Raw genomic sequence first — 57,671 nt, forward strand, 5'->3', positions numbered from 1 at the left:
ACCCTGGAGCACTGGGTCGAGCCGATCACCATCGTCATCCTGGTCCTGCTGTTCTGTGTGCAGCGCACCGGCACGGCTGTCGTGGGGCGTTTCTTCGGGCCGGTCACCATCGTCTGGTTCGCCGTCCTGGCGTTGCTGGGTGCATCGAGCATCGCGCAGACGCCCGACGTGCTGCGCGCGCTGAACCCGGCCTACGCCGTGTCGTTCGCGATCGACAAGCCGGGGCAGGCCTTCCTGCTGCTCGGTGCGGTCTTCCTTGCGCTGACCGGTGGCGAGGCGCTGTATGCCGACATGGGGCATTTCGGCCGGCGCCCGGTGCGGCTGGCCTGGTATTTCATCGTGTCGCCGGCGCTGCTGATCAACTACTTCGGTCAGGGCGCGCTGGTGCTGCGCGCATCCGAGGCCGTCAGCAATCCCTTCTTCATGCTGGCCCCCGAGGACTGGCGGCTGCCGCTGGTCGCGCTGGCGACGATGGCCACCGTGATCGCGTCGCAGGCGACCATCTCGGGCGCCTTCTCGATCACCGCCCAGGCGACGCGCCTGGGCTATTTGCCGCGCCTGCGTCAGCTGCACACCTCGGACACCGAACGCGGGCAGGTCTATATACCGGCGGTGAACTGGATGATGCTGGTCGCCGTGGTCGTGCTGGTGCTCGAGTTCGACACCTCGAGCGAGCTGGCCGCCGCCTACGGCATCGCGGTGTCGGGCGACATGATCATCACGACGCTGCTGATGCTGTTCATCACGACCATGTCGCAGCGTCGCCTGAAGACGCTGCTGCTCGCCGTGCTCGGTGTCTTCCTGGTGGTCGAGATGCTGTTCTTCGCCTCCAATCTGACCAAGTTCATGGCCGGCGGCTGGCTGCCCATGCTGCTCGGCGGTGCGCTGTTCACGATGCTCACGACGTGGAAGCAGGGCACCGCGCTGATCACCCGGGAACGCCGGCGCATCAACATTCCGATGGCCGACTTCATCGGCGGACCGCCGCTGGACGTACCGCGGGTGCCGGGCACGGCGATCTACCTGACGTCCGATACCGAAACCGTGCCCAGTGCGCTGTTCCACAACCTGAAGCACTTCAAGGTGCTGCACGAACGCGTGTTCTTCCTGCACGTGATGATCGAGGACGTGCCGCGCGTGCCGGACATCGACCGCATCGAGGTGCACAAGCTCGGTGGTGAGCACTACACGGTGGAGGCGCGCTACGGCTTCCGCGAGGAACCGGACATACCGCAGGCACTTGCCGCGCTGGCCGATCTGGGCCTCGAACTGGAGCCGATGAGCACCACCTATTTCGTCGCCCGGGCGACCGTGGTCGAAGGGCAGGGTGACGATCTGCAGTCGTGGCGGCGTGCGCTGTTCGGCTGGATGATGCGGCAGTCTGAAGGGCCGGCAAACTACTTCCACCTGCCGCCCAATCAGGTGGTCGAGCTGGGCACGCAGATCAGTCTCTGAACGGCTGCAGCGGGTGCGGGCAATTTTCCCGGTCGCACCGGCCAGGGCTTCCGCCGGAACTGCGACGCACCGACAATGCCGAACCTCGCGGAGGCCGACGCGCCTCCAGCCTGCTTCACCCCTCGCACAGGAAAACAACGATGCGCTACACCCGCACCGCGATGTCGCTGCACTGGCTGATCGCGCTGATGCTGTTCGGCATGTTCGGCTTCGGCCTCTACATGGTCGAACTGCCGCTGTCGCCGCAGAAGCTGAAGTTCTACTCGTATCACAAGTGGGCCGGCGTCACCGTGTTCCTGCTGGTGCTCGCGCGCCTTGCGTGGCGCATCACGCACCGGCCGCCCGCACTGCCGGCCGGCATGCCGGCGTGGCAGGTGAAGGCGGCCAAGGCGGGCCATCATCTGCTCTATCTGCTGATGGTGATCGTGCCGCTGTCCGGCTGGCTGATGAGTTCGGCCAAGGGCTTCCAGACCGTCTGGTTCGGCGTGCTGCCGCTGCCCGATCTGCTGGCCAAGGACGAGGCGCTGGGCGAGGCGCTGCTGCTGACGCACCGGCTGCTGAACTGGTTCTTCATGCTGGTGGTGGCGGGCCACGTGGCGGCCGCGCTGAAGCACCACTTCATCGACCGCGACGGGCTGCTGTCGCGCATGCTGCCCGGACGCTGATCAGCGCGCGCCAGCTGGCAGCCAGACCTGCGCCGGCTCGAGCGCGTAGCTCCACGGCAGGCCCGCGTTCTTCCAGCCATTGACGGTGCGCTTGCCGCGCTCGGCGCCGCTGTCCGCGGTGTCGCCCTCGAAACCGTCGATCACCGTCCATACCCGGGTGAAACCGGCCGCGGCCAGCGCATTGACGGCGCGCGCGGTGCGGTCGCCGGAGCGGCAGATGAGCACGATGTCGGCGTTGCGGTCCAGACCCTTGGCCTGCAGGCGCTGCTCGACCGAGCGGATGAATTCAGGGTTCTTGTGCAGCGTGAAGCGGCGCGACTTGGCGTCGAAGTGGTCGAAATCGACCAGCATGAAGGGCACGTTGGCGTCCATGCCTGCCGGTACGCCGACGTAGCTCACCTCGGCCTGCGTGCGCACGTCGAGGAAGAGCGTGCCGCCGGGGTTGTCGCTCAGCATGCGGTGCGCCTCGGCCGAGGTCAGATAGCGGTCCAGCACCGTGCGCTTGTCCGGCGGCACGGCGGCGGGATCGATGGCGTAGGCGCTGCTGCAGGCGCACAGTGCAAGAACGACGAGGGTTGAGCGCATCGGTGACTCCTTCGCGGTGGATCGCCGCGCAGGACGGGGCGACGATCAGGCCACGCTGAGACGCGGCTTGCCACGCAGTCGACTGCGCAGCGGGCGGTCGAGTTCTGCCAGACGCGCAGTCAGCGTATCCATCAGCTTGTCGCGCGACACCGATTTGGCGACAAAGCAGCTGGCGCCGGCGTCCATCGCGGCGCGTTGCCAGGCCGGGTCCTCGATGCCCGACAGCATCACGATGACCAGCTTGTCGGCGCTGTAGTGTTCGCGCAGCGCCTTGCAGGTGGCGACGCCGTCCATGCCCTGCATCAGCCCGTCGAGCAGCAGCACGTGCGGGCATTGCTGGCCCACCATCAGCAGCGCCTGCTCGCCGCTCTCTGCCTCGCGGATGTGCGTGCAGCCGGCGCCTTCGAGCGAGCGACGCATCAGGAAGCGTTCCGCCTCGTCGTCGTCGACGATCAGGATGTCCAGCGCGTCCGGCAGTGCGCCCTGCGCGCCTTCGCTGTCCAGGCTGCATTCGAGCACGCGACGCGCCGACTCCAGCTGCATGCGGCTGGCGATCGGCACCAGCGTGGTGGCGAGCGCCCAGTCCTTTTCCAGCGCGGCCGCTTCGAGGCGACGCATCGTGTCGTGCAGGTCGAAGGCCTGCGCATGCACGGCCAGCGACTTCAGCGTGTGGGCAGCGCGGCGCAGCGTGTTCTCATCGCGCTCGCGCAGTGCTTCCTGCATGGCCAGCACGTTGCGCTGCGATTCCTTCTCGTAGAGCGCGGCGAAGCGCGCGCGGTCCTGCTGGTTGATCGCGTCGATCGAGATCGACTGCGTGCCGGACACCGCGTTGTCCGGCAGCCACTTGCGCACGATGGCGTACAGGTCGTCCTCGCGGAAGGGCTTGGCCAGGTAGTCGTCCATGCCGGCGGCGATGCAGTTCTCGCGATCGCCGTCGTTGGCACCGGCGGTCAGCGCGATCAGCGGGGTGGCCGGCAGGCCGACCAGGCGCTCGCGATCGCGGATGCGTTCGCAGGCCTCGAAGCCGTCCATGCCGGGCATCTGGCAGTCCATCAGCACGAGGTCGAAGCGGGCGTGTTCAAGCTCCTGCAGCGCCTGGCGACCGTCGCGCGCCAGCGTGCAGCGCAGGCCGAAGGCCTCCAGCATGTGGGACGCGACTTCGGCATTGACCGGGCTGTCCTCGACCAGCAGCACGCTGCCGGACAGTCGCGGCAAGGTGGGCAGCGACAGGCTGTTCTGCGCTTCCTCGATGCCGGTCGATACCACCTTGCACGGCAGCGACAGCGTAAAGGTGGAGCCTATGCCCTGGGCGCTGCGCAGCGTGACCGAACCGCCGAGCATTTCGGCCAGCTGACGCGAAATCGCCAGACCGAGACCGGTGCCGCCGAAGCGGCGCGAGGCGGTGTTGTCGGCCTGGGCGAAGGCGTCGAAGATGCGCGCCTGGTCGTCGTGCGCGATGCCGATGCCGGTATCGCGGACCGACATGACCATGCGCACCGAACCGCTGGTCGGGCGATCGTGCAGCATCAGGTCGTCGTCCATCGAGTGCGCACGCAGCGTGATGAACACTCCGCCGTGGTCGGTGAACTTGATGGCGTTGCCGATCAGGTTGACGGCGATCTGGCGCAGGCGACCCGGGTCGCCCTCGATGCGGCCAGGCACCGCGTCGTCGACGTCGAGTGCCAGCGTCAGGTTCTTTTCGCGCGCCTGGGCGCCAAGCAATTCGGTCACCTCGCGCAGCGTGCGCCGCGGGTCGAATTCGCTGCGCACGAGATCGAAGCGGCCGGCTTCGATCTTCGACAGGTCGAGGATGTCGTTCAGCAGATCGAGCAGGTTTTCGCCCGAGCGGTACAGCGTTTCGAGATAACGCCGCTGCTCGCCATTCAGTTCGCTGCGCAGCAGCAGCTGCGCCATGCCCAGCACGCCATTCATCGGCGTGCGGATTTCGTGGCTCATGTTCGCCAGGAACTGGCTCTTCGCCTGGTTGGCCTGTTCCGCGTTCTCCTTCGCTTCCTCGTTTTCCTGCGCCACCTTGGCGTGGTGCAGGCGCAGCCGGATGAACTCGGCAGTGTTGCGCTGGAAGCGACGGGCATTGACCACGGCGATCATCAGGAACAGCAGGATGAAGCCGCCCAGCACCTCGCGTTCGGGTTCGGGCGAGCGCAGATAGAAGTAGGCGGTCGGCAGCAGCGTCGGCAGCGCCATGCACAGATAGGCCTTCCACATGCCGGTCAGCGAGAACAGCCCGACGGCGGAAACGGCCACCAGACAGAGCGGCACCACCATTTCGTAGGGGTGCCCGGGCGGCGGCATCAGGAACACGCCCAGCGATCCCCAGGCCGAGCCGGCGGCGAGCACGCCGAGCATGAACAGCCACTTCCAGATCAGCGTTTCATTGATGCCGGGCGACACATGGCGCCAGGCCAGGATGAGGCCGTAGCGACCGACGTTCACGATCACCATCGCCACCAGCCAGACGCTGAGCGCGCGCGGATCGACGATGTTGTGCAGCACGCCCCAGATCAGGCTGGCCAGCACGATGGCCATCAGCAGCGTGAAGGGCGTCAGCCGATAGGCGAGCGCCACCAGTTCCGCCTCGACCTGGCGTTCCGTGCCTTCATTGCGCGGTGTGGTGCCGTGTGACAGAAGAGTGGTGGGCATGACCGGCTCAGCTCGTAGGGCAGTCGGCCGCGAGGCTCGATAGAAAGGAGTAGTTCCGGTTCACGACTGTGGGCACGGTTTCTTTAACCGGCCGGCCTTGACGGGGCGCCCGGCTCACTGACCGTAGCTCCCGAACTTGACCAGCACGCGCGCCATTTCGGCGTCGTCGATCAGCCGCGGCGTGCCGATCTGCAGCGCCCGCCAGTACTGCTCGCACAGGGTTTCGAACTCCACCGCCAGCGCCACCGCCTGCGCCAGATCGTGGCCGAACACCAGCATGCCGTGGTTGGCCATCAGGCAGGCACAGCGACCGTCCAGCGCTTCGATCACCGAGTCGGACAGCGCCTGTTCGCCGAAGGTGGCGTAGCGGGCGCAGCGCACGGTGGCGCCACCGAAGCGCGCAATCATGTAATGGAAGGGTGGAATGTCGGCACCGACGCAGGCCAGCGCGGTGGCGAAAGGAGCGTGCGTATGCACGACTGCACCGGCTTCGGGTCGCGCCCGATAGATGTCGCGATGGATGCGCCATTCCGAGGACGGCTTGAGCCGGCCTGCGAAACCGCCGTCCAGGTCGACCAGAACCATGTCGTCCGGCGTGCACGCATCCGGTTCGAGTCCGCTCGGTGTGATCAGGAATGCGGCGCCGCGGCGCGCGCTGACATTGCCAGCCGCACCGCGGTTCAGTCCGCACGCTTCCAACCGGCGAGCCGCAGAGTGCACGTCGGCGCCGCTGACCTCAGTCATCAGGGTGTGCCCCTGTATTGTGGAGTGCCGCCGATTATCCCCAACGCGCCGCGGATTACAAGCGTGTCTGCGTTAAACGTTGACGATCCGTCAGTGGTTTCGCCACATCGTCGGCCGGAAACCCTTTACAGATAAGGGTTCCAGTCTTCTCGAAACAACATTAACTTCTGTGGATGAAGTCATATGTTGGCCCGCGCCGGTGTCTGCCCCGCGGCGCAGTCGATCGGACCGCGCTCGGTCACGATGGCGCTGAGCAATGCCGCAGGGGTCACGTCGAAGGCCGGATTGGCGACGGCGCGGCTGGCGTCGAGCACCGTGACGCCGCCCTCGGCGCCGCGTACCACGCGCACCTCGTCGCCGCTGCGCTCCTCGATCGGAATCGCGTCGCCGTCGGCGCAGGCGAGGTCTATGGTCGACCACGGCGCGGCGACCCAGAAGGGCAGCGCGTGCGCGCGTGCCGCCAGCGCCTTCAGATAGCTGCCCACCTTGTTCGCGGTATCGCCATTCGCCGCGATGCGGTCGGCGCCGATCACCACCGCGTCGACGCGGCCTTCGCGCATCAGCTGGCCGGCGGCGTTGTCGGCGATCACCGTGTGCGGCACGCCAGCGCAGGCCAGTTCCCAGGCGGTCAGCAGGCCCTGATTGCGCGGCCGTGTTTCCGAAACCCAGACGTGGATGTCCAGTCCGGCCTGCTGCGCCAAGTAGATGCCGGACAGCGCGGTGCCCCAGCCGGTCGTGGCCAGCCAGCCGGCGTTGCAGTGAGTCATCAGGTTGATGCGGCCGCGTGCTGGCAGCGCGCGGATCAGCGCCAGCGTGTGTTCGCCGATGGCGCGGTTGGCCGCGCGATCCTCGTCGCAGATCGCCAGCGCCTCGCGCCAGGCGGCATCGGCACGCGCCGACGGTGCCAGGGGCTGCACTGCACCGGCGACCCGGTCCAGCGCCCAGGCCAGGTTCACCGCGGTCGGCCGGGTCGCGGCCAGCGTGCGTCGGGCGGCGTCGAGTGCGTCGTCGTCGGCTGCCTCATGCAGCGCCAGCGCCAGACCGAAGGCGCCGATGGCACCGATCAGCGGCGCGCCGCGCACCTGCATCGAGGCGATGGCGTGCGCGGCCTGCGCTGCGGTGTCGATGCGCAGTTCGTGTGCGGCGAAGGGCAGGCGGGTCTGGTCGAGGATGTGGAGCACGCCGTTGTCGATGCGCAGCGGACTGGGGGTGTCGGTCATGGAGCGGGGCGGGCATACCGTATTGCGTCGAGGCCTGAAGCATAATCCGCCCTCCAAGCCAGAGCGATGTCTGCCATGCAGGATTACAGCGGCCGCGTGCCGTCCAAGCTGCCCGACGTGGGCACCACGATATTCACCGTCATTTCGCGCGAAGCCGCCGAACTGGGCGCGCTGAACCTGTCGCAGGGCTTTCCCGACTTCACCGCCGGTCCGGAACTGTTCGACGCGGTGGCGCGGCACATGCACGCCGGCCACAACCAGTATTCGCCGATGGCCGGCCAGCCGGCGCTGCGCGCTGCGGTATCCGCCAAGATGGCCGCGGTGTATGGCGCGCAGTACGACCCGGAATCCGAAATCACCATCACCGCGGGTGCCACCCAGGCCGTCTATACCGCGATCACGGCGCTGGCCGGGCCGGGCGACGAGGTGATCGTTTTCGAGCCGGCCTTCGACAGCTATCTGCCGGGCATCCGGCTGGCGGGCGCGACGCCGGTGTTCATCCGGCTGCAGGCGCCGCACTTCCTGCCGGACTGGGACGCGGTGGCGCGCGCGATCACGCCGCGCACCCGGCTCATCATCACCAACACGCCGCACAACCCGACCGGCGCCGCCTGGTCGCTCGACGACCAGCGCCGGCTGGCCGCGCTGTGCGAGGGCCGCGACATCCTGGTCATTTCGGACGAGGTGTACGAGCACATCATGTTCGACGGCCGCGAACATGCCAGCGCCTGCCGCCTGCCGGAACTGGCGGCGCGCACGCTGCTGGTGTCCAGCTTCGGCAAGACCTTCCATGTGACCGGCTGGAAGGTGGGCTTCGTCTGCGCCCCACCGTCGCTGACCGCAGAATTCCGCCGTGTGCACCAGTTCAACGTGTTCGCGGTGAACACGCCCTGCCAGCTCGGGCTCGCCGACTACATGGCCGACGCTTCGCGCTACCTCGATCTCGGCGCCTTCTACCAGCAGAAGCGCGACGATTTCCGCGCCCGCATGGCCGGCTCGCGCTTCGAACTGCTGGACTGCGCCGGCACCTATTTCCAGCTCGCCCGCTACGACGCGATCAGCGACGAGCCGGACGCCGTGTTCGTGCGCCGGTTGATGCGCGAAGCCGGCGTGGCCACCATACCGGTGTCAGCCTTCCACCACGATGGCTTCGACGCGAAGCTCATCCGTTTCTGCTTCGCCAAGAGCGAAGCGCTCATTGCACAGGCCTGCGAGCGCCTGTGCGCCTATTGAAAGCTGCAATGGAAAACGTCGATTTCGAACTGCGGGGCGAGTACGTCGCCCTGTGCGACCTGCTGAAGATTGCCGGTGTCGTCACCAGTGGCGGCGAGGGCAAGGCCCGCGTCGACGCCGGAGGTGTGATGGTGGATGGACAGCCGGAATCGCGCCGTACCGCCAAGATACGCGCCGGTCAGGTGGTGGAGTGCGACGGCGTGCGGATTGCCGTTCGGTGAACTGCAGCTTCAAGCTGCAAGATTCAAGATGCAGGGCGCTGCGGTTTTGGTTTCACTTGCCGCTTGTGTCTTGCATCTTGAAGCTCACCCCGCGACCCGGCATGCAGCCGCCAGGCCGCTGCGCACGGCCGCTTCCAGCGTGGCTGGATAGTCGGCGACGAGGTAGTCGCCGGCGATGGCGATGCGGGTGTCGCGCGGCTGTTCGATCACGGCACGCCCCGGCGTGCAGCGGAAGGTGGCGCGGCGTTCGCTGATCGTGCGTACCCACAGCGGATCGGGCAGCGCGGGGAACTGGCTGCGCAGCGCGGCCAGTACGGTGCGTTCCGTCTCTTCCCGCGTGCCGCCCGCGGCGGATACGACTCCGGCCAGCAGGCCGGGCGGACCGCCGACCTGGCCGCGGTCGAACACCCAGTGCGGTTCGCCGGCGACGAAGCCGGTCATCGCCCCGGGCAGACGCGTGCGGGCGTCGAATGCGGCATAGACCGTGGTGATGGCTTCGTACTCCAGCGCCGCGATCTGTCGCGCGATGTCCTGCATGCCCGGCAGATCGCCGAGCAGCGCCGGCAGCTGGTGCGGGCTGCAGGCGAACACGACGCGGTCGAAGCACGGTGCGCCGTCGGGGACCTCGATGGCGAAGCCGTCGGCCTGCGCGCGCACCGTGCGCACGCGCGTTCCGGTGTTCACCGACGCGCCGTGCGCGCGCAGCCAGAACAGCGCCGGTTCCGGCAGCAGACTGCCGAGGTCTGCGCGCGGCAGCAGCAGGTCGGCCGCACCCGGTGGCCCCATCAGGCTGTCGGTCAGCACGCGCGCGAACACGCGGGCGCTGGACTGTTCGATCGAGCTGTTCAGCGCGGCGATGCACAGCGGCGCCCACAGGTGCGTGATTGCGCCGTCGGTCTGCGCCGTGCGGGCGAGCAGGGCGGCCACGGTTTCGTCGGCCGCCGGTGTACGGCGTATCGCGCGCATCAGCCGCAGCGCGGCCAGACGGTCGCGCCAGCTCATGCCGCGGGCACGCAGGAATGCAATGGCGAGGCCGAGGCGTCCGCTGCTGTGTGCGCGCAACGAAAAGCCGTCGTCGAATTCGAGCGCCAGTGGCAGGCGCTGCAGCAGCGCGTCGGGATCGGCACCGACCGCACGCATGAGCGCCAGTGTTTCGCTGTAGGCGCCGATCAGGATGTGCTGGCCGTTGTCGAGCGGCAGACCATCCATGCGCACGGTGCGTGCGCGGCCGCCGACCTGGGGGGCGGCTTCGAACAGCGTAGCGCGCAGGCCGCGGCGCACGCAGTCGACCGCGCAGGCCAGGCCGGCCCATCCGCCACCGACGATGGCGACCGTGGTGCTCAACTTCTAAGCCAGGTTTTCCACGCCAGCCACAGCTTGCGCAGCGGCGTCAGCGCGATGCGCCGGTCGAGCACGCGGCACCCGTCGCGCTCGATCTCGTCGAGCAGCGTGCGGTAGATCGCGGCCATCACCAGGCCCGGTCGCTGCGCTGCGCGGTCCTGCTTAGGCAGCGCAGCCATCGCCTGTTCGTAGTACTGGCGGGCGCGGGCGATCTGGAACTCCATCAGCTGGCGGAACTCGTCGCTGTAGCGCGCGTTCAGGATGTCGGCGGCGCGCACGTTGAAGCGCTGCAGCTCCTCGACCGGAAGATAGATGCGGCCGCGCCGCGCGTCCTCACCGACGTCACGGATGATGTTGGTGAGCTGGAAGGCGATGCCCAGGTCGTGCGCGTACTTCTGCGTGTCACGGTGGGTGGAGCCGAAGATCTGCGAGGCGAGCAGGCCGACCACCGAGGCGACGCGGTAGCAGTAGAGCTGCAGGCCCTTGAAGTCCAGGTAGCGCGACTGGTCGAGATCCATTTCCATGCCGTCGATGACTTCGAGCAGCTGTTCGCGCGGCAGGCCGTAGTCGCGGATGGCCGGCAGCAGCGCGAGGCAGACCGGATGCTCCGGCGTGCCGTCGAAGCAGGCGTCGATCTGCGTGCGCCACCAGGCGAGCTGGGTGCGCGCGATGCCGACGTCCTCGGTTTCGTCGACCACGTCGTCGACCTCGCGGCAGAAGGCGTACAGCGCCGTGATCGCACGGCGGCGCGGCGGCGGCAGGAATAGGAAGCTGTAATAGAAGGACGAGCCACTCTTGGCGGCGCGGTCCTGACAGTATTCGTCGGGAGTCATCGGTAGGTGAGGGCCTTGAGGCCGATCAGCGGCCAGTCGGTTCGGCCCAGTTTCGGGCGGCGGCGGAACACATCGTAATCGACCTGTTCGATGCGCTGCAAAATGCGCAGCCCACCCTGCACGATCAGGCGCAGTTCCCAGCCGATGCGACCGGGCAGGCGGCGTGCCAGCGGCATGCCGGAGCGCATCAGTGCGCGGGCGTCATCGACCAGGTGTTTCATCATGGCGCGGAAGGCGTCGTCGCAGCGGGCCTCGCGCAGATGCGCCTCGGTGACGCCGAAGCGCGCCATCGTGTCGAGCGGAATGTAGATGCGGCCGGGCGGCAGGCCGTCGGCGTTCTTGCCGATATCGATGGCGACGTCCTGCCAGTGATTGATCAGTTGCAGCGCGCTGCAGATGGCGTCGGACTGCGCCAGGCTTTCCGCGTCATCGACCTTGTACAGGCAGAGCAGCAGCCGGCCGATCGGGTCGGCCGAGCGGCGGCAGTAGTCGCGCAGTTCTGTGTCGTTTGCGTAGCGGGTTTTCACGACGTCCTGCGCGAAGGCGTCGAGCAGGTCGTGGAACAGCGGCAGCGGCAGTGACCAGGCGCGGACGGTGCGGGCCAGCCGGGCGTGTATCGGGTCGTCCGGCATGCCGCCGCGTTCGATGACGCGCAACTGCTCGCGGCACAGTTCGAGCGCCGCCAGGCGCGCTTCCGGGGCGGCCTCGCCCTCGTCGGCGATGTCGTCCGCATTGCGGGCGAACCAGTAGATGGCCGCGACCGGCTCGCGCAGCGCGGGCGGCATCAGGCGGGAGGCGACCGGGAAGTTTTCGTAGTGTTCGACCGACATGGGGCGCCGAGTATACCGGGGGCGGGTGTACAATCCGCGCCGCGTGCCCAGGTGGCGAAATTGGTAGACGCACTGGATTTAGGTTCCAGCGCCGCAAGGCGTGGAGGTTCGAGTCCTCTCCTGGGCACCAGCCTGCGCTTGTTCAGCCGGGTTTTCTCGCCACCATTCCCACGAGTGCCGACTGTCCGCGATGCGCGGAGCCTTCGTCGAGCACGTCCTCGTATTCGTCCAGCCGCTCGATGTCGAAGTCGCCGAAGGTTTCGCGCAGCATTGCGGCGGTATAGAGATTGTCGACGGCTGACGGCCCGCCGGTGCGGTAATCGAGCTGTTTCGGCGTATAGCCCTGCAGCAGGATGCGTCCGCCCGGGCGCAGCGTGCGCTTCAGGTTTTCGAACAGCAGGGCGCGCTCGTCGGGTGCGGCGAACTGGATGAAGATGGCCACCACCAGGTCGAAGGCTTCGTCCGGATAGGTCCAGTTCAGCGCGTCGGCCAGCGCGAAATCGACTCGCACGCCGCGCGCGGCAGCCAGTGCTTCGGCCTTGTCGAGTGCAACCGGCGACAGTTCGGTCGCCGTCACGTCCAGCCCCTGTTCGGCCAGCCAGACCGCGTTGCGGCCTTCGCCGTCGGCGACGCTGAGCGCGCGCTGTCCTGCACGGAGCAGACCGGCCTGTGCAGCGAGGAAGCGGTTCGGCGCGGTGCCGAACAGATAGGACTCGCCGACGGCGCGGTACTTGTCGGACCAGAAGTCCTGCGCGTCGGCGTGGCTCATCAGTCCTGAATGTGGCCCATGCGCTGGGCCTTGGTCGCCAGGTAGCGGTGATTCATCGGGTTGGCACCGGCGTGCAGCGGAATGCGCTCGACCACTTCGACACCCTCGCTCTCCAGCGCCCGCACCTTCAGCGGGTTGTTGGTGAGCAGGCGCGCCTGACGTATGCCGAGGCTGCGCACGATGTGAGCGGCGTAGCGATAGTCGCGCGCGTCGTCCTCGAAACCCAGCATGCGGTTGGCGTCCACCGTGTCGGCGCCGCTGTCCTGCAGCGCGTAGGCGCGGATCTTGTTGATCAGGCCGATGCCGCGCCCTTCCTGTCGCAGGTAGACCAGGGCACCGCGGCCTTCGGCAGCAATCGCGCGCAGCGACGCTTCGAGCTGCGGGCCGCAATCGCAGCGCAGGCTGAACAGCGTGTCGCCGGTCAGGCATTCGGAGTGCAGGCGCAGCATGACCGGCGCGCCGTCGCTGAAGTCGCCCAGCGTCAGCGCAACGTGTTCGAGCCCGGTCTTCGGGTCGGCGTAGCCGTGCAGCGTGAAGTCGGCCCAGCGGGTGGGCAGCCGGCAGACGATGTCCGACGGTGCGGTCGCGTGCGCGGTGGCGTCGGCCGGGTGGCGGCCGGCGTTGTCGCCTTCCGGCAGGTGGCCGATGGCGCGGTACTTCTTTTCACTGGGTTGCGTGCTCATGTGCTGCTTTGTGTTGGGGCCTGAAGCGGAGTGCGGGAGCAGGCCAAGGGGCGTAAGTATGGCCCATGTTGTGCTCGGGGCGGCACGGTCAGCTTAACCAGCGGGCGATCAGCGGCACGACAATCGCCGTGACGACACCATTCAATCCCATTGCAAGCGCGGAGAAGGCGCCCGCCGTCTCGCCGAGCTGGAAGGCGCGCGCGGTGCCGATGCCATGGGCGCTCATGCCGATGGCGAAGCCGGTTACCGCCGGGTCACGGGTGCCGGTGGCCTTGAGCAGCGCGGGGCCGATGACGGCACCGACGATGCCGGTCAGGATGACCAGGATGGCGGTCAGCGAGGGCAGGCCACCGATCTTTTCCGAAATGCCCATGGCGATCGGCGTGGTGACCGATTTCGGCGCCAGCGACAGCAGCGTACGCGGCTCGGCGCCGAGCGCCTGCGCGATCCACCATACGGACAGCGCCGACGCCACCGACCCGGCCAGCAGCGCCAGCATCGACGGTCCGAACAGCTGCTTGAGCCGCGGTAGCTGTGCGTAAAGCGGAACAGCCAGGGCAACCGTGGCGGGGCCGAGCAGGAAATGGACGAACTGGGCGCCGTCGAAATAGACGGCGTAGGGCGTGCCGGTCAGCGTGAGCAGGGCGACGATGAGCGCCACCGCCAGAGCGACCGGATTGGCCAGCGGGTGCGATCCGAGCTTGAGGTAGAGCGCATGCGCCGCCTGGTAGGCCAGCAGAGTCAGCGTGAGGCCGAGCAGCGGGCTGGCCGCCAGATAGACCCAAAGCTCGCGGATTTCGCCGCTCATCGCCCGCGCGCTCCGAGGCGCAGCACGGCGGCGGTGAGCAGCAGCGTGATCGCGCAGCTCAGCACGACCGCAGTCAAGGTCGGCAGCCACTCGCGGGCGAGCAGGCTGGCGTGCACCATGATGCCGGCGCCGGCCGGTACGAACAGCAGCGACAGGTGCTGCAGCAGCGTGTTGGCCGTCTCGCGCAGCGGTGCCGGCGTGTCGCCACGGATCATCAGGGCGGCAAACAGCAGCGCCATGCCGACCACCGGGCCGGGTACCGGCAGCCCCAGCCACTGGACCAGCACTTCCCCGATCAGCTGCAGCACCAGCAGCAGGGTGAGCGACGCGAGCATGACGACCTCCGGCCTTGATACGTGACCGGATTCTACGGCGTCCGCAGATGTGCAAAGGCCCCGGTCCTTGCGGTACCGGGGCCTTCGCTGATGGGCCTAGATCGCCGGATCAGCGATAGCCGGCACGGTCGAACACCTTCTGCGCCTGGGCCGTCGTGCGCGCCAGTTCGCCCACGTTCAGCGTGTCGGCCTTGAAGTTGCCGAGCGACTTCAGTTCCGGGTTCGCCACCACGGCCGACTTCACCACCGGCCACTCGTTGTTGCCGTTCGCGAAATAGGCCTGGGCTTCGTCCGAGGCGAGGTATTCCAGGAACTTGACCGCGGCGTCCTTGTTCGGCGCCGTCTTCAGCATGCCGCCGCCGGAAATGTTGATGTGGGTGCCGAAGCTGGATTGGTTGGGCCACACGACGCCGACCTTCTCCATCATCGAGCGGTCTTCCGCCTTGCCCGAGCGCAGCAGGCGCACCAGATAGTAGGTGTTCGACACGGCCACGTCACACTCGCCAGCCGCCACCGCCTTGATCTGGTCGGTGTCGCCGCCCTTGGGCGCGCGGGCGAAGTTGGCGACCACGCCACGTGCCCACTCTTCGGTCTTGGCTTCACCCCAGTGCTGGATCAGCGCAGCGCCGAGCGACACGTTGTACGGGTGGGCGCCGGAGCGCGAACAGAGCTTGCCCTTCAGCGCCGGCTTGGCCAAGTCTTCGTAATTGGCGACGTCGGCCGACTTCAGCTTCATCTTGTTGTAGATGATGACGCGGGCGCGGGTCGAGAACGCGAACCAGTTGTTCTCCGGGTCACGCAGGTGGGCCGGGATGCGCTCTTCGAGCACGGCGGACTTCACCGGCGCGAACAGGCCGAGCGCATCGGCCTGGGCCAGGCGCGAGGCGTCAACGGTGATGAACACGTCGGCCGGGCTGTTGGCGCCCTCGTTGCGGATGCGCTCGACCAGTTCGTCTTCCTTGCCTTCGATGCGGTTGATCTTGATGCCGGTCTGGCGCGTGAAGTTCGAGTACAGCGCTTCGTCCGTCTGATAGTGACGGGCCGAGTAGAGGTTCAGCACCTTTTCCTGCGCAAGCGCCGGGGTCAGCGCGAAGGCGGCGGTCAACGCCGTTGCGAGGCGGATGAGTCGGGATTTCATGGTCGCTCCAGGAGATACGGTCGCAAGTTTCGTGCGCGAATCAGTGCGTCACGATGCGGCCGGAAATTAGCAGAAGCAATTCGCAATTGCAAAGCATTCGCAATTGCGCTACCGTGAATGCGAATCGTTCTCAAAAGGATGTTCGCATGGACGCTGTTCTGGTCGGGGCCGATCGCCTCGGCAACATTCCCGAGGTGCTGGCCGAGTTCGGCCTGAAGATCCGTCATCACATCACCGGTCGCGATCCCAAGCACCAGCGGCAGGCGCAGCGCCTGCCCGGCGGCACCGACGTGGTGATTTTGTTTACCGACTTTCTCGGCCACAACGTGATGAAGGCCTATCGCGACGCGGCACGCGACAGCGGCGTGCCGGTGGTGGCCTGCCGCCGTTCGGTGTGTGCATTGAAAACAGCGTTGGAAGGGTGCGGCGCGGTCAAGTGCGCGGCGTGTCCGCGCGCAAAGTGAAGCCGGCCGGAAGGAATCAGCGCAGCGAAATGTCGCTGCCCCGATCGACGTCGATCCGGCGTGCGCCGTTGAAGCGCTTGGCCCAGTAGCGGCCGGTCATGTCGTCGACCCGCACGCCGCCGCCGCGCGAATTGGCGTGCATGAACTTGTTGTCGCCGAGATAGATGCCGACGTGCGAGAAGGAACGGCGCAGCGTGTTGAAGAACACCAGGTCGCCCGGCTGCAGTTCGTCCTTCGGAATCGTTTCACCGACCCGCGCCATTTCGACCGCGGTGCGCGGCAGCAGCACGCCCAGCGCGTCGGAAAACACATGGCGCACGAAACCGCTGCAGTCGAAGCCGCTCTGCGGCGTATTGCCGCCAAAACGGTAACGGATGCCAAGCAGGGACAGGCCGTTGTCGATCAGGTCAGTCACCGCGTCAGCCGCGGCATTGGCGTGCTCGAGTACACGTTCGCCCGAGAAGGGGCCGTAGAGCGTCGTGAATACGTTGCTTTCCGGTGCCGGAGCGGGCTCGGCCCGAACGGCGGGGGAGGCGAGGAGCGCGCAGGCAGTCGCGGCGCACAACCACATCCGGAGAAGGGATATTCGGAGCATGGGGCCGGAATATACCGACGCAACCCCCATCTGCCAAGTTTTCCGACACCGCCAACATGTTGCGCGACAGCGCGCCGGCTTCCCCTACAATCGCGGGTCCGACCATCCCAGCCGACGCGCGGCCCATGAGTGATTCCCCGCCCAGCGATGATGTGATGCACGCCAAGGTGCTTGTCGTAGACGACTCGCGCATGGTGCGCGCGTCCATCATCAAACGCATCCGCGACCGCTTCGAGTGCCGCGAGGAGGCCGATGGCGAAGCCGGCTGGGCGACGCTGCTGGTCGATGATTCGATCCAGGTCGTGCTGTCGGATCTGAGCATGCCGCACCTCGACGGCTACGGCCTGCTCGAACGCATCCGCGCCTCGCACATCCAGCGCATCGCCGACATTCCGGTGATCATGATTTCCGGCGACGAGGACGACGCGGCGCGCGAGCGTGCGCGGGCACTCGGCGCCACCGACTTCATCACCAAGGGCATCGGTACCGTCGAACTGCTGTCGCGCATCGAATCGGCCAGCCGGCTCAGCAAGACGTCGCGCGAACTGGCCGACAGCCGCGAGGCGCTGGCCGCCGCCTCGCCGATCGACCCGGATTCGGGCATGGCGACGCCGCAGTACATGGAAATCCACGGCGCGCAGCTGATGTCTGCGGCGGCGCGCTACCACGGTCAGGTCAGCGTGCTGATTGTCGGCATCGACAACTTCGGCGAAATCACCCGCAACTTCGGTCGCCACGTGACCGACCTCATCATGCGCAAGCTGGCCAAGGTGCTGGCCACGAAAGTGCGCAAGGAAGACACCTTCTCGCAGATCGGCGACGGCCAGTTCGCCATCATCACGCCGGACATCAGCCTGCAGAGCGCTGAACAGTTTGCCAACCGGATGCGCAGCGTGATCGGCGCAACGGCGATGCAGTATCGCGGCCAGACACTGCGCATCAGTCTGAACATCGGCGTCGCCAACAGTCTGGCCGACCAGGCTGAGTCGGTGTCGCAGATGCTGGGCCTGGCCGTGGCGCGTGCCGATCTGGCGCACCGCGAGGGCGGCAACGCGGTGCGAAGCACCGGCGGCGAGCCGCAGAAATTCGCGTGGACGGCCGGCATCGTCAGCATCGAGCGTGCGCTGCTGCTGATCAAGTCGGGCGCACAGGCCGAGATCGAGCCGCAACTGCCGGCGCTGATCTACCGGCTGCTGCCGCTGCTGGAATTGATCGGAGTCAAGTACGACTGCAACATTCCGCTCGACTGCTTGCGCGAGCACGCAGCCGAAGCCGATACTTCGCTCCTCGGCAAGCAGCAGCCAGGCTAGGTCGACAAGCGAAACACACAATAAAAAAGATCAATCAGGTCAATTCACAGTGGTGCGGGGTTGGAGGAGTTGAATGTCAGCAAGCAAGGAGTTCCGTGCCCGCTCTATCGCCAAACGCGATGAGTTCTGGGCCGAGCAGGCCGGTCTGATCGACTGGCAGGCGCCGCCGCAGCAGATCTGCGATTTTTCCCGTCCGCCTTTTGCCAAGTGGTTCGTCGGCGGTACCACCAATCTGTGCCACAACGCGGTCGACCGTCACGCCGCGCAGCGTCCCGACGCGCCGGCGCTGATCTTCGTGTCGACCGAAACCGACACCGAGAAGACCTACACCTTTGCCGAACTGCAGCGCGAGGTCGAGCGCACGGCGGCCATCCTGCAGTCGCTCGGCGTGGGCCGCGGCGACCGCGTGCTGATCTACATGCCAATGATTGCCGAGGCCGCTTTCGCGATGCTGGCGTGCGCGCGCATCGGCGCCATTCACTCGGTGGTGTTCGGCGGCTTCGCTTCCGGTTCGCTGGCCACACGCATCGATGACGCGAAGCCCAAGGTGATCGTGTCGGCCGAGGCCGGCATGCGGGGCGGCAAGGTCGTGCCCTACAAGCACCTGCTGGACGAGGCCTGCTCGCTGGCCGAGCATCCGCCGCAGAAAGTGCTCATGGTCGATCGCGGGCTGGAAAAGGATTTCCCGCGCACCGAAGGCCGCGACGTCGATTACGCGACGCTGCGCGCACAGCACATGGATGCGAAAGTGCCCTGCGCCTGGCTGGAGTCGAGCGAGCCCTCCTACATCCTGTACACCTCGGGCACCACCGGCAAGCCGAAGGGCGTGCAGCGCGACACCGGCGGCTACGCGGTGGCGCTGGCCGCGTCGATGAAGCACATCTACTGCGGCAACCCGGGCGAAACGATGTTCACGACATCGGACATCGGCTGGGTGGTGGGTCACTCCTACATCATCTACGGTCCACTGATCGCCGGCATGGCGACGCTGATGTACGAAGGCACGCCGCTGCGCCCGGATCCCGGCATCTGGTGGAGCCTGGTCGAGAAGTACAAGGTGACGGTCATGTTCTCGGCACCGACTGCCGCGCGCGTGCTGAAGAAGCAGGATCCCGCCTACCTGAAGAAGCACGACCTGTCGTCGCTGCGCCACATCTTCCTCGCTGGCGAACCACTGGACGAGCCGACGCACGAATGGCTGATGACCGCACTCGACAAGCCGGTCATCGACAACTACTGGCAGACCGAAACCGGCTGGCCCATCCTGTGCGAGCTGCCGGGCGTCGAGAAGACGCCGATCCAGCTCGGCTCTCCGGGTGCGCCGGTATATGGCTACGACCTGCGCATCTTCCGCGAGGACGGCAGCGAATGCGGTCCGAACGAGAAGGGCATCGTCGGCATCGTGCCGCCGCTGCCGCCCGGCTGCCTGTCCACCGTCTGGGGTGACGACGACCGTTTCGTCCGCACCTATTTCTCGCTGTTCAAGTCGCCGCTGGTCTATTCGTCCTTCGACTGGGGCATCCGCGACGAGGCCGGGTATCACAAGATCCTCGGTCGCACCGACGACGTAATCAACGTGGCCGGGCACCGCCTGGGCACGCGCGAGATCGAGGAAGCCATCCAGGCGCATTCGGCCATTGCCGAGGTTGCCGTGGTCGGCGTCGCCGATCAGCTGAAGGGTCAGATGCCACTGGCTTTTGCGGTGGTGAAGGACCCGGCCCGGACCGCAACTGCGGATGACCGCGCCAAGCTGGAGAAGGAAGTGATGCAGACCGTGGACGGCCTGCTCGGCGCGATCGCGCGCCCGAGCCGGGTCGTGTTCGTCAATGGTCTGCCCAAGACCCGCTCCGGCAAGATGCTGCGTCGATCCATCCAGGCCATTGCGGAAGGGCGCGACCCGGGCGACCTGACCACGCTGGACGATCCGACGACGCTGGATCAGGTGCGTCAGGCGCTGGGCTGAGCCGCTGCGTCACGCAAAAAGGGCACCTGCGGGTGCCCTTTTTCTTTCCGTCCTCTTTTCCGTCAGGCGGCGACTATGGTGTGGCGACCGCTCCACTGTTCTCCGGCGGCCAGCGTCTGCGGGCGCTCGGCGATCGCCGGCTCGATGCAGATCATGCGGCGGAAATCGAGGTCGGGCATGTCGTTCAGTGCCCGGCACTTGTGTTCCCACGGATTCCATACGACCAGATCCGGGAATCCCTCGCTCTGGAAACCGAAGGCACGGGCGCCGTCGTGCAGCACGACCGTGTCGGGCGCGCGGCGGTAGAGGCGATCGACCTCGTCCTCGACGATGAGTGCGTCCAATTTGTCGTCCTTCGCCTTGTCGCCGTCGGTGGCGTCGAGATAACGCGTGTTGCGCAGGCCTTCGAGGCGGCAGTTCTCGACCTCGGCGACGCGCAGATAGCTGTGCAGCGCGGCGGCAAAGTCGAAGGCGGTGTCACCCGTGTTCTCGACCGAAAGTTCGAGGTCGAGCCGGTTGCCGCCGATCACCACGGTCAGTTCCAGCGCAAAGGCGTGTGGCCACACCGCGCGCGTTGCTTCGTCGTCGGTCAGGCGCAGCGTCGCGATGGCGAAGTCCTTCGATACGCGGGTCTGATCGACCTGCCAGACCAGGGTGCGCGCGAAACCGTGGCGCGGGCCGCTGCCGCGCTCGGCGAACTGCGGGAAGATGACCGGAATGCCGCCACGCAGCGCGCTCCGGCCGTCGAAGCGCGCCTGCGGCGACAGATACAGCCGTTCCTTGCCGCCGACCGGCACCCAGGACAGTACCTGCGCACCGAACAGGCTGACCACGCAGAGGGCACCGTCGGGTGCGCGCAGTTCGAGCGCGGGCTGACCGTGAAAGTCTATGGTGTGAACGGAGGCGTCGGTCGAGGTCATTGCATGCAGCGACTGGAGAAGAGGGCGCACATGTTAGCGCCTGACGTGCTTCAGTCGTCCAGTCCTGCGCGGACGCAGGCAACGTAGGCCGCGCCGTCCGGTGGCTGGCGATCACGCTGCGCGCGCCAGATCGTCTCGCCGAGGCAGTCCAGCACACGGTGCAGCGCCTCGTGTTCGTCGCCCAGCCTTGCGCGTTGGGCCTCGAAGGCGGCGCGTATGCCCGGCGGCTGGTCGATCGCCAGCTGTTCCTCGATCGCCAGATGCAGCGACAGGTGCAGGAAGGGGTTGGTTTCGCCCAGTTCCGGAGGGTACTCACGCGTCAGCGCGCGTTCGCCCTGATCGAGCAGCGCGTGGTACTCCGGATGACGGCCCATCAGGGTCAGTGCCAGCGTTTCCATCTGCGTCAGCGGCTGATTGCCGCCGCGCTTGGCCCAGGTGTCGAGGAAGAACTGGCGCGCCTGGTCGCGGGAGGGGTTGAACATGGTGCGAAATGCAGTCTGGTACGGACGGCTATTGCACCACAGCCTGGGATTTACCGCCGGATTAGTACATTTGCATTATTCTTCGGCTTCATCGTCCCGTGTAGCGTCGCTGTTTCCGGCGGCGCGTCGGCATGGGGTCGTCGCGAGGCAGACTGAAGGAGGCTGGCATGGCCCGAGTGTGCTCATCAGTGTTCTTTCCCCGCGTGACCGAGGGCTCTCCGCGGCGCGAATTCCGCTTGCTGGTCGTGCAACGTGCTGCACGCGGGCGGTTCAGTCCGCTCATTCCGCACTGGGCGCAGCTTCCCGGCTGGCAGGTGCGTTCGGCCACAAGTCCGGCGTCGATGCGCCTGCCGACCTCGGCGATGCGTCCGCACGCGGTGCTGGTGGATACCGATCCCGGAACGGCGGCGCGGGTGCTGCGCGATTTTCCCGAAGCGCATCAGGTCCTTCATGTCGATGAGCGGACTGATCCGGCCGACGCGGCCGGCTTCGACGCGGTCGTCTGCTCGAGCTGGTGGCAGCGCGACCGCCATCCGGAGGTGCTGCGTTCGCGCATCGATGTCATCCACGAAGGCATTGCCAGCGCCCAGCCTCTCGCCGTCGGCAAGGTGCTCAGCCGGGATGGCCGTCCGCTTTTTCGTGGCGAGCCCATGCTCAGCGTGCTGATGGAAGATTGGGCCGACCCGGACGATGCGCAGGCGCTCGCCGGCGCGCTCGAACAGGTGCTGCGCGCCCGCGCCGATTGTCGGGTACTGGTCATCGGGCGCCCGCTTCCATCGGTCAGCGGCAGCGCGGCCGACATCGCCCGTATCGATCTCGTCGATGACCCGGGAGAGGCGCGTCGGGGTGCTCTGCTGGCCTTGTCCACGGTGCACCTGCACGCGGGCCGGAGCTCGCAGTCGGTGCTCGAGGCGATGGCGAACGGCTGCGCCGTGGTTGCGCCGGGACATGCGCCGGCCCGCGAGGTGCTGCGTGACGGCGTGAGCGGATGCCTGGTGGAGGCGGCGAACCCCGCAGCATTGGGCGATGCGGCGATCGGACTGCTCGACGACGCGGCAACTGCCGAGCGCTACGGACGTGAGGCGCGCGCCGACGTTGCCCGCGATTAGGACGTGGCGACCGCGGCGCGGCGCTACGCCCGTCTGCTGCATGGACCGCTGGACGACGAGGAGGGCCTGCCGTGGTCAGCGCTGCCGTGTCGCGACAGCGTTGCGGCCTATTCGCTCCATCAGTAGGCGTTCTCGTCCACCTGCACCGCCTGCAGCACGATGGCGGCAATTTCCTCGATCGATTTGTGGGTCGAGTCGAGCCAGCGTATGCCTTCCATACGCATCAGCTTCTGTGCCGCCTCGACCTCGAAGCGGCAGTTCTCGATCGAGGCGTAGTGGCTGCCGCGCCGGCGCTCCTCGCGGATCTGCGACAGCCGCTCCGGCGAGATGGTCAGACCGAACAGCTTGGCGCGGTACTTCACCAGCTCGGTCGGCAGCTTGTTGCGTTCGAAATCCTCGGGAATCAACGGATAGTTGGCGACCTTCACGCCGAACTGCATCGCCATGTAGAGGCTGGTCGGCGTCTTGCCGGAGCGCGATACGCCGACCAGGATCACGTCGGCCTGTGCCAGTTCCTTGTGCGACATCCCGTCGTCGTGTGCCAGCGAAAAATTGATCGCCTCGATGCGGCGCTGGTAGTCGGCGCTTTCTTCCATGCCCTTCTGACGGCCGACATTGTGGTTCGCCGCCTGGCCCAGCTCTTCCTCCAGCGGGCCGACGAAGTGCTCGAACATGTCGAGAAAGAGCGCATCGGCCTGGCGCACCGTGCGCGCCACCTCGGCATTGACGATCGAGGTGACGACGATGGGTCGCTCGCCGTCGCGCATCTTGGCTTCGGTCATCCGTTCGACACAATCGAGCGCGTTATCGACCGAATCGACGAAGGGAACACGGGTTTGCCGGAATTTCATGCCCTCGAACTGGGAGAGCAGGCTGCGGCCCAGGGTTTCTGCGGTGATGCCGGTACTGTCGGAGATGAAGAAGACGGTTCTCATGGCCATTTGCTCAGGAATCAGAACGTAAACATCACGTTGGACGGAAAAATTTCCGCAGCGCAACAGCGACTTTAACTAGAATGCCGGCTTCCCGCGCACCCACCCGGTGCGACAGGAAAGTACACGGTCGCCGCAACAAGCGATCGCCCCATGTTCAAGAGAGGATACCCATGTCTCGCTACGTCATCCCGTTCGAACAGCTGCGCATGACCGACGTCGAAAGCGTCGGTGGCAAGAATGCGTCGCTGGGCGAAATGATCAGCCAGCTCCCCAAGTCCGTGCGCGTACCCGGAGGTTTTGCCACCACGGCTGAAGCCTTCCGTGAGTTTCTGGCGCAGGACGGCCTGGCCGATCGCATCCACGCCGCCCTTGAGGCGCTGGATGTCGATGACGTCAATGCGCTGGCCCGTACCGGCGCGCAGATCCGTCAGTGGATGATGGACACCCCGTTCCCGGCCCAGCTCGAAGCCGACATCCGCAGCTTCTACGCGCAGCTCGACGCCGCCGGCAATGGCTCGTTCGCGGTGCGCAGTTCGGCCACCGCCGAGGATCTGCCGGATGCGTCCTTCGCCGGCCAGCAGGAAACCTTCCTGAACATTTCCGGCATCGACAACGTGCTGCACGCGATCCGCGAGGTGTTCGCATCGCTCTACAACGACCGCGCGATCAGCTACCGCGCGCACAAGGGCTTCATGCACGCGGGTGTCGCGCTGTCGGCCGGCGTGCAGCGCATGGTGCGCTCGGACAAGGGGGCGGCCGGCGTCATGTTCACGCTGGACACCGAATCCGGCTTCCGCGACGTCGTGTTCATCACCTCCAGCTACGGTCTGGGTGAGACCGTGGTGCAGGGCGCGGTCAATCCGGACGAGTTCTACGTCCACAAGCCCATGCTGGCCCAGGGTCGCCCGGCGGTGATCCGTCGCACCCTCGGCAGCAAGATGATCAAGATGGAGTTCGCTGCCACCGCGGCCGCGGGTCGCAGCGTGCAGACGGTCGACGTGACCGACGCCGATCGCCAGCGCTTCTCGCTGACCGACGAACAGGTGCTCGAACTGGCGCGCTACGCGATGACCATCGAAGCGCACTACGGCCGTCCGATGGATATCGAGTGGGGTCTGGATGGCGTCGACGGCCAGCTCTACATCCTGCAGGCGCGTCCGGAGACCGTGAAATCGCACGAATCCGGCATGTCGCAGCAGAAGTTCCGCCTGAAGCAGTACGGCAAGGTGCTGGCCAGCGGCCGTGCCATCGGCCAGAAGATCGGCGCCGGTCCGGTGCGCATCGTCGAAAGCGCAGCCGAGATGGACAAAGTGCAGGCTGGCGACGTGCTCGTCACCGACATGACCGACCCGAACTGGGAACCGGTCATGAAGAAGGCCGCCGCCATCGTCACCAATCGCGGTGGCCGTACCTGCCACGCGGCCATCATCGCCCGCGAACTGGGCATCCCGGCCATCGTCGGCTGCGGCGACGCGACCGAAACGCTGACTGAAGGCGAGGAAGTCACCGCCAGCTGCGCCGAGGGCGATACCGGCAACATCTATCGCGGTCGCCTCGATTTCGAGGTGGTCACCTCCGACCTGTCCAATCTGCCCGACCTCGACCTCAAGGTGATGATGAACGTCGGCAATCCGGAACTGGCCTTCGATTTCTGCCAGCTGCCGAATGCCGGCGTGGGTTTGGCCCGTCTCGAATTCGTCATCAACAACACCATCGGTATCCACCCGAAGGCGATTCTCGAAATCGACCAGGCGCCGGCCCGCCTGCGTGAGGAAATCCGCCGTCGCGCCCGCGGTTACGCAAATCCGGAAGCTTTCTTCGTGGACAAGCTGGTCGAAGGCGTGGCCACCATCGCCGCCGCCTTCTGGCCGAAGCCGGTCATCGTGCGTCTGTCCGACTTCAAGTCCAACGAGTACAAGAAGCTGCTCGGCGGCGACATCTACGAGCCGGACGAAGAGAACCCGATGTTGGGCTTCCGCGGTGCGTCGCGCTACATCGCGCACAGCTTCCGCGACTGCTTCGAACTCGAGTGCCGCGCGATGCGTCGCGTGCGCGACGAGCTGGGCCTGACCAACGTCGAACTGATGGTGCCCTTCGTGCGCAACGTCGGCGAGGCTGCCGAAGTGGTGAAGCTGCTCGGCGAGCACGGTCTGAAGCGTGGCGAGAACGGCCTGCGCCTGATCATGATGTGCGAGATCCCGTCCAACGCACTGCTGGCCGAGCAGTTCCTCGAGCACTTCGACGGCTTCTCGATCGGTTCCAACGACCTGACCCAGCTCACGCTGGGCCTGGACCGCGACTCCGGCCTGGTGGCCGGCGCCTTCGACGAGCGCGACCCGGCGGTCAAGCAGCTGCTGTCGATGGCGATCCGTACCGCCAACCGTCTGGGCAAGTATGTCGGCATCTGCGGCCAGGGCCCGTCCGACCACGCGGATTTCGCGCTGTGGCTGATGGACGAGGGCATCCAGAGCGTGTCGCTGAACCCGGACACGGTGGTCGATACCTGGTTGAAGTTCGCTGCGCACGCCAAGGAGAAGTAATCGGCGCTGTAGCAGGAAGCCCCGCTTCGGCGGGGCTTTTTTTCGCCTATGCCATTTGCCGGACGAGAGCTGTAGGCGAAAAAAAAGCGCACCGTGAGATGCGCTTTTTTTTCAGTGCGGATCGCCTTGCGGCGATCTCAAACCGTCTGAAGAATCAGAGCGGCTTGATTTCGGAGGCCTGCAGACCCTTCGGGCCGCGGGTCACTTCGAACGACACCTTCTGGTTTTCTTGCAGCGACTTGAAGCCGTTGCCCTGGATCGCGGAGAAGTGCGCGAACAGGTCTTCACCGCCGTCGTCCGGGGAGATGAAACCGAAACCCTTGGCGTCATTGAACCACTTGACAGTACCAGTTGCCATTTTTGAATTCCTTTGAATACGTAGTTTTGAACAAGTCTTCGCGACACGCGAAGACCGTAGCGCAGGGAAACCTCAAGGGGAATATGGCAAGCGGAGTACTGACTTGAAAATCGAGAACCGACGCACAACACGTTCATGCTTGAAATCACCTACAGACGTGCTTATACGGGAATAGCGCGCGCGACGCAAACGGTATTTTCATCGATGCATTGTTTGCACGTGAGCAGCGATTGCCGGCGGTGCTTCAGTAAGGCTCACGGACTGACGTTATCCGCTACGAAGTGAATGCATGATGCGCACTGACGTGGAAGCGGAACAGGAGACCCCTTGATAACTGCGACGGTGCCCGAAGCCGCTCGAATGCAGCGGCGATGCGTCGATACGCTGCGCCGCGGCGTGTGCGCTGTACTGGGCGTGATGACCGTCTCGCTGCTGTCCGGCTGCGCCGACGACGCGCCGGTGGTACAGCGGCCCGAGTACTCACGAGCCGATGCGGTGCCGCAGTTGCGTCGCCTCAGCTTCGGCGTGCACCCTCTGCACAACCCAGGGCGTCTTATGGCGCTTTACGGCCCTATCGTCGAAGCGCTCAACGAAGCGCTGCCCGATGTCGTGATCCGTCTGGAGGCCTCGCGCGATTACGCGGATTACGAACGCAAACTGCGCGAGCGGACGCTCGATCTGGCACTGCCCAATCCCTATCAGACGGTTTCGGTCGCGGCGCCCGCCTACCGCGTCTTCGGCAAGGTGTCTGGCGACGAAGACTTTCATGGTCTGATACTGCGGCGCCGCGACAGTCCGATCCGGCAGCCGCTCGACCTGCGCGGGGCGACCTTCAGCTGTCCTGCGCGCACCGCGGTGGCGGCCTGCATGCTGCCGCTGCTGCATCTGCGCGAGGCGGGTCTCGACGTTGCACGCCAGCTCGACGTCAGGACGGTCGGCTCGCAGGAATCCAGTATCCTGAACGTGGCGCGTGGCCTGGTTGACGCTGGCGCCACCTGGCCGCCGCCCTGGCGTGCGTTCCAGAAGGACTACCCGGAGCTCGCAGCCCGGCTCGAGGTCGCCTGGGTCACCGACAACCTTCCGAACAACAGCCTGATGGCGCGGACAGATCTGGAGCCTGAACTGGTCGAACGTGTTGCGCAGTTCCTGTTCGGTCTGGCGGCGACCGAAGAAGGGCGGCGACTGCTGGTCAATGCCGAGATTGCCGGCTTCGAGCCGGCGACCGATGCTCGCTATGCGCCGGTGCAGGCGATGCTCGTCCGCTATGCGGAACTGATTGGCCCGATCGGACGATGACGCTCGTCGCTACCTTCGTTGCCCGACTGCGTGCGCTGCTCACGGCGTCGCTGACGCGTCGGCTGGTGTTGTCGATCGCCGTGCTGCAAGCGGTACTGATTTTGTTCTTCGTCAGCGATCTGGTTCGCCGGGAGCGCGAGGTGCTGCTGGCGCAGTCGCGCGAGGCGCTGCTGGCCGAGGTCGAACTGCTGTCGCGCAGCGGCCGGGAATGGGTGCTGGCGAACGATCTCGCCGGTCTCGACGAGCTGCTGCAGAGCGTGAGCAGCTCGCCCGGTATCGAATACGCGATGTATCTGGACCCTGACGGGCGGGTGCTGGTCCATACCGAGGCCGAGCGCAGCGGTACGGTGCTGTCCGACGCGCTCAGCCGGTCCGCGCTGTCGGCAGGCGTCGGGGAGGGGGCGCGGCTGCTGCAGCAGACGGCGGAACTGAGCGACGCGATGGCGCCCGTGCACTACGGTGACCGGCTGGTCGGCTGGGTGCGCATCGCGCGCAACCACCAGAGCGAGGCGGCGGCGCTGCAGCGCGCGGTGTTCGATGGCGCGCTCTACGCACTGACGGCCATCGCCATCAGCACCCTGCTGGCGATGCTGCTGGCGCGCGGTCTGACCGCGGACCTGCGCCGCGCACATGGCCTGTTCGAGCGGGTACGCGAAGGCGATCTGTCGCAGCGGCTGACGCATCGCCGCCAGGACGAACTTGGTCATCTGCTCGACGGCATCAACGACACGCTCGATACGCTGATGCGCAACGATCGCGTGCTGCAGCAGACGCAGGAGCGGCTCGAGCTCGCCGTCAAGGGCTCGAACGACGGCGTGTGGGACTGGGACCTGGCGAGCAACGATGTCTATTACTCGCCACGCTGGAAGCAGATGCTCGGCTATTCCGACGACGAGCTGGGCAATCGCCCCGACGCCTTTCTCGATCGCGTTCACCCGGACGATCTGCCGCGCCTGCTCGACCGTATCAACGACTACCTCGAAGGGCGCATTCCGGTTTTCGAGATCATTATCCGCGCGCGCCATCGCGACGGTGGCTGGCGCTGGATCATGTCGCGCGGATCGGCGGTGCGCGATGCCAGCGGACACGCCCGGCGGATGAGTGGCACCCACACCGACATCACGCCTCTGAAGGAGGCCGAAGCCGGCCTTGCGCTCGAGCGGTCGCGCCTCTACAGCCTGCTCGCGCAGATGTACATCGGCGTCGTGATGGAGGACGCGGACGGACGTATCGCGCTGTGCAACCACGCCTTCTGCGATCTGCTGTCCGTGATGGAAGACCCCGCCAGCCTGATCGGTCGTCGGCGCGAGGACATGCTGGCCGGCGCGCAGGCGCTGTTCGCCGATGGCGCGGCCGGTGTACAGCGCGCGCTCGAGATCGCGCAGCGTGGCGAGGCGGTGATCGGTGAGCGCGTGCACCTGAAGGACGGCCGCGTGATCGAGCGCGATTTCCTGCCCATCCGCGTCGGCGACGCGCAGCAGGGGGCGCTGTGGACGCTGCGTGACATTTCGGCCCGCATCAGGCTGGAGCGGAATCTGTCGGCGGAGAAAGAGCGGCTGCGCGTCACTCTGCTGTCGATCGGCGATGCGGTGATCTCGACCGGCGAGGACGGCCGCATCGATTTCCTGAATCCGGTTGCCGAGCACCTGACCGGCTGGTCCAACGACGAGGCGGCGGGCCGACCACTGGCCGAGGTGCTGCGCCTGGTCGACGGCGTCACCCGCCAGCCTCGTCCCGATTCGGCGATCGAGGTGCTGCGCCAGCAGGTCGTGACGCCGCTTGAAGGCGAGACGCTGCTGGTGTCGCGCAGTGGCGAGGAACGTGTGGTCGAGGACTCGGCCGCGCCGATACGCGATGCGCAGGGCGGCGTCTGTGGCGCGGTCGTCGTGTTCCGTGACGCCACCGACCGCCATCGCATGCAGGAGCGACTGCGCTGGCAGGCGACGCACGACCCGCTGACCGGTCTGGCCAACCGGCTGCTGCTGGAGGATCGCCTGACTCAGGCCATGGCGCGCGCCCGCCGCCAGGACAAGCTGCTCGCGGTATGCGTGCTCGACCTCGACGAATTCAAGGCGGTCAATGACCGGCTCGGCCACGAAGCTGGTGACGAACTGCTGCAGGCCATCGCGCACCGCCTCAGCGTGTCGGTGCGCATGGACGACACGGTGGCGCGGCTGGGCGGCGACGAATTCGTCGTGCTGCTCGGTTCGCTCGGCGATGCCGGCGAGATGGAAGCCTGTCTCGAACGCATGCTGGCCGCGCTGGCCGAGCCGCTGCATCTCGCCGGCGAGGAGGTGAGCACGCCGGCCAGCATCGGCGTCACGCTCTACCCGCTCAACGACAGCGAGGCCGACGCACTGCTGCGCCACGCGGACCAGGCCATGTACGCGGCCAAGCAGGCCGGCGGGCGCTGCTACCGGCTGTTCGATTTCGAGCACAGCCAGGAGTCGGTCGAGCGCCTGCGCCGCAAGGAGCGCATCGGCGAGGCGATCACGCACGGCGAAATGAGGCTGTACTTCCAGCCGCGCGTCGACATGCGCGAAGGGCGCATGGTCAGCGCCGAGGCGCTGGTGCGCTGGCAGCACCCGGAGGAGGGTCTGCTGCCGCCGGACAGCTTTCTGCCACTGATCGACAACGATCTGGAAATCCACCGCCTCGGCGAGTGGGTGATCCGCGACGCGCTGCGCCACCTGTCGAACTGGTGGGCGGCGGGGGCGCGCTTCAGCGTGTCGGTCAATATTTCCGCGCCGCACCTGCTGGCACCGGGTTTCGTCACGCGTTTGGCCGAACTGCTGGCCGAGCAGCCACAGCTGCCGCGCCGGGTGCTGGAGATCGAGGTGGTCGAATCGGTGGCACTGAACGACATCGAGCGTGCCGCTTCCGTCGTCAGCGACATCCGCCGGCTGGGCGTGCGCGTGGCGATCGACGACTTCGGTGTCGGCTACGCCTCACTCGGATACCTGCGTCGCCTGCCGGTCGATGTCGTCAAGATCGACAAATCCTTCGTGCTCGACATGCTGGACGACGAGGATGATTTCGAGGTCGTGCAGGCGGTCATCGCGCTGGCGCGCGCGCTGCGGCGGGAGTCCGTGGCCGAAGGCGTCGAGACGCCGGAGCATGGGCTGCTGCTGATGCGTCTGGGCTGTCACCAGATACAGGGCTACGGCATCGCGCGACCGATGCCGGCCGCTGATCTGCTGCCCTGGCTGGCGGCCTGGGTGCCGGATCCGCGGTGGACCGAGTGGCGGGATTTCAGCTGGGATATCGACGATCGGCCGCTGTTTACCGCGATACGCGACTTCAACCGCTGGGCCGACGACGTGCTGGCGATCGCCGCCGGCAACACGACGCGCCTGAGCGACGTCGAGGTGCGTGACCCGACGCAATGCCGCTTCGGTTTGTGGTTCCACGCCGAGGGCGAACAGCGCTACGGCAGCCTCGACGAATATCGGCGTCTCGATGTGGCGCACCGCGAACTGCACGAACTGGGTGCCGACATCATCGATTGTCTGCAGCGCGGCGACGCGGCCGCGGCACAGGCCGCAGCGCTCAGGCTGAGCGCTGCGCGCGAACGGGTGACGACCTGCATCGACGCGCTGCAGCGCGCCGCACGGCGCCGAGCGGTCACCGGCTGACACCGGCGACCGCGCTCGTCACGCGTCGATCAGGATGCCCAGATCGCGCAGGCGCTGCATCATTTCATCGACCGTCTGTTCGATGTCGCGGCCGCTGGTGTCGATGCGGATTTCCGCGTTCTCCGGCGCTTCGTAGGGCGAGTCGATACCGGTGAAGTTCTTGATCTCGCCGCGCCGCGCCTTCTTGTACAGCCCCTTCGGGTCGCGCTCCTCGGCCACGGCGATCGGCGTGTCGACGAAGATTTCGATGAATTCGCCGTCCTCCAGCAGACCGCGCGCCATGCGGCGTTCGGAGCGGAAGGGCGAAATGAAGGCGGTCAGCACGATGAGGCCGGCGTCCACCATCAGCTTGGCCACCTCGGCGACGCGACGGATGTTCTCGACGCGGTCCGCTTCGGTGAAACCCAGATCCTTGTTCAGGCCGTGCCGCACGTTGTCGCCGTCGAGCAGATAGGTGTGCCGGCCGAGCGCGTTCAGGCGCTTTTCGAGCTGGTTGGCCAGCGTCGATTTGCCGGCGCCGGACAGACCGGTGAACCACAGCACGCAGGGTTTCTGGCCCTTCATCGCGCCACGGGTCGCCTTGTCCACATCGACGTGCTGCATGTGGATGTTGTGCGAGCGGCGCAGCGCGAAGCGCAGCATGCCGGCGCCTATGGTCGCGTTGCTGATGCGGTCGATCAGGATGAAGCCACCGGTTTCGCGTACCGATTCGTAGGGATCGAAGGCGACAGGCCGGTCGATGCCGAGCTTCACCACCGCGATTTCGTTCAGCGCGAGCTGCTTGGCCGCCAGATGCTCCAGCGTGTTCACGTTCACCTTGTGCTTGATGTCGGTGACCGTGGCAGTGACCGTGCGCGTACCGATCTTCATCAGGTAGGCGCGGCCGGGCATCATCGGCTCGTCCTGCATCCACACCAGCGTGGCCTCGAACTGGTCGGCCACTTCGGCCGGCGTGTCCTTGTGCGAAATGACGTCGCCGCGGGAAATGTCGACCTCGTCCTCCAGCACCAGCGTGACCGACTGGCCGGCAATGGCACGCGGCAGGTCGCCGTCGGCGGTGACGATGCGCTTGATCGTGCTGGTGCGGCCCGAAGGCTGCACGCGGATGGCTGCGCCCGGCTCGATCACGCCGCTGGCGATGGTGCCGGCGAAGCCGCGGAAATCGAGATTGGGGCGGTTCACCCACTGCACCGGCAGGCGGAAGGGGCCCTTCAGCCGGCGCTTCTGGTCGACCTCGACGGTTTCCAGATAGCCCATCAGCGTCGGGCCGTGGTACCAGCCCATCTGTTCGCTCTGTGACGTGATGTTGTCGCCCTTCAGCGCGGACATCGGTATCGCGACGATGTCCTCCAGGCCCAGCTGGGCGGCGAAGGCGCGGTAGTCGTCGAGGATGCGGCGGAAGGTGGCCTCGGAATAGCCGACCAGGTCCATCTTGTTGATGGCGACGACGACGCGCTTGATGCCGATCAGCGACACCAGGAAGCTGTGGCGGCGGGTTTGCGTCTGCACGCCGTGACGCGCATCGACCAGGATGATGGCCAGGTCGGCGGTCGAGGCACCGGTGACCATGTTGCGCGTGTACTGCTCGTGGCCCGGCGTGTCGGCGACGATGAACTTGCGCCGGTCGGTCGAGAAGAAGCGGTAGGCGACGTCAATGGTGATGCCCTGTTCGCGCTCGGCGGCCAGGCCATCGACCAGCAGCGCGAAATCGAGGTCGCCGCCCTGGGTGCCCACCTTCTTCGAGTCCGCTTCGAGCGCGGCCAGCTGGTCCTCGAACAGCATTTTCGATTCGTAAAGCAGGCGGCCGATCAGCGTGCTCTTGCCGTCATCGACGCTGCCGCAGGTGATGAAGCGCAGCAGGCTCTTGTGCTCGTGCTGGCGCAGATAGGCCTCGATGTCCTGCGAAATGAGGTCGGAAACGTGTGCCATCAGAAATACCCTTCCTGCTTCTTCTTTTCCATCGAACCGGCCGAGTCATGGTCGATCACGCGGCCCTGGCGCTCCGAAGTCTTCGTGAGCAGCATTTCCTGGATGATGTCGGTCAGCGTGGCAGCGGTTGACTCGACCGCACCGGTCAGCGGATAGCAGCCCAGCGTGCGGAAGCGGACGCTCCTCATCTGCGGCACTTCGCCGGCGCGCAGTGGCATGCGCTCGTCGTCCACCATGATGAGGGTGCCGTCGCGCTCGACCACCGGGCGCGGCGCCGAGAAGTAGAGCGGCACGATGGGAATGTTCTGCAGGTAGATGTACTGCCAGATGTCGAGCTCGGTCCAGTTCGAGATCGGGAAGGCGCGGATCGATTCGCCCTTGTGTTTGCGCGCGTTATAGAGGTTCCACAGCTCCGGCCGCTGGTTCTTCGGGTCCCAGCGGTGCTGCGCGGTGCGGAACGAGAACACGCGCTCCTTGGCGCGCGACTTTTCCTCGTCGCGGCGGGCGCCGCCGAAGGCGACGTCGAAACCGTACTTGTCCAGCGCCTGTTTCAGCGCCTCGGTCTTCATGATGTCGGTGTGGATGGCCGAGCCGTGTGTGAACGGGTTGATGCCCTTGGCCACACCCTCCTGGTTGATGTGCACGATGAGGTCCATGCCCAGCTTCTTCGCCATTTCGTCGCGGAACTGGTACATCGCCTTGAACTTCCAGGTGGTGTCCACATGCAGCAGCGGAAAGGGCGGCACGGCCGGGTAGAAGGCCTTCATCGCCAGGTGCAGCATGACCGCGCTGTCCTTGCCGATCGAGTAGAGCATGACCGGGTTTTCGGCTTCGGCCACCACCTCGCGCATGATGTGGATGCTCTCGGCTTCCAGCCGCTGCAGGTGGGTCAGGGTGTCGGGATCGATCGCTTCGGGTGTGGTCTGCATGGGCGCTCTCGGTTTGATCGCGGAATGATGAGGTGCCGCCGTGATGTGCGCGTTCGAGCGCGTCACGGCGGGCGGCGGATTCGAAGAGGGGGCTGCGGCGCGCGTCACGGTCGGCGACATCGGCAGCGCGGTCCAGCTTAGCGGCGGCGTCTGCGCCGACATCCAGCGGTCCAGTTCACCGCCCGGCGTCAGCGTCAGGCCGCTCAGCAACAGATGCACCGGCCGCTTCCGTTCGGCGGCGAGACGCTGCCAGAAGCGCGTCCAGTCGTCGGTATCGGGCGGGTTCGGGCATGCCGACCAGTGCAGCTGGCCGCGGCTGCCGCGCGCGAACAGGAGCCAATGAAGGTGCTCGGTGGCGGTGCCGGGCAGGGCGCCGCACCAGAAGGGGTCGTGGTCGCGCGCGACCGATTTCATCAGCGTGTGCAGCTGACTGTGGTCGTCGTCGGACAGCGCGGGCTGCAGGCCCCAGCCGGCGCGGTAGCGACCCAGGCTGCGCCGCGGCGGCACCGGCAGACCCTGTTGCACGAACCACGCCGCAATCGCCTCGTCGCTCCACAAACGCTGCGGCAGGCCGAGCGCATCCGGGGTGTGTCCGACCATGGCGGCCAGCAGCCTGCGCTCGACCGAGGCGTCGAGCTTGCGGCCGCTGCCGGCACTGCGGCCGCGACGGCGCAGCAGCACCGCATCCCACCCGCCAGCCAGATAGGCCTTGTGGGCAGCGATGACCGTGGGCGCGCTCAGGCGCACCGCAGCCGACACCGCGGCCACGGTCATGCCGGCCAGGCGCAGCCTGACGGCTTCGCGGCGGCGTTCGTTCAACTCTTCGGCAGGCAGATTTCTAGCGTCCATTCTTCACGGACAGGGTTGTCATCCGTCATGTAGAGTACAAGCATTCAGTGCGCAGATAATGTGCATTAATTATTTAGTGGCCGTTAAACCGGCGGAACCGTGGCTTGTCAGGAGAACACATGAAGGACGTCGCCGAACTGAAGACCTTGCACGCAGCACTGCTGGACATCGTCCGGGATGCGGGCAAGTGCGTGATGGATGTCTATGCGACGGATTTCGAAGTCACTGATAAGTCGGACAATTCGCCTGTAACGCAAGCCGACAAGAAGGCTGACGAGGTGATCGTTGCCCGACTGAAGGCGCTGACGCCGGACATTTTCATCGTGTCCGAAGAGTCCACCGAAGCCGGTCAGCGCCCGGCGGCCGGCGCACCGTTCTGGCTGGTTGATCCACTGGATGGCACGAAAGAGTTTATCAACCGCAACGGTGAGTTCACGGTCAACGTCGCCCTGATCGAGAACGGCCAGCCGGTGCTCGGTGTCGTGTTGGCGCCGGCGCTGGGCCGCCTGTTCTCCGGCATCGCCGGTGTCGGCGCCTGGCTGGAGGACGCCGACGGCGCGCGCGAAATCCGCTGCCGCGTGCCGCCAGGTGAAGGGCTCACCGTGGTGGCCAGCCGTTCGCACGGCGATGCGGCGGCGCTCGACGCCTACCTCGCGGGGCGCAAAGTGGCCGACCTGCGCAACGCCGGCTCATCGCTGAAGATCTGTCTGGTGGCAGCCGGCGAAGCCGACGTCTATCCGCGCCTCGGTCGCACGATGGAATGGGACATTGCCGCCGGTCACGCGGTGCTGGTTGCCGCTGGCGGCCGCATCGAACAGGTCGACGGCTCGCCGTTCAGCTACGGCAAACCCGATTTCGCCAACCCGCACTTCGCGGCCTGGGGACTGGGCGCCTGAGTCTTCGCTCATGACCGCCTGGCTGGTTCTCGCCTCCATCGGCCTGCTGCTGGCGCTGCTGGTGCATGGCCGCATCGCGCCTGCACCGCTGTTCGCCGGACTGGCCACCTGTTACTACCTGGCCGGTCTGCTCGACCAGAAAGCCTGGCTGGCCAGCTACACCAATCCGGCGCTGGCCATGCTGGTGATGCTGCTGCTGGTGTCGCTGGTGATCGAGCGCTCGCCGATACTGGAGCGCGTGTCGGACCGGCTGCTGCGCGGCTCGCCCGGCTGGGCGGTGGTGCGTTTCACCTCGGTCACCACGCTGTTTTCCGCCTTTCTGAACAACACCGCGGTGGTGGGCGCGCTGCTCGGCGTGGTGACCAAGCAGCGCCATCAACCGGCCTCGCTGCTGCTGATACCGCTGTCCTTCGCCGCCATCGTCGGCGGCATCACCACGCTGGTCGGTACCTCGACCAATCTGGTGGTCAGTTCGCTGATGGTGAATGCCGGCATGAAACCGCTGGGCATGTTCGACCCGAGCGGGGTCGGCGTGCCGGTGGCGCTGGTCTGCGTGGCGGTGCTGGCGCTGAGCGTGCGTCTGCTGCCCCGGCATGCGGCGAACGACCGCGAACTGCAGCAGGCCTATTTCCTCGAGGCGCGGGTCGAGCCGGCGTCGTCGCTGATCGGCCGTAGCATCGAACAGAACCGCTTGCGCAATCTCGAAGGCCTGTTCCTGCTCGAAATCATGCGCGAGGGCAGGCTCATCTCCCCGGTCGCACCGACCGAGGTGATCGAATCCGGCGACGTGCTCATCTTCACCGGCGAAGTGGACAAGATGGCCGCGCTGCAGCGCTTTGACGGCCTGCAGGTGTTCGGCGTCGAGGCGGATTCGCTGCTGCGCTCCAACCTGCTCGAAGTGGTCGTGTCCAGCCAGTCCGAACTGGCGAACAAGACGCTGCGGGAAGTCGATTTCCGCACCATGTTTGACGCTGGCGTGGTCGGCATACGGCGCGGCGACAAGCGCCTGACCGGCCAGCTCGGACGCGTGCCGCTGCACGTCGGCGACAGCCTGCTGCTGGCGGTCGGCCCCGATTTCGCCAATCACCGCAACATCGACCGCAACTTCCATCTGGTCGGCGGCACGGTGCGGCCGCGCCTGACGCCGCTGCAGAGCCGGCTCACGCTGGGCGCCTTCGCCGCGGTGATCGCATTGTCCGGCCTGGAAATAATGCCGCTGTTCACCGGTCTGCTGCTGCTGCTCGCCGGTCTGGTCGTCAGCGGCCTGCTGACCTTGGGCGAAATGCGGCGCCGTTTCCCGTTCGACCTGGTGCTGACCATAGGCTCGTCGCTGGCCATCGCCCAGGTGCTGGAGAACAGCGGCGCCGCGGAACTGATGACCGGCGCGCTGCGCGCGCTGTACGACGGCCACGGCGTGGTCGGCGCCTTCATCGGCATCTATCTGCTGACGGTGATCCTGACCGAGCTGGTGACCAATAACGCCGCTGCCGCGCTGGCCTTTCCGATCGCGCTGTCGACCGCGCGTGCCTTCGACGCCGACCCGATGCCCTTCGTGATGGCGGTGCTGTATGGCGCCAGCGCCGGCTTCCTGATCCCCTTCGGCTACCAGACCCATCTGATGGTGTATTCGCCCGGGCGCTACCGCATGCTGGATTTCGTCCGCATGGGCCTGCCGATCACGCTCGCCTATGGCGCGACCGTGCTGCTGCTGGTGCCGGTGTTCTTCCCGTTCGCCCGATGAAGCGCAGAGGGCGCGCTCAGGCGGCCTGACCGGCGCACCAGCCCGACGACCAGGCCCACTGGAAGTTGTAGCCACCCAGCCAGCCGGTCACGTCGACCACCTCGCCGACGAAGTGCAGGCCGGGTACGCGCCGGGCGGTCATCGTCTTCTGGTCGAGCTCGCGCGTGTCGACACCGCCCAGCGTCACCTCGGCCTTGTTGTAGCCCAGCGTACCCGACGGATGCAGCGCCCAGCTCTTGAGCTTCGCAGCGATGTCGGCAAGCGTTGCGCGCGGCAGTTCGATCAGTGCGCTGTTCCATCGGCCGCCGCCTTCGAAATCCACCCATTGCTGGGCGAAGCGCTTCGGCAGGTGTTCCGCCAGCAGCCCCGCCAGCGTCTGCCGGCCGGCACGTGCCGATTGCAGCCAGCCTTCCGCGTCGTCCACGTCCGGCAGCAGGTCGATGCGCACCGGTTCGCGGCCGCCCGCCTGCTGCCAGTAGCTCGACGCCTGAAGGATGGCCGGCCCGGACAGGCCGCGGTGGGTGAGCAGGGTCTGTTCGCGGAATTCCGGGCCGTCGCAGGAGGCGATCGAATCGAAGGAGGCGCCGGACAGTTCGTCGAAGCGCGCCAGCCACTCCGGGTCCAGCGCCAGCGGCACCAGTGCCGGCTTGGGCGGGACCACGTTGAGGCCGAACTGCTCGGCCACCCTGTAACCGAAGGGGGTGGCGCCGATCTTGGGCACCGTGAGCCCACCGGTGGCGATCACCAGCGAGGCGGCGAAGCGCGCCCCCTGGTCGGTATCGACGCGGAACAGATCACCTTCGCGCGTGACGCCCGCTACCGCTGAAGGCTGTTGCCAGCGCACGCCGCCGGCGTCGCACTCGTCCTTCAGCAGGTCGATGATCTGCTGCGAACTGTCGTCGCAGAACAGCTGGCCCAGCGTCTTCTCGTGATAGCTGACGCCGTGCCGCTCGACCAGCGCGACGAAATCGCGCGGCGTGTAGCGCGACAGCGCCGAGCGGCAGAAATGCGGGTTCTGCGACAGGAAACAGTCCGGCCGCAGATCGCGGTTGGTGAAATTGCAGCGGCCGCCGCCGGAAATGCGGATCTTCTCGGCCAGCTTCGGATAGTGGTCGATCAGCAGCACGCTGCGGCCGCGGCTGCCGGCGGTGGCGGCACACATCAGGCCGGCCGCGCCGGCGCCGATCACGATCACGTCGACATGCATGGACGGGGAGGGCGGAAGGACGAAAGGCGCGAGTGTAGCGGGCGGCAGCGCAAACCCGAGGCCTGAAGTAGCATCGGCGGATGCGATTCATTCATTCACTGCGCCGCGGTTCGGTGCGCACCCGGCTGGTCGTGCTGGTGCTGGCGCCGCCGCTGCTGATGCTGCCGCTGCTGATCGGGCTGGTCGTGCACTGGGGCAATTCGGCCTACGACCAGTTGCTCATCTACAAGGTGAATGCCGAACTGACCATCGCACGCCAGTACTTCGACCGCGTGCTCGACGGCCAGAAGCAGGCGATCGCCGGGCTGGCCGCGTCGGGCAGGCTGCGCAGCGTGCTCGACAACCCGGCCAGACTTGGCACGCTGCTGGCGGCACAGGCCGGCTCGCAGCACTTCGACTATCTCTATGTGCTCGATCGTCAGGGGCGGGTGCGTGCAGCGTCCAACGGCGCGAAACCGGGTGAGGCGCGCGCCGACTGGCCGGTGGTGCGCGGCGCGCTCGAAGGCGAGGCACGGGTTGTGCTGTCGGTGTTCGACGCCGCCCGGCTCGAAGCGATCAGCCCGCCGCTGCTCGAACGCGCCCGACTCGCCATCGTGCCGACCACCAATGCGCGGCCCGACCCGCGCAGCGAGGAGGACCGCGGCATGGTGATCCATATCGCCGTACCGATACTCGACGCGCAGGGCGAACAGATCGGCGTGCTCGAAGGCGGTCAGCTGCTGAACCGCAACCTCGATTTCGTCGACACCATCAACGACCTCGTCTACAACGACGGCGCCTTGCCGCTGGGCTCGCGCGGCACCGCCACGCTCTTTCTCGACGACGTGCGCATCGCGACCAATGTGCGGATGTTCGGCGGCGACCGCGCGCTCGGTACGCGTGTGTCGGCGGCGGTGCGCCACCGCGTGCTCGACAACGGCGAACGCTGGCTGGACCGCGCCTTCGTCGTGAACGACTGGTATGTGTCGGGCTACGAACCGGTGGTCGATGGCGACGACCGGCGCATCGGCATGCTCTACGTCGGCTTTCTCGAAGCGCCCTTCCGCGAGGTGAAGCAGAACATCCTGGCGGCGCTGATCGGCCTGTTCGCGCTCATCATGGCGACCGGCGTCGTGCTGTCGCTGCGCGGCGCGCGCAGCATCTTCCGGCCGATCGAGCGGATGGACGCGACCATCGGCGCCGTCGAGAAGGGCGATGCGACGGCGCGCACCGGTGCGGTCGAGGGCGGTGAGGAAATCGCCCGTCTGGCCAGTCACCTCGATACCCTGCTCGATACCGTGGCTGCCCGTGAGGCCGAACTGAAACAGCTCAACGCCGAGCTGGACCAGAAGGTAGTCGAACGCACCGCCGAACTGCGCGAGGCACAGCGCCAGCTGGTGCGCTCGGAAAAGCTGGCTGCCATCGGCCAGCTCACCGCCGGTGTGGCGCACGAGATCAACAATCCGATCGCCGTGATGCAGGGCAATCTCGACCTGATGCGCGCCTTGCTCGGCCCGGCCGGCAATACGGTGAAGACCGAAGTCCGGCTGCTCGACGAACAGATCAACCGCATCCGCGTCATCGTGACCAAGCTGCTGCAGTACGCGCGGCCGGGCGAGTTCGCCGGCTATGTGGACGAGCTGGACACCGCGACGCTGCTGCACGACACGCTGCCGCTGGTGCAGCACCAGGCGCGCAAGTCCGGCGTCGACATCGTGTTCGATACCGAAGCGACGACACGCGTGCGCATCAATCGCGACGAGCTGCAGCAGGTGCTGGTGAACCTCGTCGTGAACGCGCTGCATGCGATGCCCGACGGCGGCACGCTGACGCTGGCGACGCGCGACAGCGAAGAGCCGGCAGGTGCACGGATAGACGTGCGCGACACCGGCCACGGCATCGCGCCCGAACATATCGGTCGCGTATTCGATCCCTTCTTCACCACCAAGCGTTCGGAAGGCACAGGCCTCGGGCTGTCGGTGTCGCTCGGTCTGATCGAGCGCTACGGCGGCACCATTACGGTCACCAGCACGCCGGGCGAGGGCACCTGCTTCAGCGTGCACCTGCTGGCCGAACCGCAGTTCCGCGGCGCCGAGGGACCGGCGCACGCGTAAGGCAGCGTCGCGACGCGAGTCGCGATGCTGCTTTTTCAGCGCACGATGGAAAAGCCGACGCGGAACTGCGCCGGGCCGCTGCGGTTGTAGTCGATCAGGCTTTCGCCGTAGCCATTGAAGTACTGGAAGTGCAGGAAGCCGCCAGCGCCGGCGTCCGCCAGCAGGCGGCGCTTCAGCCGGTAGGACAGGTCGAGCTGCAGCGAGCCCTGGTCGCCCGGATAGCTTTCCGCCTTCAGCAGCCAGCCGTCGTCGTTGCCCACTTCCAGGCCGACCAGCGCGTAGCCGCGGTACTTCGATATGTCGCGGTTGGTCGGGTCGCGGTCGGTGTAGTCGAACAGCTTCACCGACGCACCGACGTGGGTGTTGTGGTCGATGTCCCAGCGCCAGGACGGTTTCACGAACAGCGTGTCGATCGAGCGCGATTCGATGCCGTCGCGGCCGTTCGACTGGTGTTCGTAACCCGCCTGGGCGCTCACAGTGTGACGCGAGCCGATCTGCCGGTATGGCCCGAACTCGTAGAAGAAGCTGGGCTTGTAGGTGGTGTCGCGGAAGGGTTTGGAGTCGCCGCTCCAGTCCCAGGTCGAAGTCTGCGTGTAGCCGAAGTGCAGGCCGGTCAGCAGTTCGCCCAGCGGCAGTTCGGTCGCCCAGCCTTCCGGGTCGAAGATTCGGTACTTGAACGACAGCTGGAAGCGCGCCGTGGTGTCGCCGCGCGAGCCGGCGACGAAGTAGACCGGCTCGTGCGTCCCCAGACCGATACGATTGCGGCCCAGGTTGACCACGCCCGCTGGCTCGGCGTCCTGGTCGTCGGTCGTAGTGGGACGGGCGGCGCCCGGCGTCGTGATCGCCACTGCGCCGGCGGCCAGCGGCGCCGGTCTGAGCTGCACCAGCAGCACGCTGGATGCAGCCGACGTCAGTTCCAGACGGCCGGTGCCATCGAGATCGGTCGGGAATACCGCCGAGTAGTCGCGTCTCCCGCCCTGTGCCGGCGTGGCGGCGCGCAGCGTCACGTCGGCGGCGCGGGCGCCGACGATGATGCGTGCCTTCAGTTCGTCGGGCAGCGCTTCGCCGGCGGTCGACACGACCGTCAGTGTGAGCGGCAGACCGGGGTCGATCACGGTCTGCCGCGTGGCGAGCAGCAGGTCCGCCTGCACGGGCGCGGCGAACAGCGCACCGAGCAGCGCGAACAGCAGGGTGGAACGATGGTAGGGCGCGGCGCGACGCGGGCGGATCATGGCGGGGGACTCCAGTGTGGACTGCCCGCGATTCTGCCTTGCTGCCGGCCGCTTGCGCTGTCGGCATGGACCGACCACGCGCCAGCGCCGTCCTACCGGGTGTTCACCACAGCGTTTCGCGTTCCGGCGAGGCGCTGATGCGATGGATGGCGAGGTCGGCGCCTTCGAATTCCTGTTCCGCATCGAGCCGCAGGCCGACGAAGACGCGGAGGATGCCGTAGATGGCGAAGCCACCCGCCAGTGCAATGACGACGCCGGCTACGGTGCCGACCAGCTGCGTCATGAAGGTGACCGAGCCGAGACCGCCGAGCGCTTCCAGCCCGAAGATGCCCGCTGCGATGCCGCCCCAGGCGCCGCACAGGCCGTGCAGCGGCCATACGCCGAGCACGTCGTCTATCTTCCAGCGGTTCTGCGTCAGCGTGAACATCAGTACGAACAGGCCGCCGGCGACCGCACCGGTGGCCAGCGCACCGAGCGGGTGCATCAGGTCCGAGCCGGCGCAGACCGCGACCAGCCCTGCCAGCGGGCCGTTGTGCACGAAGCCCGGGTCGTTGCGGCCGGCGACCAGTGCCACCAGCGTGCCGCCGACCATGGCCATCAGCGAATTGACCGCGACCAGGCCGTTCACCGCTTCCAGCTTCTGTGCGCTCATCACGTTGAAGCCGAACCATCCGACGGTCAGTATCCAGGCGCCCAGCGCGAGGAAGGGAATGCTCGACGGCGGGTGCGCGGCGATGCCGCCGTCGCGCGAGTAGCGGCCGCGGCGCGCGCCGAGCAGCAGCACGGCGGCGAGCGCGACCCAGCCGCCGAACGCGTGCACCACCACCGAGCCGGCGAAATCATGGAATGGAGCGCCGAACTGCGCTTCGAGCCAGCTCTGGAAGCCGAAGTTGCCGTTCCACACCATGCCTTCGAACAGCGGATAGAGCAGGCCGACGATCAGCGCGGTCGCCATCACCTGCGGCCAGAAGCGCGCGCGCTCGGCGATGCCGCCGGACACGATGGCCGGGATTGCCGCCGCGAAGGTGAGCAGGAAGAAGAACTTCACCAGGTCGTAGCCACTCGACTGGGTGAGCGAGGCTGCACTGCCGAAGAAATGCACGCCGTAGGAAATGCCGTAGCCGATGAAGAAATACACCAGCGTCGATACGCAGAAATCGACCAGAATCTTCACCAGGGCGTTCACCTGGTTCTTGCGTCGCACCGTACCGACTTCGAGGAAGGCAAAGCCGGCGTGCATCGCCAGCACCATGATGGCGCCAAGCAGGATGAACAACACGTCGGCCGAGGTCTTGAAACTGTCCATGAGGGCTCCGGAAATCACAATCGCGGTGCGTTTAGCAAGGAGCGCACCAGAATGTGTCGGTCTGATGACGGTCGATGCACGGCGATTGAGCGTAATCCGGAGTGCCGCACCAGGCCGTGCTCCCGGCACTGCTCACTGGTCGGTCTTTGGTTGCACTGAGCTGGGGCGCAGCCTGTTTTCAGGCACTAAAAGTGTGCTTGCTGAAACAAATTCGATCAAAATGCCCTGCTGTGGTGCAAACAGCCTTAGTGCGTGATTCAGGAGACAGCGTTGAAGTACAGCAATTTCAAGTCGTTCGTGAGCGTCGTCGAGGCGCGCAATCCGGGGCAACCGGAATTCATGCAGGCGGTCACCGAAGTGATGGAGAGCCTGTGGCCCTTCATCGAGGCGCATCCGCGTTACGCCGAACAGGCCCTGCTCGAGCGACTGGTCGAACCCGAGCGGGTGATCATGTTCCGGGTCAGCTGGGTCGATGACAAGGGCGAGGTGCAGGTGAATCGCGGCTACCGCATCCAGCACAGCTCGGCAATTGGCCCCTACAAGGGCGGCATCCGCTTCCACCCGTCGGTGAACCTGTCCATCCTGAAGTTCCTGGCTTTCGAGCAGACCTTCAAGAACGCGCTCACCACGCTGCCCATGGGCGGCGGCAAGGGCGGCTCGGACTTCGACCCGAAGGGGCGCAGCCAGGGCGAAATCATGCGTTTCTGCCAGGCTTTCGTGTCCGAACTGTTCCGCCATATCGGCTCGGATACCGACGTGCCGGCCGGCGACATCGGTGTCGGCGGTCGTGAGGTCGGCTACATGGCGGGCATGATGAAGAAGCTGTCCAATCGTGCGGACTGCGTGTTCACCGGCAAGGGCCTGAGCTTCGGCGGTTCGCTGATCCGCCCGGAAGCGACCGGCTACGGCACTGTCTACTTCGCCGAGGAAATGCTGTGCCACGCCGGCCATTCGATGGCCGGCCTGCGCGTCGCCGTGTCCGGCTCGGGCAATGTGGCGCAGTACGCCGTGGAAAAGGCGATGGCGCTCGGCGCCAAGGTGGTGACGGTGTCCGACTCCGGCGGTACGGTGATCGACGAGGACGGCTTCACGCCGGAGAAGCTGGCCATCCTGATGGACGTGAAGAACGTGCAGTACGGCCGCGTCAGCGACTACGCGAAGAAGGTGGGCGCTGCTTTCGAGGCGAACATGCGGCCGTGGCGGGTGCCGGTCGATGTCGCGCTGCCTTGCGCGACGCAGAACGAACTGGACGAGAGCGATGCGCGCACGCTGATCGCCAACGGCGTCCGCTGCGTGACCGAGGGCGCCAACATGCCTTCGACCATCGAAGCGGCCAAGGCATTCGAGGCGGCGGGCGTGCTGTACGCGCCGGGCAAGGCATCGAATGCAGGCGGCGTCGCGACCTCGGGTCTGGAAATGAGCCAGAACGCGATCCGCATGAGCTGGACGCGCGACGAGGTCGATACCCGTCTGCTGCACATCATGCAGGGCATCCACGGCGCCTGCCTGCAGTACGGCAAGCACAAGGACGGCCGCGTCAGCTACCTCGACGGCGCCAATGTCGCCGGCTTCGTCAAGGTGGCCGAGGCCATGCTGGGGCAGGGCGTGGTCTGACGGACCTGCTCCCGCTCGGCGCCGCCGTGCTGGAGAGCGGTGCTCGCGACATCGGCCGCGGGGTGCCGCAACGACGCGTTGCCGTGCCTCCTGGCCAACAAAAAGCCCACTCCGCGGAGTGGGCTTTTTTCTGAAGCAGTGCTTCGATTACTTCAGGGTGATTGCCAGCGAGTCGGCCACGTAATCGATGTTCTTCGAGTTCAGCGCGGCCAGGCAGATGCGGCCGGTGCTGACCGCATAGATGCCGAATTCGTCGCGCAGGCGGTCGACCTGGGCCACGGTCAGGCCGGTGTAGCTGAACATGCCGCGCTGGCGCACGACGAAGGAGAAGTCGCGTGCAACGCCACGGGCGGCCAGCTTGTCGACCAGACCGGTGCGCATGGCGCGGATGCGCTCACGCATTTCGCCCAGTTCCTGTTCCCACATCGTGCGCAGTTCCGGCGTCGCCAGCACCGAAGCGACGATGGCGCCGCCGTGGGTCGGCGGGTTCGAGTAATTGGTGCGGATGGTGCGCTTGAGCTGGCTCAGCACGCGCGCCGACTCATCCTTCGACGCGGTCACGATGGACAGCGCGCCGACGCGCTCGCCGTACAGCGAGAAGGACTTCGAGAACGAGCTGGAAATGACGAAGCTCAGGCCGGACTGCACGAACTGGCGCACTGCCACGGCGTCCTGGTCGATGCCGTCGGCGAAGCCCTGGTAGGCCATGTCGAGGAAGGGCACCAGGTTGCGCGACTTGCACACCTCGACCACTTCGCCCCACTGGGCGTCGGTCAGATCGGCGCCGGTCGGGTTGTGGCAGCAGGCGTGCAGCAGCACGATCTGGTTGGCCGGCAGCGCCTTCAGGTGGGCAATCATCGCGTCGAAGCGCACGCCGCGGGTGTCGGCGTCGAAGTACGGATAGACATCGACTTCGAAGCCGGCGGCTTCGAACAGCGCGCGGTGGTTTTCCCAGCTCGGGTCGCTGATGTACACCCGGGCCTGCGGCAGCAGACGCTTCAGGAAGTCGGCGCCGATCTTCAGTGCGCCGGTGCCGCCCAGGGCCTGGGCGGTGACCACGCGGCCGTCGGCGGTCAGGGCGGCGCCCTGACCGAACAGCAGGTCCTGCACCGCCTTGTTGTAGGCCGGCGCACCCTCGATCGGCTGGTAACCGCGCGGCGGCGCATTCTTCATGCGCGCCTCTTCGGCCGTGCGCACCGCGCGCAGCAGCGGCAGCTTGCCCGCGTCGTCGTAGTACACGCCCACGCCCAGGTTCACCTTGGTGGTGCGGGTATCAGCGTTGAAGGCTTCGGTCAGGCCCAGGATGGGGTCGCGCGGGGCCATCTCGACGGACGAGAATACGGACGGGTTCATGCGTGCTCCGGTGTGCAGGGTTGGTTTGCCCGGTACGGGCGGTGCGTCGTGCTATTAAAGATAGGTCGAAAAACGGACAACAATCGCGCTAATGTCTGCCTTTGCCCGAACGCCGCCGAAGTCGCGCGGTCATCAGGCTGCAAACGATTTGTGCAACGCAAAATTCTACCATGTCGGAAACTGTCGCCGCACCCGCCTTGTTAACCTTTGACAACAGCCCTTACCGGCTGCACCAGCCCTTCCCGCCGGCCGGCGATCAGCCGGGCGCCATCGCCAAACTGGTCGAGGGCATCGACGACGGACTCATGTTCCAGACCCTGCTGGGCGTGACCGGTTCGGGCAAGACCTTCACGATGGCCAACGTGATCGCGCGCACCGGTCGCCCGGCCATCGTGATGGCGCCGAACAAGACGCTGGCCGCCCAGCTGTATTCCGAATTCCGCGAGTTCTTCCCGGAAAACGCGGTCGAGTACTTCGTCAGTTACTACGACTACTACCAGCCTGAAGCCTACGTGCCGTCGAAGGACCTGTTCATCGAGAAGGACAGCGCCATCAACGAGCACATCGAACAGATGCGGCTGTCGGCGACCAAGAGCCTGATGGAGCGGCGCGACGTGGTCATCGTCGCCAGCGTGTCGTCGATCTACGGCATCGGCGACCCGGTGGATTACCACGCGATGATCCTGCACCTGCGCGAAGGCGGCACGCTGCACCAGCGAGACATCATCGCCCGGCTGGTGCAGATGCAGTACCAGCGCAACGACACCGACTTCAAGCGCGGCACCTTCCGCGTGCGCGGCGACGTGATCGACATCTTTCCGGCCGAACACGCGGAAAACGCGCTGCGCGTGTCGCTGTTCGACGACCAGATCGAGGAACTGTCGCTGTTCGATCCGCTGACCGGCCAGGTGCGCAGCCGCATCGGCCGCTTCACCGTCTATCCGTCCAGCCACTACGTGACGCCGCGCGCCACCGTGCTGCGCGCGATCGATGCGATCAAGACCGAGCTGGAAATGCGTTCGAAGGAACTCGTCAGCCAGCACAAGCTGGTCGAGGCGCAACGCATCGAACAGCGCACCCGTTTCGATCTCGAAATGCTGAACGAACTGGGCTTCTGCAAGGGCATCGAGAACTACTCGCGCCACCTGTCAGGCCGCCAGCCGGGCGAGCCGCCACCGACGCTGATCGACTACCTGCCGCCGGACGCGCTGATGTTCATCGACGAGTCGCACGTGACCATTCCGCAGATCGGCGGCATGTACAAGGGCGACATGGCGCGCAAGACCAATCTGGTCGATTTCGGCTTCCGCCTGCCGTCGGCGCTGGACAACCGGCCGCTCAAGTTCGACGAGTTCGAGAAGCTGATGCCGCAGACAGTGTTCGTGTCGGCCACGCCGTCCGCCTACGAGGCCGCCAACCAGGGCCAGGTGGTGGAGCAGGTGGTACGGCCGACCGGCCTGGTGGACCCGGTGGTCGATATCCGCCCGGCGTCCACCCAGGTGGACGACCTGCTCGGCGAGATCCGCAAGCGGGTCGAGGCGTCCGAGCGGGTGCTGGTCACCGTGCTCACCAAGCGGCTGGCCGAGGACCTGACCGACTACTTCAGCGAGAACGGCGTGCGCGTGCGCTACCTGCACTCCGACATCGACACCGTCGAGCGCGTGGAAATCATCCGCGACCTGCGGCTCGGCGAATTCGACGTGCTGGTGGGCATCAACCTGCTGCGCGAAGGTCTGGACATTCCCGAAGTGTCGCTGGTCGCCATCCTCGACGCCGACAAGGAGGGCTTCCTGCGTTCGGAGCGCAGCCTGATCCAGACCATAGGCAGGGCGGCGCGACATCTGCACGGCACCGCCATCCTGTACGCCGACAACATGACCGATTCGATGAAGCGCGCCATTGCGGAAACCGAACGGCGGCGCGCCAAGCAGATCGCGCACAACGAAGCGCATGGCATCACGCCTAAGGGCGTGGTCAAGCGGATCAAGGACATCATCGACGGCGTCTACGACCAGGAAGAGGTCGCGCGCGAGCTGATGGTGGCCGAGGAACACGCGCGTTTCGAGGCGATGAGCGAGAAGGATCTGGCGAAGGAGATCAAGAAGCTCGAAAAGGAAATGGTCGAGCACGCGAAGAACCTGGAATTCGAAAAGGCGGCCGAGGCACGCGACCGCCTGTTCAAGCTGCGCAGCGGCGCTTTCGGCGTCGCCTGAGCTGGCACGGTCTCAGCGAGCGGCCGCCGCTTCGCGTCGCGGCAGCGGAATGGCTGCGGCCGGCGGCGTGCTCCCACCGGCGAGGCGATTGACGATGCGCTCGACGCCGAGCACCAGCAGCAGCGCTTCGTCGCCGTCGCCGCTGCCGCCAAGCACCGATTCGCCCAGCACATTGCCGCCGGCCAGCATCGCCGGTATCTGGCGCAGGCGGGCGGTCGATACTTCCGGAATGTCGCCCAGCGCGTCGGCCAGTATGCCGATGCGGGTGTCGTCGTCGCGGCGAAGCACGAGTACCTGCCGCGTCGAGTCGTCGAATGTCGACGGGACCGCTTCGTCGTCGTGCAGCATGCTGGCGATATCGAACACGGCGATCGGCACGCCGTCGTACATCAGATAGCCGGCCATCGTTTCGCCGGCACCGGGTACGCCGGTCAGACCGGCCGCATCGACCGCCTCGATGACTTTCTCGCTGCGCAGTCCGAACCAGTTCCGGCCGACGCGGAAGGTGGCGATTTCCACCGTGTCGTCGCTGCTCGCGTCGCCGCGGATGGCTGGCGCCATGCAGCTCGCCGTAGCGGACTGCACGGCGACCGCGCACAGGGGCATGAATACCAGTGCGGTGACGCGCGTGCGGGCGGCGTTCGCGCCGCTGCCGTACTCACGGTAGCCGTGCGAGTTCGCCACGCCGACCGCGAAGTACTGGTCGTCGATGCGCAGCACGCCACTGCCGTCGTCCGCCAGCGCCAGCGCTTCGACTGCCTCCGGCGGGCGGTGACCGGGGCGCCAGCGCTCGTCGGTGCAGGCAATCACCTGGGCCTCGGCGTCGATGAAGGCCGCGAAGCAGCCGTTGCGGACTGCGCCGTCGGCGCCGCGCGGCAGGCAGTCGCGCAGCATGGCGAGCAGTTGCGGCGCGCTGTCGAACACGACAGCGACGCCGCCGATGACCGGTGCCTTCTCGTCGCCGGCCGACGGCGCGCGCAGCGCTGCACCATATATATAGGTGGGTGCGTTGCCGTACAGCGCGCTCGGCGCAAAGGCGGACACTGCCCACGCCTGGGAGTCGTCCAGCGCCAGCGTCCTGCGCACCCAGTCCTCGCCCGGCGCGCGCCCGCTCCACGATGCGCCGCCGACGGTCGAACCCGATTCAGCGACGACCACGCCTTGCGTGTCGAACACCAGCAGGTTGGCATAGACGGTGTAGAGCGAGTGGATGTAGCGCAGCACCTCGGTGACGCGCTGCCGGCCCGCGTCGTCGATCGGCGCTGCAAGCACCTCGCGGAACACCGAGGTGAGCGCCCACCAGCGGCAGTCGTTGGCGCGCTCGTACAGATTGCGGTCGAGGATGTCGATGGCCAGCGACGCTGCGAAGCGGCTGTCGTGCAGGATGGCCGACACCACGGTTTCGTGCAGGTTGGCGATCGAGCGCTCGAACACGTCGCGGGTGCGGTCGCCGGTATTGCTGATTTCCCACAGCAGGATTTTCGAGAAGGCCGGGTTCAGTGCGCGCTGCGAACTGCTTTGCCGGACGTTGCCGTTCCACACCGAGCGGTTCAGCGTGCGCTGGATGCGGTCCGCCTGTTCCGGGATGCGCCGCAGCTGTTCGGAGAACAGTGTCGGGCTGGACATGATGGCGCTGCGTACCTCGTCGCCCAGCGCGCGCAGCGGTGCGGCCGCTTCGCGAGCGAAGGCGTGCTCGACCGGCAGCATCACCAGCCCGCACCAGCCGGGGCCGGCGTAGCCCTGATAGCCACGGCTCGGGCAGCGAATGGCGAGGTATTCGCGTGCGGCAAAGCGAAGCCGCTGGACCTCCGGACCGTCGGGGCAGGGCAGACGGGCACCGAGCGGAACGTGGAAGCGGTCCGAACTGGCGATCACCCGGTGGTCGGCGTCAACGACCAGAATGACGGCCCAGTCGTCGGCCGTCAGCAGGCCGTCGAAGATGCGCTGCATTTCGTCGTCGAAGCGGAACACCAGGCTCAGCACGCCGATCGCCTTGCCCGCGTCGTCGCAGACGCGGCAGGAATAGACCAGCGACTGTGTCTGTGCCGGAAGGAAGTCGACGGCGCGGAAGGTTTCCACGTAGCCGGCGTCGGTCGCCAGTGCGTCGGCGATCAGCGCGTCGTGCGACTGTGCCGGTGCCGTCGTGTCGTCCAGCCGCAGCAGGATGTGGCCTTCGGTGTCGGTCAGCACGATGTCCGAGTACACGGTGTACTTCGCCGCGTATTCGGCGAAGCGCGTGCGCAGTTGCGTCCGGGCGGCGGCCAGGTCGCGGGCCAGCAGCACATTGCCCGCGCATTCGTGGACCTTGCCGATGAACTGCCGGATGTCGGCGTCGCAGGCGAGGAATCCGATGTCGGCGGTGCGCTCGAACAGATTGCGCACCAGGATATCGATCGCGACCTGCGCCTTGGCCGACATTTCCTGCCGGCAGGTGCGCAATTCCTCGTGGCCGAGCTGGTTGAGCAGCGTGCCGGTCAGTTCGGCGAAAGCGTGCCGGGTCCCGCTCATGTCGGTGCCGGTCCCGGACAGCTGGCCCAGCATGGTGAGGTTGTCCCAGACCGACTGCAGGTTGCGCAGCAGTTCGCGGTACTCCTCGACGTTGTCCATGTGGCGGATGACACCCGCCAGCTCGGCATCGACTTCGATGTTCTTGTACTGGGCCATGGCTCGGCTCTCCTCATGTGCGATGTGTGCTGACGCACCCGTGGGGCGCCGCTTCTTGTTTTCGCTCTGCATCCCGGGACATAACGATCGCCGGGCGCGGATTCATGAGCATCGTTAGTGCCGTAACTCCCGTTCTTCCGTGACGCAGTTCCCCATTGCCGGGCGGAGTGCGCCTGCGTTGTCGCCGCGGTCATCGGCCAGCCGATGGCCGCGAACCGGCATCGTCTATCGTGGTCGACTGAGCGACAAGCAAACGGGCGCCCGGCGCTCGAACGATATTCATACCTCCCGCACGATGTCCTTCATTCGCCATCTCTTTTTTGTACTTGCGCTGACCAGCGCCGCGCCGGCGCTGCACGCCGCGCGCAGCGAAGCACAGGTCAGCCCGCGCGCAACCGTCGCGCTGCTGTCGGCGACCGACGTCGCGGCGCCCGGGCAGACGCTCGACCTCGGTCTGCACTTCCGCTTCCAGCCCGGCTGGCACATCTACTGGATGAATCCGGGCGACGCCGGCCAAGCACCGCGCATCGAGGTGTTCGCGCCGGCAGGTTCGACGCTCGGCGAAGTGAGCTGGCCGGCACCGGAACGCCACGTAGATGGGCCCATCACCACCTTCGTCCATCAGGGCGAGGTGCTGCTGCCCTTCACGGTAACGCTGCCGCCAGCCCTCGCTGGCGCAGCCGCGCTGTCGGTCAAGGCGAACTGGCTGGTGTGCAAGGACATCTGCATTCCGGAAGAAGGGGTGTTCAGACTCGAATTGCCCGTCGGTCCCCCGCAAACGGGAAGCGATGCAGCACTGTTCGACGCGGCGCGCGCGGCGATGCCGACGCGCAGCGAATGGCGCGCGACGGTCGATGCACAGGGCGTACTGACGCTGGAGGGGACGGGCGCCGGCAGCCTGCAGTCGGCCGACTTCTTCCCGGCCGACTGGGGGCGCGTCGTGCACGGCGCGGCCCAGACCCTGAACACGGCAGGCGATGCGGCGCGCATCGCGTTGACGCCCGGTCCGGATTTCGACCCGGCCAAGGCGCTCGAGGGCGTGCTGCGTGTCCGCGGTGCAGACGGCGTCGAACGGGCGCTGTGGGTGGCGACGCCGGGCGAGTCGCCGGTTCGTACGCCGGTGCTCAGTCTGGCGGCGGCCGATGCCCTGCCGCCTTCAGGACCGGCGAGTCCGGTCGCTGCGCCTGCGGACGAGGGGTTGCTGTGGCCGCTGCTGTTCGCGTTCGCCGGCGGCCTGCTGCTTAACCTGATGCCCTGCGTGTTCCCGGTGCTGGCGATCAAGGCCTTGTCGTTCGCGAGGATGGGCGGCGACCGCGCCGCGGCCGTGCGCCTGCAGTCGCTCGCCTATTGCGCTGGCGTGGTCGCCAGCTTCCTGCTGCTGGCCGCACTGCTGCTTGCCGTGCGCGCCGCCGGCAGCCAGGCCGGGTGGGGTTTCCAGTTCCAGTCGCCGGTGTTCGTCGCCGCCATGGCCACCTTGCTGTTCGGCATCGGGCTGAATCTGTCCGGAGTGTTCGACATCGGTGCCCGGCTGACGTCCGCCGGCGAATCGCTGGCCTCGCGCGGTGGACTGGCGGGCAGCTTCTTCACTGGCGTGCTGGCGGTGGTGGTTGCGACACCCTGCACGGCACCCTTCATGGGCGGGGCGATCGCGGCTGCGCTGGGCGCACCGGCGCCGGTGACCGTGGGCATCTTCGTCGCGCTCGGACTGGGCATGGCGCTGCCCTATCTGCTGTTCGCCTTCTTTCCTGCGATGGCTGCGCACATGCCCAGACCGGGCGCCTGGATGGAGCGACTGAAGCAGGCGCTGGCCTTCCCGATGTACGGCGCGGCGGCCTGGCTGGTCTGGGTGCTGAGCCAGCAGAGCGGGGCCGATGGCGTGCTGCACGCGCTGGCTGCGCTGCTGCTGGTGGCGCTGGCGGCCTGGCTGTTCGGTGTGGCGCAGCGCGGTGCAGGGCGCGCCTGGGGCTGGCGCAGCGCGGCGGCACTGGCGCTGCTGGCCGGCCTGCTGGCGCTCGGGCGCACGCCGGAGCCGGCGGCGGCGGCCGTCGCGCAGGCGGCCGAAGGCGCCTATTCGGTGCAGCGTCTGGCCGATCTGCGCGCCGCCGGCCGACCGGTGTTCGTAAACATGACAGCTGCCTGGTGCGTCACCTGTCTGATGAACGAAAAGGTGGCGCTGTCGACCGATGCCGTGCAGCGCGCCTTCGCCGACCGGGGCGTCGTCTACCTGAAGGGCGACTGGACGCGCGCCGATCCGGACATCACCCGTTTCCTGCAGTCGCACGGTCGCGACGGTGTACCGCTCTACGTGTATTACGCACCCGGCCGGGAGGGCATTGTGCTGCCGCAGATACTGACGCCGCAGATCGTGCTCGATCACATCGCTTCATGAGGAGAGCCTGTCGATGACCATCAGAACCACGCTTCGCACCGGCCTGCTGGCCAGCGCACTGTTTGCCGCCGCAGTCCATGCCGCGCCGCGTATCGGCGAGCCGGCGCCCGCCTTCACCGCCGTCGATTCCAATGGTCGGACGGTAAAACTGTCCGATTTCGCCGGCAGGACGGTGGTGATGGAATGGACCAATCACGGCTGCCCCTACGTGCAGAAATGGTACGGCGGCGGCATGCAGGCACTGCAGAAGGACGCCACCGGGAAGGGGGCGGTGTGGCTGACCGTGCTGAGCTCGGCACCCGGCACCCAGGGCCACGTGGACGGCCCGACGGCGAACCGCATGATGAAAGAGCAGGGGGCGGCGCCCACCCACTACCTGCTGGATTACGACGGCAAGGTCGGTCGCGCCTACGCTGCACAGGTAACGCCGCACATGTACGTCATCGCGCCCGACGGCCGGCTGGCCTATATGGGCGGCATCGACAGCATCGCCTCGCCGGACGTGAACGATATTCCGAAGGCCGAGCCGCTGGCGCGGCTGGCCATTGATGCGGTACTGGCGGGGAAACCGGTCGCCAAGGCGCAGACGCGCCCGTATGGCTGCTCGGTGAAGTACGCGAACTGAGGCGTAAGGTGATCCGGCCGGTGCGTGCATCGCACCGGCCGGCGGTCGGAACACTCAGGCGCTGACGCTGCCGGTGCCCGGGTGATTCGCTGCGTGCATGCGGTTCTGCGCCTTGACCAGGCGTTCCATCGTGCGCAGGTCCTTGCGGTCGAGCTTCATCGCGCCGCGTACCCATTCGCGGGTCACGTCTTCCAGTTCCTGGTAGGTCAGACGCACGTAGGCGTGCATCTTGGCGCGCTGGAAGGCGCGGAACCCCTTGAGCTGGGACGACATCGAGCGCATCACGTCGCGCGCGACCCATTCGCCGCGGCCCGGCTCGGCCAGGTGGTCGACCAGACCCAGTTCGTGCATCTTCTCGGCCGGCAGCACCTTCGCGTTCAGGATCAGGTCTTCCGCCACGCGCGGGCCCGCCTTGCGTGCGACCAGGCTGTAGGCGCCCATGCCCGGGAACAGGTTGAACATCATTTCCGGGAAGCCCAGCTTGGCGCCGCGTTCGGCGATCACCACGTGGCAGGACAGCGCTGCCTCGAAACCGCCACCCAGCGCGTCGCCCTGGACCACGGCCATCGACACCGCATCGGCATGCAGACCGGCGACGTTGTTGTTGATGGCGCGGATGCAGGCTTCGGCGTAGCGCATCAGTCCGGCCTCGTCGCCTGCCTCGACCAGCTTCTGGAACAGGTCGAGATCGCCGCCCAGGTTATAGACGCCGGGTACGCCCGAGCAGTTGAGGAAGAAATCCACCGTGCCCGGCGCCAGTTCCACCTCCTGCTGCTGCGCCACGACGTCGGCCAGCAGCTCCGGCGTGAAGCAGGGGCGTCCGGTCGGGTGGGCATACATCCACAAGGCGCGCGTTTCCGCCTCGTAGCGTGAAGTCAGGATAGGAGTGGACAACAGGCGTGGCGCATTAGCGGCCATGCCGGGCAGCGGCACCGTGTGCAGATGAGCACGGGTGCGATCAATGATCTGCATTGCACGCCTCCATACGAAATACATCGCGGGCAGGCGCGGCAGCGTCGATACTCTTTCCGGAGCGATACGGCAGGTGCCGTCCTGCTCCATGGCGCGGGGTCAACAGATCCATTTCAGCCTCCGTCGGCATGTCCGACTTTAAGCATGCTGAAAACAATCGCCTCTTGAGGCGAATTGGAGAGGCAGTTTTCCTGCCTTTTTTTCCTGCTGTCTGGTGCACGAATCCAGACAGAGTCTGACCCTGTAAGTGCATGTTACGACAAGGCGGAACAGTTTTGCTTGAAAATTTGATTGCACCCTGCGCCGGGTTCGTGGATGGCCCGTGCAGGGTGTCGAGCACCTCGCTGGAACGGCCCCGGCTGCGGCTGCCGCTTGCCTTGCCTGATGAGGGCTTCCGGGTGATGCGGTGCACGATCCGCCGCGGCCGGCCCGCCGTCCGGCAGCGTCCGCTCGGCTATAGTCGGGAGCACAGGATGGGGTGTCCGCCCCCGGCGTGTGCCGGGCACAGAGCATGCGGGCCCGATCCACGGAGACATTGATGAAACAGGCTTCGTCCGGCAAGGACACGCGGGAACACAAGGTCACGCTGCAGGAACTGGTGGAGGGCATGGTGGCCGACGGCCTGCTCGGCGAGTCGGTGGCGCGCGTGTTCCTGCACGACCGCCGCTACTGGCGCGGCGGTGACCATCCGCTGGTCGTGCTGGCCGGCCAGAAGTGGAAATCGCTGCACCCGCCGCACCGGGTGCTCAATCTCGATGCGCTGACCGAGTGGATGGCCGGCTGGAGCGGTCACGACTACTACCACATCGATCCGCTGAAGGTCGATTTCGCGGCGGTGACCGAGGTGGTGTCGAGCGCCTACGCCAACCGCTTCCGCATCCTGCCGGTGCAGGCGTCGGCGCGTGAGGTGGTGATCGCCACGGCGGAGCCTTTCATGACCGAGTGGGAGAAGGAACTGGCGCCGATACTGCGCCGGCCGATCCGGCGCGTCATCGCCAACCCGGACGACATCGCCCGCTACGTGGTCGAGTTCTACAGCCTGGCCAAGTCGGTCAAGGGCGCTGCCAAGCGGGGCGACGTCAGCGGTGCGGGCGCCTCGAATTTCGAGCAGCTGGTCGAACTGGGGCGCAGCAACCGGCCGCTCGATGCCAACGACCAGCACATCGTCACCATCGTCGACTGGCTGTGGCAATACGCTTTCGAGCAACGCGCCAGCGATATCCACATCGAGCCGCGGCGCGATTTCGGTGTCGTGCGCTTCCGTATCGACGGCGTGCTGCATCAGGTCTACCAGATCCCGATGCCGGTGCTGGGTGCGATGACCTCGCGCATCAAGATACTGGGCCGCATGGACGTCGTGGAAAAGCGCCGTCCCCAGGACGGCCGGATCAAGACGCGCGCACCCGACGGCCAGGAGATCGAACTGCGGCTGTCCACATTGCCCACCGCCTTCGGCGAAAAGCTGGTGATGCGGGTGTTCGACCCGGAAGTGCTGGTGCGCGATTTCCGCGATCTCGGTTTTTCCGACGAGGACGCGCGGCGCTGGAAGCAGATGACCACGCAGCCGAACGGCATCGTGCTGGTGACCGGCCCCACCGGCTCCGGCAAGACCACCACGCTGTATTCGACGCTGAAGAACCTCGCTACGCCCGAGGTGAACGTGTGCACGCTGGAAGATCCGATCGAAATGATCGAGCCGGCCTTCAACCAGGTGCAGGTGTCGGCGGACATCGGCGTCACCTTTTCGGCCGGCATCCGCTCATTGATGCGGCAGGACCCGGACATCATCATGGTGGGCGAGATCCGCGATCTGGAAACCGCCGAAATGGCGATCCAGGCGGCGCTGACCGGTCACCTCGTGCTGTCCACGCTGCACACGAACGATGCGCCGTCGGCCATCACCCGTCTGCTCGATCTGGGTGTGCCCAGCTATCTGCTGAACGCGACCGTGCTCGGCGTGATGGCGCAGCGGCTGGTGCGCACACTGTGCCCGCACTGCCGCAAGCCGGCGTCCCCGCAGGACACCGATCCACAGGCATGGAAGGATCTGGTGGCGCCGTGGAAGGCCACCCGGCCAGAGCGTTTCACGCAGGCTGTCGGCTGTCTGGACTGCCGCATGACCGGCTATTCGGGCCGCATCGGCATCTACGAAATCCTGCTGATGTCGCCGGAAATCAAGTCGCTGGTGTCGGCTGGTGCAGACATCGGCGCGCTGCGCGACCAGGCCTATCGCGAAGGCATGTACCCGCTGCGTGTGTCCGGTGCGCTGAAGATCGCGCAGGGTGTGACGACGATGGAAGAGGTGATGAAGGTGGCGCCGCCGGCCTGAGCCGGCAGCGTGCATCAATAGCCGGTGGATGGCGGCCAGCCGATGCCGGCGAAGGGTGGCTTGCGGCCGACCAGACCTTCGAGCAGCGTCAGTTCGGCGTCGGTGTGATTGATGACGCTGGCGGCCGACATCATGTCGGTGCCGGGTTTGTCGCTGAGCCACATCGGCTTGTCGTGGTGCCGGGTGCGCACGGTTTCACGCT

The 57,671-nt window shown here is 66.6% G+C and carries 45 protein-coding genes and 1 tRNA gene (2 of these 46 running past the window's edge); 20 read left to right on the top strand and 26 right to left on the bottom strand.

Features of this window, described 5'->3' with window-relative positions:
- On the top strand, positions 1-1,455 hold the 3' portion of the coding sequence (locus tag WJU27_RS03145) for a potassium transporter Kup (protein WP_341421102.1). The gene continues 426 nt to the left of window position 1, outside the view; only the last 1,455 of its 1,881 coding nucleotides appear in the window; its start codon lies beyond the left edge, outside the window; the stop codon is at positions 1,453-1,455.
- 140 nt (positions 1,456-1,595) lie between these two features.
- Entirely contained in the window at positions 1,596-2,120 is a 525-nt protein-coding gene (locus tag WJU27_RS03150) for a cytochrome b (RefSeq protein WP_341421103.1), read from the top strand.
- Here WJU27_RS03150 and WJU27_RS03155 read toward each other — a convergent pair whose 3' ends face one another.
- From WJU27_RS03155 to mtnA, 4 genes are all read right to left on the bottom strand, one after another.
- Positions 2,121-2,705 carry a rhodanese-like domain-containing protein gene (locus tag WJU27_RS03155; RefSeq protein ID WP_296812150.1) on the bottom strand — a complete coding sequence of 195 codons (585 nt, stop codon included), beginning with the start codon at positions 2,703-2,705 and terminating at the stop codon, positions 2,121-2,123.
- Between the two features lie 45 nt (positions 2,706-2,750).
- Positions 2,751-5,366, bottom strand: coding sequence for a response regulator (locus WJU27_RS03160; RefSeq protein ID WP_029143733.1), 2,616 nt, complete (start codon positions 5,364-5,366; stop codon positions 2,751-2,753).
- A 114-nt stretch (positions 5,367-5,480) separates the two neighbouring features.
- Positions 5,481-6,110 carry a class II aldolase/adducin family protein gene (locus WJU27_RS03165; RefSeq protein ID WP_341421104.1) on the bottom strand — a complete coding sequence of 210 codons (630 nt, stop codon included), beginning with the start codon at positions 6,108-6,110 and terminating at the stop codon, positions 5,481-5,483.
- Between the two features lie 179 nt (positions 6,111-6,289).
- Positions 6,290-7,330, bottom strand: a complete 1,041-nt coding sequence (mtnA, locus tag WJU27_RS03170) for an S-methyl-5-thioribose-1-phosphate isomerase (RefSeq protein WP_341421105.1) — start codon at positions 7,328-7,330, stop codon at positions 6,290-6,292.
- 66 nt (positions 7,331-7,396) lie between these two features.
- Between mtnA and WJU27_RS03175 the strand changes: the two genes are divergently transcribed.
- On the top strand, positions 7,397-8,563 hold the full coding sequence (locus WJU27_RS03175; protein WP_445928423.1) for a methionine aminotransferase: 1,167 nt from the start codon (positions 7,397-7,399) through the stop codon (positions 8,561-8,563).
- A gap of 8 nt (positions 8,564-8,571) precedes the next feature.
- Positions 8,572-8,784, top strand: a complete 213-nt coding sequence (locus WJU27_RS03180) for an RNA-binding S4 domain-containing protein (protein ID WP_304008323.1) — start codon at positions 8,572-8,574, stop codon at positions 8,782-8,784.
- Positions 8,785-8,868: 84 nt separating this feature from the next.
- Here the strand turns inward: WJU27_RS03180 and hpnE are convergent, their stop codons facing one another.
- From hpnE to hpnC, 3 genes are read right to left on the bottom strand one after another with little or no spacing between them, the layout of a single operon-like run.
- Positions 8,869-10,128, bottom strand: a complete 1,260-nt coding sequence (hpnE, locus tag WJU27_RS03185; protein WP_341421106.1) for a hydroxysqualene dehydroxylase HpnE — start codon at positions 10,126-10,128, stop codon at positions 8,869-8,871.
- The gene (gene hpnD, locus WJU27_RS03190) at positions 10,125-10,958 is read right to left on the bottom strand and encodes a presqualene diphosphate synthase HpnD (RefSeq protein ID WP_020165013.1); all 834 of its coding nucleotides are present in this window, start codon (positions 10,956-10,958) and stop codon (positions 10,125-10,127) included. Before hpnD ends, hpnE begins: the two co-directional genes overlap by 4 nt.
- Complete coding sequence (hpnC, locus tag WJU27_RS03195) at positions 10,955-11,788, bottom strand: squalene synthase HpnC (RefSeq protein ID WP_296812127.1); 834 nt, start codon at positions 11,786-11,788, stop codon at positions 10,955-10,957. Before hpnC ends, hpnD begins: the two co-directional genes overlap by 4 nt.
- Positions 11,789-11,833: 45 nt before the next feature.
- Here hpnC and WJU27_RS03200 point away from each other — a divergent pair.
- Positions 11,834-11,918, top strand: a tRNA-Leu gene (locus tag WJU27_RS03200).
- A 12-nt stretch (positions 11,919-11,930) separates the two neighbouring features.
- On the opposite strand, the gene WJU27_RS03205 is transcribed toward WJU27_RS03200, so the two are convergent.
- From WJU27_RS03205 to WJU27_RS03225, 5 genes are all read right to left on the bottom strand, one after another.
- Complete coding sequence (locus WJU27_RS03205; RefSeq protein WP_341421107.1) at positions 11,931-12,557, bottom strand: SAM-dependent methyltransferase; 627 nt, start codon at positions 12,555-12,557, stop codon at positions 11,931-11,933.
- The gene (ribA, locus tag WJU27_RS03210) at positions 12,557-13,240 is read right to left on the bottom strand and encodes a GTP cyclohydrolase II (protein WP_020165010.1); all 684 of its coding nucleotides are present in this window, start codon (positions 13,238-13,240) and stop codon (positions 12,557-12,559) included. The genes WJU27_RS03205 and ribA overlap by 1 nt, the downstream gene beginning before the upstream one ends.
- 88 nt (positions 13,241-13,328) lie before the next feature.
- A complete protein-coding gene (locus WJU27_RS03215) occupies positions 13,329-14,048 on the bottom strand; it encodes an LrgB family protein (protein ID WP_341421108.1) in 720 nt (239 codons plus the stop codon).
- Entirely contained in the window at positions 14,045-14,383 is a 339-nt protein-coding gene (locus WJU27_RS03220) for a CidA/LrgA family protein (protein ID WP_020165008.1), read from the bottom strand. Before WJU27_RS03220 ends, WJU27_RS03215 begins: the two co-directional genes overlap by 4 nt.
- Before the next feature lie 109 nt (positions 14,384-14,492).
- On the bottom strand, positions 14,493-15,521 hold the full coding sequence (locus WJU27_RS03225) for a Fe(3+) ABC transporter substrate-binding protein (RefSeq protein ID WP_029143731.1): 1,029 nt from the start codon (positions 15,519-15,521) through the stop codon (positions 14,493-14,495).
- Between the two features lie 113 nt (positions 15,522-15,634).
- On the opposite strand from WJU27_RS03225, the gene WJU27_RS03230 reads away from it, so the two are divergent.
- Positions 15,635-15,985 (top strand): DUF2325 domain-containing protein, encoded by a 351-nt coding sequence (locus tag WJU27_RS03230; RefSeq protein ID WP_296812111.1) that lies wholly within the window; start codon positions 15,635-15,637, stop codon positions 15,983-15,985.
- Between the two features lie 16 nt (positions 15,986-16,001).
- On the opposite strand, the gene WJU27_RS03235 is transcribed toward WJU27_RS03230, so the two are convergent.
- A complete protein-coding gene (locus tag WJU27_RS03235; RefSeq protein ID WP_341421621.1) occupies positions 16,002-16,556 on the bottom strand; it encodes a C40 family peptidase in 555 nt (184 codons plus the stop codon).
- 149 nt (positions 16,557-16,705) lie between these two features.
- On the opposite strand from WJU27_RS03235, the gene WJU27_RS03240 reads away from it, so the two are divergent.
- Positions 16,706-17,890, top strand: coding sequence for a GGDEF domain-containing response regulator (locus tag WJU27_RS03240; RefSeq protein WP_043363884.1), 1,185 nt, complete (start codon positions 16,706-16,708; stop codon positions 17,888-17,890).
- A 73-nt stretch (positions 17,891-17,963) separates the two neighbouring features.
- Positions 17,964-19,853 carry a propionate--CoA ligase gene (locus WJU27_RS03245; RefSeq protein WP_341421109.1) on the top strand — a complete coding sequence of 630 codons (1,890 nt, stop codon included), beginning with the start codon at positions 17,964-17,966 and terminating at the stop codon, positions 19,851-19,853.
- Positions 19,854-19,915: 62 nt separating this feature from the next.
- On the opposite strand, the gene WJU27_RS03250 is transcribed toward WJU27_RS03245, so the two are convergent.
- Both WJU27_RS03250 and WJU27_RS03255 read right to left on the bottom strand, forming a co-directional pair.
- A complete protein-coding gene (locus WJU27_RS03250) occupies positions 19,916-20,773 on the bottom strand; it encodes a D-hexose-6-phosphate mutarotase (RefSeq protein WP_020165003.1) in 858 nt (285 codons plus the stop codon).
- Positions 20,774-20,823: 50 nt separating this feature from the next.
- Positions 20,824-21,255: a DUF1841 family protein gene (locus WJU27_RS03255; protein ID WP_020165002.1), complete on the bottom strand. Its 432-nt coding sequence runs from the start codon at positions 21,253-21,255 to the stop codon at positions 20,824-20,826.
- Between the two features lie 341 nt (positions 21,256-21,596).
- Here WJU27_RS03255 and WJU27_RS03260 point away from each other — a divergent pair, with 341 nt between their 5' ends.
- Positions 21,597-22,364 (top strand): glycosyltransferase, encoded by a 768-nt coding sequence (locus WJU27_RS03260; RefSeq protein ID WP_341421110.1) that lies wholly within the window; start codon positions 21,597-21,599, stop codon positions 22,362-22,364.
- Positions 22,365-22,483: 119 nt separating this feature from the next.
- On the opposite strand, the gene ppsR is transcribed toward WJU27_RS03260, so the two are convergent.
- The gene (gene ppsR, locus WJU27_RS03265; RefSeq protein ID WP_029143729.1) at positions 22,484-23,299 is read right to left on the bottom strand and encodes a posphoenolpyruvate synthetase regulatory kinase/phosphorylase PpsR; all 816 of its coding nucleotides are present in this window, start codon (positions 23,297-23,299) and stop codon (positions 22,484-22,486) included.
- A gap of 170 nt (positions 23,300-23,469) precedes the next feature.
- Here ppsR and ppsA point away from each other — a divergent pair, with 170 nt between their 5' ends.
- Positions 23,470-25,839, top strand: coding sequence for a phosphoenolpyruvate synthase (gene ppsA, locus WJU27_RS03270; protein WP_296812095.1), 2,370 nt, complete (start codon positions 23,470-23,472; stop codon positions 25,837-25,839).
- Positions 25,840-25,993: 154 nt separating this feature from the next.
- Here ppsA and WJU27_RS03275 read toward each other — a convergent pair whose 3' ends face one another.
- The gene (locus WJU27_RS03275) at positions 25,994-26,197 is read right to left on the bottom strand and encodes a cold-shock protein (RefSeq protein WP_019917894.1); all 204 of its coding nucleotides are present in this window, start codon (positions 26,195-26,197) and stop codon (positions 25,994-25,996) included.
- Positions 26,198-26,557: 360 nt separating this feature from the next.
- Between WJU27_RS03275 and WJU27_RS03280 the strand changes: the two genes are divergently transcribed.
- Together WJU27_RS03280 and WJU27_RS03285 are read left to right on the top strand one after the other, a co-directional pair.
- On the top strand, positions 26,558-27,493 hold the full coding sequence (locus tag WJU27_RS03280) for a phosphate/phosphite/phosphonate ABC transporter substrate-binding protein (RefSeq protein WP_341421111.1): 936 nt from the start codon (positions 26,558-26,560) through the stop codon (positions 27,491-27,493).
- Positions 27,490-31,128 carry an EAL domain-containing protein gene (locus WJU27_RS03285; protein ID WP_341421112.1) on the top strand — a complete coding sequence of 1,213 codons (3,639 nt, stop codon included), beginning with the start codon at positions 27,490-27,492 and terminating at the stop codon, positions 31,126-31,128. The genes WJU27_RS03280 and WJU27_RS03285 overlap by 4 nt, the downstream gene beginning before the upstream one ends.
- Positions 31,129-31,146: 18 nt before the next feature.
- On the opposite strand, the gene cysN is transcribed toward WJU27_RS03285, so the two are convergent.
- Together cysN and cysD are read right to left on the bottom strand one after the other, a co-directional pair.
- Positions 31,147-33,057: a sulfate adenylyltransferase subunit CysN gene (gene cysN, locus WJU27_RS03290; RefSeq protein ID WP_341421113.1), complete on the bottom strand. Its 1,911-nt coding sequence runs from the start codon at positions 33,055-33,057 to the stop codon at positions 31,147-31,149.
- Positions 33,057-33,986, bottom strand: a complete 930-nt coding sequence (gene cysD, locus WJU27_RS03295; RefSeq protein ID WP_341421622.1) for a sulfate adenylyltransferase subunit CysD — start codon at positions 33,984-33,986, stop codon at positions 33,057-33,059. Before cysD ends, cysN begins: the two co-directional genes overlap by 1 nt.
- 968 nt (positions 33,987-34,954) lie before the next feature.
- Here cysD and cysQ point away from each other — a divergent pair.
- Together cysQ and WJU27_RS03310 are read left to right on the top strand one after the other, a co-directional pair.
- On the top strand, positions 34,955-35,731 hold the full coding sequence (gene cysQ / locus WJU27_RS03305; protein WP_020164994.1) for a 3'(2'),5'-bisphosphate nucleotidase CysQ: 777 nt from the start codon (positions 34,955-34,957) through the stop codon (positions 35,729-35,731).
- Between the two features lie 10 nt (positions 35,732-35,741).
- Complete coding sequence (locus WJU27_RS03310) at positions 35,742-37,472, top strand: SLC13 family permease (protein ID WP_341421114.1); 1,731 nt, start codon at positions 35,742-35,744, stop codon at positions 37,470-37,472.
- Between the two features lie 16 nt (positions 37,473-37,488).
- On the opposite strand, the gene WJU27_RS03315 is transcribed toward WJU27_RS03310, so the two are convergent.
- Positions 37,489-38,679: an NAD(P)/FAD-dependent oxidoreductase gene (locus WJU27_RS03315; protein ID WP_341421115.1), complete on the bottom strand. Its 1,191-nt coding sequence runs from the start codon at positions 38,677-38,679 to the stop codon at positions 37,489-37,491.
- Positions 38,680-38,759: 80 nt separating this feature from the next.
- On the opposite strand from WJU27_RS03315, the gene WJU27_RS03320 reads away from it, so the two are divergent.
- Positions 38,760-40,772, top strand: a complete 2,013-nt coding sequence (locus WJU27_RS03320) for a cache domain-containing protein (protein WP_341421116.1) — start codon at positions 38,760-38,762, stop codon at positions 40,770-40,772.
- 35 nt (positions 40,773-40,807) lie between these two features.
- On the opposite strand, the gene WJU27_RS03325 is transcribed toward WJU27_RS03320, so the two are convergent.
- Together WJU27_RS03325 and WJU27_RS03330 are read right to left on the bottom strand one after the other, a co-directional pair.
- Positions 40,808-42,004 carry a phospholipase A gene (locus tag WJU27_RS03325; protein WP_341421117.1) on the bottom strand — a complete coding sequence of 399 codons (1,197 nt, stop codon included), beginning with the start codon at positions 42,002-42,004 and terminating at the stop codon, positions 40,808-40,810.
- 103 nt (positions 42,005-42,107) lie between these two features.
- Positions 42,108-43,310 carry an ammonium transporter gene (locus WJU27_RS03330; protein WP_020164989.1) on the bottom strand — a complete coding sequence of 401 codons (1,203 nt, stop codon included), beginning with the start codon at positions 43,308-43,310 and terminating at the stop codon, positions 42,108-42,110.
- Positions 43,311-43,580: 270 nt separating this feature from the next.
- Between WJU27_RS03330 and gdhA the strand changes: the two genes are divergently transcribed.
- A complete protein-coding gene (gdhA, locus tag WJU27_RS03335) occupies positions 43,581-44,924 on the top strand; it encodes an NADP-specific glutamate dehydrogenase (protein ID WP_341421118.1) in 1,344 nt (447 codons plus the stop codon).
- A gap of 147 nt (positions 44,925-45,071) precedes the next feature.
- Here the strand turns inward: gdhA and WJU27_RS03340 are convergent, their stop codons facing one another.
- Positions 45,072-46,277, bottom strand: coding sequence for an amino acid aminotransferase (locus WJU27_RS03340; protein WP_020164987.1), 1,206 nt, complete (start codon positions 46,275-46,277; stop codon positions 45,072-45,074).
- 170 nt (positions 46,278-46,447) lie between these two features.
- Between WJU27_RS03340 and uvrB the strand changes: the two genes are divergently transcribed.
- Positions 46,448-48,490 carry an excinuclease ABC subunit UvrB gene (gene uvrB, locus WJU27_RS03345; protein ID WP_341421119.1) on the top strand — a complete coding sequence of 681 codons (2,043 nt, stop codon included), beginning with the start codon at positions 46,448-46,450 and terminating at the stop codon, positions 48,488-48,490.
- Between the two features lie 12 nt (positions 48,491-48,502).
- Here the strand turns inward: uvrB and WJU27_RS03350 are convergent, their stop codons facing one another.
- Positions 48,503-51,154 carry a chemotaxis protein CheW gene (locus WJU27_RS03350; RefSeq protein ID WP_341421120.1) on the bottom strand — a complete coding sequence of 884 codons (2,652 nt, stop codon included), beginning with the start codon at positions 51,152-51,154 and terminating at the stop codon, positions 48,503-48,505.
- A gap of 295 nt (positions 51,155-51,449) precedes the next feature.
- Here WJU27_RS03350 and WJU27_RS03355 point away from each other — a divergent pair, with 295 nt between their 5' ends.
- Both WJU27_RS03355 and WJU27_RS03360 read left to right on the top strand, forming a co-directional pair.
- Positions 51,450-53,543, top strand: a complete 2,094-nt coding sequence (locus WJU27_RS03355) for a protein-disulfide reductase DsbD family protein (RefSeq protein WP_341421121.1) — start codon at positions 51,450-51,452, stop codon at positions 53,541-53,543.
- Between the two features lie 13 nt (positions 53,544-53,556).
- Complete coding sequence (locus WJU27_RS03360) at positions 53,557-54,168, top strand: thioredoxin family protein (protein ID WP_341421122.1); 612 nt, start codon at positions 53,557-53,559, stop codon at positions 54,166-54,168.
- A gap of 54 nt (positions 54,169-54,222) precedes the next feature.
- On the opposite strand, the gene WJU27_RS03365 is transcribed toward WJU27_RS03360, so the two are convergent.
- Entirely contained in the window at positions 54,223-55,140 is a 918-nt protein-coding gene (locus WJU27_RS03365; protein WP_020164982.1) for a crotonase/enoyl-CoA hydratase family protein, read from the bottom strand.
- A gap of 538 nt (positions 55,141-55,678) precedes the next feature.
- Here WJU27_RS03365 and WJU27_RS03370 point away from each other — a divergent pair.
- Positions 55,679-57,469 (top strand): GspE/PulE family protein, encoded by a 1,791-nt coding sequence (locus WJU27_RS03370; RefSeq protein ID WP_020164981.1) that lies wholly within the window; start codon positions 55,679-55,681, stop codon positions 57,467-57,469.
- A gap of 14 nt (positions 57,470-57,483) precedes the next feature.
- On the opposite strand, the gene WJU27_RS03375 is transcribed toward WJU27_RS03370, so the two are convergent.
- On the bottom strand, positions 57,484-57,671 hold the 3' end of the coding sequence (locus WJU27_RS03375; RefSeq protein WP_020164980.1) for a hypothetical protein. The gene runs 475 nt beyond the window's last position; only the last 188 of its 663 coding nucleotides appear in the window; the start codon falls outside the window, past its right edge — the gene reads right to left on this strand; it ends in the stop codon at positions 57,484-57,486.

It is taken from the genome of Methyloversatilis sp. NSM2, assembly GCF_038066675.1.
GTDB lineage: Bacteria > Pseudomonadota > Gammaproteobacteria > Burkholderiales > Rhodocyclaceae > Methyloversatilis > Methyloversatilis discipulorum_A.

Bases quoted from the DNA above. Each gene is read 5' to 3' on its own strand.
- ppsR (WP_029143729.1), bottom strand. From the start codon at position 23,299: ATGAGAACCGTCTTCTTCATCTCCGACAGTACCGGCATCACCGCAGAA.
- WJU27_RS03240 (WP_043363884.1), top strand. From the start codon at position 16,706: ATGAGTGATTCCCCGCCCAGCGATGATGTGATGCACGCCAAGGTGCTT.
- WJU27_RS03315 (WP_341421115.1), bottom strand. From the start codon at position 38,679: ATGCATGTCGACGTGATCGTGATCGGCGCCGGCGCGGCCGGCCTGATG.
- WJU27_RS03350 (WP_341421120.1), bottom strand. From the start codon at position 51,154: ATGGCCCAGTACAAGAACATCGAAGTCGATGCCGAGCTGGCGGGTGTC.
- WJU27_RS03150 (WP_341421103.1), top strand. From the start codon at position 1,596: ATGCGCTACACCCGCACCGCGATGTCGCTGCACTGGCTGATCGCGCTG.
- cysN (WP_341421113.1), bottom strand. From the start codon at position 33,057: ATGGCACACGTTTCCGACCTCATTTCGCAGGACATCGAGGCCTATCTG.
- WJU27_RS03355 (WP_341421121.1), top strand. From the start codon at position 51,450: ATGTCCTTCATTCGCCATCTCTTTTTTGTACTTGCGCTGACCAGCGCC.
- WJU27_RS03260 (WP_341421110.1), top strand. From the start codon at position 21,597: ATGCGCCTGCCGACCTCGGCGATGCGTCCGCACGCGGTGCTGGTGGAT.
- WJU27_RS03320 (WP_341421116.1), top strand. From the start codon at position 38,760: ATGCGATTCATTCATTCACTGCGCCGCGGTTCGGTGCGCACCCGGCTG.
- WJU27_RS03285 (WP_341421112.1), top strand. From the start codon at position 27,490: ATGACGCTCGTCGCTACCTTCGTTGCCCGACTGCGTGCGCTGCTCACG.
- WJU27_RS03370 (WP_020164981.1), top strand. From the start codon at position 55,679: ATGAAACAGGCTTCGTCCGGCAAGGACACGCGGGAACACAAGGTCACG.
- ppsA (WP_296812095.1), top strand. From the start codon at position 23,470: ATGTCTCGCTACGTCATCCCGTTCGAACAGCTGCGCATGACCGACGTC.
- WJU27_RS03175 (WP_445928423.1), top strand. From the start codon at position 7,397: ATGTCTGCCATGCAGGATTACAGCGGCCGCGTGCCGTCCAAGCTGCCC.
- WJU27_RS03245 (WP_341421109.1), top strand. From the start codon at position 17,964: ATGTCAGCAAGCAAGGAGTTCCGTGCCCGCTCTATCGCCAAACGCGAT.
- WJU27_RS03310 (WP_341421114.1), top strand. From the start codon at position 35,742: ATGACCGCCTGGCTGGTTCTCGCCTCCATCGGCCTGCTGCTGGCGCTG.
- WJU27_RS03205 (WP_341421107.1), bottom strand. From the start codon at position 12,557: ATGAGCCACGCCGACGCGCAGGACTTCTGGTCCGACAAGTACCGCGCC.
- WJU27_RS03280 (WP_341421111.1), top strand. From the start codon at position 26,558: ATGCAGCGGCGATGCGTCGATACGCTGCGCCGCGGCGTGTGCGCTGTA.
- hpnC (WP_296812127.1), bottom strand. From the start codon at position 11,788: ATGTCGGTCGAACACTACGAAAACTTCCCGGTCGCCTCCCGCCTGATG.
- WJU27_RS03215 (WP_341421108.1), bottom strand. From the start codon at position 14,048: ATGAGCGGCGAAATCCGCGAGCTTTGGGTCTATCTGGCGGCCAGCCCG.
- cysD (WP_341421622.1), bottom strand. From the start codon at position 33,986: ATGCAGACCACACCCGAAGCGATCGATCCCGACACCCTGACCCACCTG.
- mtnA (WP_341421105.1), bottom strand. From the start codon at position 7,330: ATGACCGACACCCCCAGTCCGCTGCGCATCGACAACGGCGTGCTCCAC.
- WJU27_RS03255 (WP_020165002.1), bottom strand. From the start codon at position 21,255: ATGTTCAACCCCTCCCGCGACCAGGCGCGCCAGTTCTTCCTCGACACC.
- WJU27_RS03235 (WP_341421621.1), bottom strand. From the start codon at position 16,556: ATGTGGTTGTGCGCCGCGACTGCCTGCGCGCTCCTCGCCTCCCCCGCC.
- WJU27_RS03325 (WP_341421117.1), bottom strand. From the start codon at position 42,004: ATGATCCGCCCGCGTCGCGCCGCGCCCTACCATCGTTCCACCCTGCTG.
- WJU27_RS03160 (WP_029143733.1), bottom strand. From the start codon at position 5,366: ATGCCCACCACTCTTCTGTCACACGGCACCACACCGCGCAATGAAGGC.
- WJU27_RS03155 (WP_296812150.1), bottom strand. From the start codon at position 2,705: ATGCGCTCAACCCTCGTCGTTCTTGCACTGTGCGCCTGCAGCAGCGCC.
- hpnD (WP_020165013.1), bottom strand. From the start codon at position 10,958: ATGACTCCCGACGAATACTGTCAGGACCGCGCCGCCAAGAGTGGCTCG.
- WJU27_RS03180 (WP_304008323.1), top strand. From the start codon at position 8,572: ATGGAAAACGTCGATTTCGAACTGCGGGGCGAGTACGTCGCCCTGTGC.
- WJU27_RS03360 (WP_341421122.1), top strand. From the start codon at position 53,557: ATGACCATCAGAACCACGCTTCGCACCGGCCTGCTGGCCAGCGCACTG.
- uvrB (WP_341421119.1), top strand. From the start codon at position 46,448: ATGTCGGAAACTGTCGCCGCACCCGCCTTGTTAACCTTTGACAACAGC.
- WJU27_RS03220 (WP_020165008.1), bottom strand. From the start codon at position 14,383: ATGCTCGCGTCGCTCACCCTGCTGCTGGTGCTGCAGCTGATCGGGGAA.
- cysQ (WP_020164994.1), top strand. From the start codon at position 34,955: ATGAAGGACGTCGCCGAACTGAAGACCTTGCACGCAGCACTGCTGGAC.
- WJU27_RS03365 (WP_020164982.1), bottom strand. From the start codon at position 55,140: ATGCAGATCATTGATCGCACCCGTGCTCATCTGCACACGGTGCCGCTG.
- WJU27_RS03275 (WP_019917894.1), bottom strand. From the start codon at position 26,197: ATGGCAACTGGTACTGTCAAGTGGTTCAATGACGCCAAGGGTTTCGGT.
- WJU27_RS03225 (WP_029143731.1), bottom strand. From the start codon at position 15,521: ATGAAATCCCGACTCATCCGCCTCGCAACGGCGTTGACCGCCGCCTTC.
- WJU27_RS03340 (WP_020164987.1), bottom strand. From the start codon at position 46,277: ATGAACCCGTCCGTATTCTCGTCCGTCGAGATGGCCCCGCGCGACCCC.
- WJU27_RS03165 (WP_341421104.1), bottom strand. From the start codon at position 6,110: ATGACTGAGGTCAGCGGCGCCGACGTGCACTCTGCGGCTCGCCGGTTG.
- WJU27_RS03330 (WP_020164989.1), bottom strand. From the start codon at position 43,310: ATGGACAGTTTCAAGACCTCGGCCGACGTGTTGTTCATCCTGCTTGGC.
- ribA (WP_020165010.1), bottom strand. From the start codon at position 13,240: ATGAGCACGCAACCCAGTGAAAAGAAGTACCGCGCCATCGGCCACCTG.
- WJU27_RS03250 (WP_020165003.1), bottom strand. From the start codon at position 20,773: ATGACCTCGACCGACGCCTCCGTTCACACCATAGACTTTCACGGTCAG.